Genomic DNA, 57,671 nt, shown 5'->3' with positions numbered 1-57,671 from the left:
GGTGATGTTCAGTCGTTTGGCTGCCTCTTTTTGGGACAGCTCCCATCCACGAATGACGTTGCGCAGCTCCAGCATCAACTTGGAGCGCAGGCGCATGTTCGCGGCCTCTTGAGGTGTATCTTCCAGCGCATCCCAGACATTGGCGAACCGCTGGACAGGGTTTTGATGATCAGTCATGGCGTTAACCTATTTCCTGCAATCTGGCACGTGCCAGTTCGATATCACGCGTTTCGGTTTTACGAGTTGTCTTGTTCCATGCATGCAGCACATAAATGGCCTCTGGCCGGTTAACCACATACAACACTCGATAGGCCCCTGACGTCTCGGTGATCCTGATTTCATTGACTCCCCGCCCTACCGTTTTCATCGGCCGCCAGTCGCAAGGCTCTTCCCCCTGTTGCAGCAGATCCAACTGAAAGCCGGCAGTTCTTCGCGCGTCGAGCGGGAACTCTTTCAGATCCTTTAGTGCGCTCCCGATAAACACCACATCCTTGTGTCTTGGCATCAACCTCTCCTCTGTTGTTGACAGGAAAAAGGGTAATCGACGCTAACGAGTCACGCAGAGCGAGGTTGTTTCAAGGCATGGCTGGGGAAGATCGCTATGGATCAGACTATATCGAAACCGATATAAATCAAGACAAGCACTGTGGAATCTGATGTGTGGCTAGAGGCTACGGGATGTTTTTGCGGAGTTTGTTCCGGCCCCTTCGCGAGCAAGCCCGCTCCCACAGTTGGAATGCATTTCAAATGTGGGAGCGAGGCTTGCCCGCGAAGGCTTACTGGCAGGCGACGAAGATTACGCGCCGGGTACGAAATGCTTCTGCGCAGTACCACGGGCAATCAGGCGGGAGATGTAGTCGAGCTTCTGCGCATCCTTGTCCACAAAACGGAAGGTCAGTTGCAGCCATTCGCTGTCAGGCTTTTGCTCGTGGGCGACGATGGCGTGCAGGTAGCCGTTCAAGCGCGCGGTTTCGGCGTTGTCGCCCTGCTCCAGGTCGAGCACTGCGCTTTCGAGCACTTGCGGCAGGATGTCGGTGCGTTTGACCACCAGCAGCGCTTCCTTCAGGCTCAAGGCCTTGATCACGCAGGGCTGGGTGCCGCTCGACAGGCGCAATTGGCCCTGGCCACGACCACCAACCGGTGCGCCCGCAGCAGCCGGGGCCTTGACCGGCGGGCTGTTGAGCAGGCCCCGGGAAGGAGCAGCCGCCGGGGCTGGCGCAGCGGCGACAGGTTTGGCGAACGGGTTGACGGCAGGTGCTGCGCCGACCACCTCAGCCTTGCCACCGGTCAGGGCGCTCAGGGAATCGTTGCCGAACGCCGAGTTCATCTTGGTCGGTGCGCTGTTCATCAAGGTGTCGAGCTTGCCGACCTTGTTCAGCGCCTGCTTGACCTTGGTCAGCAGTTGCTCGTTGGTGAATGGCTTGCTGACATAACCGGAAACCCCGGCCTGAATCGCCTGCACCACGTTTTCCTTGTCGCCACGGCTGGTCACCATCACGAACGGCATGGTCTTGAGGTTGTCCTGCTCGCGGCACCAGGTCAGCAGTTCCAGGCCGGACATTTCCGGCATTTCCCAGTCACACAGCACCAGGTCGAACGCTTCACGCGCCAGAATCGACTGAGCCTTCTTGCCGTTGACCGCATCTTCGATCCGAATGCCCGGAAAGTAGTTGCGCAGGCACTTCTTCACCAGGTCACGAATGAACGACGCATCGTCCACGACCAACACACTGACCTTACTCATCCACAACCCCTTTAAAAAATCCCGGCAAGCATACCGCTTTGCTGATGGCACATTGCCAAAAACCTTCAGTCACGCCGGGACTTTTCGTTCGCGGGTGCTGCTTTCGAATTCATTTGCCGCAAACAAAAACGCCCAGCCAAAAGGCCGGGCGCTTTTCTCAGGCAATCTTACTTATCGTCAGCTTTGCCCGGAACATTAGCGGTTTCGCCACTTGTGCCTTCAACTTCTTCTTTCATGCGCTTGAGGCCAAGGTGCCGCACATCGGTGCCGCGCACCAGATAAATCACCAGCTCGGAGATGTTGCGCGCGTGGTCGCCGATCCGCTCCAGGGAGCGCAACACCCAAATGATGCTCAAGACCCGCGAGATAGAGCGTGGGTCTTCCATCATGTAGGTCGCCAGCTCACGCAGGGCGGTCTTGTATTCGCGGTCGATGATCTTGTCGTACTGCGCCACCGACAACGCCAGGTCAGCGTCAAAACGGGCAAACGCATCCAGCGCGTCGCGCACCATGTTGCGCACCTGGTCGCCGATGTGGCGAACCTCGACGTAACCGCGCGGCGCTTCGCCTTCTTCGCACAACTGGATGGCGCGACGGGCGATCTTGGTGGCTTCGTCACCGATGCGTTCCAGGTCAATCACCGACTTGGAAATGCTGATGATCAAACGCAAGTCGGACGCCGCCGGCTGACGACGGGCCAGGATGCGCAGGCATTCTTCGTCGATGTTGCGTTCCATCTGGTTGATCTGGTCGTCGATCTCGCGCACCTGCTGGGCCAGGCCGGAGTCGGCCTCGATCAGCGCGGTCACCGCGTCGTTGACCTGCTTTTCCACCAGCCCGCCCATGGCCAGGAGGTGGCTGCGCACTTCCTCGAGCTCGGCGTTGAACTGCGCGGAAATGTGGTGGGTAAGGCCTTCTTTACTAATCATGTTGGCGTCCTTGGAGCGTCCGGTAAGGTGCGGTGGACCGCAGCGTCAGTTCAGTGAGCAACAACAGCTTCCTAGCCGTAACGACCGGTAATGTAGTCTTCGGTCTGCTTCTTCGCCGGATTGGTGAACAAGGTGTCGGTGTCGCCGAATTCCACCAGTTTGCCCATGTACATGAACGCCGTGTAGTCGGAAACCCGCGCGGCTTGTTGCATGTTGTGGGTCACGATCACGATGGTGAACTTGGATTTCAGTTCGTAGATCAGCTCTTCGACTTTCAACGTCGAGATCGGGTCGAGGGCCGAGCACGGTTCGTCGAGCAGCAGCACTTCCGGCTCCACGGCGATGGTGCGGGCGATCACCAGACGTTGCTGCTGACCACCGGACAAGCCGAGTGCCGATTCATGCAGGCGATCTTTGACTTCATCCCACAGCGCCGCGCCTTTCAGTGCCCACTCGACGGCTTCGTCGAGGATGCGCTTCTTGTTGATGCCCTGGATGCGCAGACCGTAGACCACGTTTTCATAGATGGTTTTCGGGAACGGGTTCGGCTTCTGGAACACCATGCCCACACGGCGACGCAGCTCGGCCACGTCTTCGCCCTTGCGGTAGATGTTGTTGCCGTAGAGGTTGATCGCGCCTTCGACGCGGCAACCGTCTACCAGGTCGTTCATGCGGTTGAAGGTCCGCAGCAACGTGGACTTACCGCAGCCGGACGGGCCGATGAAAGCCGTCACGCGCTGTTTCGGAATGTTCATGCTGACGTCGTACAGCGCTTGTTTCTCGCCGTAGAACAGGCTCAGGCCCGGCACTTCAATGGCCACGGTTTCCTGCTCGAGACTCAGGCTCTGTTTGTCGCGGCCCAGGGCCGACATGTTGATGCCGTGGGTGTGTGCTTCGTGCTGCATGGGAGGCTCCCTGTGCTAACAAATTCGGTTCGGACCACCGCTTCGCGGCATGCCCAATAAATGTTCGGTTGGACGCGGACTACTGTGGGAGCGGGCTTGCTCGCGAAGGGGCCCTCACGGCCGCCAAAAGCTTCGCGAGCAAGCCCGCTCCCACAAGGTCCGCGCCGACCTTTAACTATCCAGCGCTTTGTATTTCTCGCGCAGGTGGTTGCGTATGTACACGGCCGACAAGTTCAACGTGGCGATCACCAGCACCAGCAACAGCGCGGTGGCGTACACCAGCGGTCGGGCCGCTTCGACGTTCGGGCTCTGGAAGCCGACGTCATAAATATGGAAGCCCAAGTGCATGATCTTCTGGTCAAGGTGCAGGTACGGGTAGTTGCCGTCCACCGGCAGCGACGGCGCCAGTTTCACCACACCTACCAGCATCAGCGGCGCCACTTCACCGGCGGCGCGAGCCACGGCGAGGATCATCCCGGTCATCATCGCCGGGCTGGCCATTGGCAGCACGATCTTCCACAAGGTTTCAGCCTTGGTCGCGCCGAGGGCCAACGAGCCCTCACGCACGGTACGAGGAATCCGCGCCAGACCTTCTTCGGTGGCCACGATCACCACCGGCACCGCCAGCAATGCCAGGGTCAGCGAGGCCCAGAGCAGGCCCGGCGTACCGAAGGTCGGCGCAGGCAGAGCTTCGGGGAAGAAGATCCGGTCCAGCGAGCCGCCGAGTACGTAGACGAAGAAGCCCAGGCCGAACACCCCGTAAACGATGGCTGGAACGCCTGCCAGGTTGTTCACGGCGATGCGGATGATCCGGGTCAGGGCGTTTTGCTTGGCGTATTCACGCAAGTAAACCGCTGCCAGCACGCCGAACGGCGTCACGATCATCGCCATGATCAGGGTCATCATCACGGTGCCGAAGATCGCCGGGAAGATCCCGCCTTCGGTATTCGCTTCACGCGGGTCGTCGGACAGGAATTCCCAGACCTTGCCAAAGTAGAAGCCGACCTTGGTAAAAGTGCCCATGGCGTTCGGCTGGTAGGCGTGAACCACTTTGCCGATGCCGATTTCGAGTTCTTTGCCGTTGGCATCACGAGCGGTGAGGCTGTCGCGGTTGAACTGGGCGTGCAGGTCGCTGAGGCGCGCTTCGATGTCCTGATAACGGGCGTTCAGTTCAGCCTTTTCTGCGTCCATGTCGGCTTGTGCGGTAGCGTCCAGTTTGCCGGCCAGTTCCAGTTTGCGACCGTGCAGACGGATGCGCTCCAGACCGGCGTTGATCGCGCCGATGTCGGATTTCTCCAAAGTCTTGAGCTGTGCCGCGAGCTTGTTGACGCGATCGACACGGGCCTGCAATTCCGGCCATGCCGCTTCGCCTTCGGCGATCACCTTGCCGTCCTGTTTGACGTTGACCAGGTAACCGTAGAAGTTGCCCCACTCACGACGCTCGATGGTCATCAGCTCTGGCGGCGTCTTCTGGTTGGTCAGCCACTCGCCGACGATCCAGGTGAAGTCGTTGCCGTTCAAGTCACGGTTGCCGACCTTGATCAGCTCGCGGGTCATGAACTCCGGGCCCTGATCGGGCACCGGCAGGCCAGCGCTTTTCAGGCGCTCGCGGGGCACTTCTTCTTTCTGCACCACTTCGCCGATGACCAAATGATTGGCCTGGCCCGGCACGTCGTAACTGGCGTGCACCAGGTCCGCCGGCCAGAAGTGGCCCAGACCGCGCACGGCAATCACTGCCAGCAAGCCAATGGTCATGATGACCGCGATGGACACCGCGCCACCGCTGATCCAGACGCCGGGGGCGCCGCTCTTGAACCATCCTTTCAGGGAGTTCTGTTTCACAGACTTCTACCTTTCTTAAAGCGACGAGTATTTCTTGCGCAGACGCTGACGAATCAGTTCCGCGAGGGTGTTCATGACGAAGGTGAACAACAGCAGCACCAGCGCCGAGAGGAACAGCACGCGGTAGTGGCTGCCGCCAACTTCCGACTCCGGCATTTCCACCGCGACGTTGGCGGCCAGGGTGCGCAGGCCTTCGAACAGGTTCATTTCCATGACCGGGGTGTTACCGGTGGCCATCAGCACGATCATCGTTTCACCGACCGCGCGGCCCATGCCGATCATCAGCGCCGAGAAGATGCCCGGGCTGGCGGTGAGGATCACCACGCGGGTCATGGTCTGCCACGGCGTGGCACCAAGGGCCAGGGAACCGAGGGTCAGGCCGCGAGGCACGCTGAACACGGCGTCTTCGGCGATGGAGTAGATGTTCGGGATCACCGCGAAGCCCATGGCCAGACCGACCACCAAGGCGTTGCGCTGGTCGTAGGTGATGCCCAGGTCGTGGGAAATCCACATGCGCATGTCGCCGCCGAAGAACCAGGTTTCCATGTACGGGCTCATGTACAGCGACAACCAGCCCACAAACAGGATCACCGGGATCAGAATCGCGGCTTCCCAGCCGTCCGGCACTTTCAGGCGGATGGACTCAGGCAGGCGGCTGAAGATGAAACCGGCCACCAGCACGCCAATCGGCAGCAGCATCAACAGGCTGAAAATGCCTGGCAAATGCCCTTCCACATAAGGGGCGAGGAACAGGCCGGCGAAGAAACCGAGGATCACCGTCGGCATCGCTTCCATCAGCTCGATCACCGGTTTGACCTTGCGGCGCATGCCCGGAGCCATGAAGTACGCGGTGTAGATCGCCGCAGCGACGGCCAGTGGCGCGGCCAGCAGCATGGCGTAGAACGCGGCTTTCAGCGTACCGAAGGTCAGCGGAGACAGGCTCAGCTTGGGTTCGAAGTCGGTGTTGGCGGCGGTCGATTGCCAGACGTATTTAGGCTCGTCGTAGTTCTCGTACCAGACCTTGCTCCACAACGCGCTCCACGACACTTCCGGGTGCGGGTTGTCGAGCAGCAGCGGCTGGATCTTGCCGCCCGCTTCCACGATCACGCGGTTGGCCCGTGGCGACAGACCGAAAATCCCCTGGCCTTCGACCACCTGATCCACCAGCAAGGTGCGATGCGCGGTGCTGTGGAACACACCGAGCTTGCCGGAGGCGTCGAGGGCGATGAAGCCTTTGCGACGTTCTTCAGCGGTGATTTCAACGATTGGCGTAGTGCCCATCTGGAAGGTGCGGATCTGCTTCAAGCGCAGTTCGCCATCCGGGTCGCGGGCCATGAACCACTGGGCCAGACCACCCTTGGAATCACCCATGATCAGCGAGATACCGCCCACCAGTTGGGTGCTGGCAGTAATCTCGGCATCGCCGTTTTCCAACAGTTTGTAGCGACCGTTGAGGCTCTTGTCGCGCAGGCTGAACACGTCGGCCTGGGCACGCCCGTTAATCACATACAACCACTGCTGGCGCGGGTCGACGAAGATGTTCTTCACCGGCTCGGTCATTTGCGGCAGATCGATGCGCTTCTGCTCGGTGGTGACTTCGCCCGTCATCATGTTTTCTTCGCTGCTCAGCGACAGCACATTGAGTTGCGAACCGGTGGAGCCGACCAGCATCAGCGTGGTGTCGGTGGCGTTGAGGCTGACGTGCTCCAGCGCACCGCCCGCTTCGTTCAGCGCCACTGGCTTATCGCCGTACGGATATTCAACGGCCGGCGAGATGGTCTTCTTGCCTTCCGGGTAGCTGACTTTATAGGTGTGACGGAACACCAGCGCCTGGCCGTTGGACAGACCTACCGCGACCAGCGGATGACCTGGCTGGTCTTCCCCGATGGACGTTACGGTGGTGCCGGCCGGGATCGGCAGATCGACGCGCTTGAGTTCGGCGCCGCTGTCGATGTCGAAGAACAGCGCCTGGCCCTTGTCGGAAACCCGCATGGCGACCTGGTTCTGTTCTTCAAGGGAGATCATCAACGGTTTGCCGGCGTCCTGAATCCAGGCCGGCGTGATGGCGTCCTTGGCGGTCAGGCTGGCACCCTGGAACAGCGGCGCGACGACGTAGGCCAGGAAGAAGAAGATCAGCGTGATCGCGCCGAGGACGGCGAGGCCGCCGACGAGGACGTACCAGCGGGTCAGGCGATCTTTGAGCGCACGAATACGGCGCTTGCGTTGCAACTCAGGCGTATTGAAGTCAATTCGCTTGGGGGGATTGGTAGTCATGGTGGAATTGGCCAGATCATTCATGCGCACACCCTAGCTATCCTGTATGACAGAAAGATGACAATGCAGTGACGCAACAAATCCGCCGCCAGAGGGTACTGGCAGAGGACCGGAAATTTTGGGGTATGTGGGAGCGGGCTTGCTCGCGAAGGGGCCGTCACTTTCAACACCTGTGTTGACCGATCCACCGCTTTCGCGAGCAAGCCCGCTCCCACATTGAACCCGAGGGTTACCCCGGGCTCAGGGTTTTACTTTTTTGCGACTTCAGCGCCGCCTTCTTGCAGACCCAGGTCAGCCAGTGCTTTTGCAGCAACCTTGGCCGGCAGTGGGATGTAGCCGTCTTTCACTACAACTTCCTGGCCCTGTTTGGACAGAACCAGTTTCACGAACTCGGCTTCCAGCGGGGCCAGAGGCTTGTTCGGGGCTTTGTTGACGTATACGTAGAGGAAACGCGACAGCGGGTATTTGCCGTTCAGTGCGTTTTCTTCGCTGTCTTCGATGTAGTCAGTGCTGCCTTTCTTCGACAGAGCAACGGTTTTCACGCTAGCGGTCTTGTAGCCGATGCCCGAGTAACCAACGCCGTTCAGCGAGGAGCTGATCGACTGCACGACCGAAGCCGAACCTGGTTGTTCGTTGACGTTTGGCTTGTAGTCGCCTTTGCACAGGGCTTCTTCTTTGAAGTAGCCATAAGTGCCGGATACCGAGTTACGACCGAACAGCTGAACCGGCTTGTTGGCCAGGTCGCCGGTCACGCCCAGGTCGCCCCAGGTTTTGACGTCGGTTTTAGCGCCGCACAGACGAGTCGAGGAGAAGATCGCGTCGACTTGTTCCATGGTCAGGTGCTGGATCGGGTTGTCCTTGTGCACGAACACCGCCAGGGCATCCACGGCAACCGGGATAGCGGTTGGCTTGTAGCCGTACTTCTGCTCGAAGGCAGCCAGTTCGGTGTCCTTCATTTTGCGGCTCATCGGGCCCAGGTTAGAGGTGCCTTCAGTCAACGCAGGTGGCGCAGTGGCGGAGCCAGCGGCCTGAATCTGGATGTTTACGTTCGGGTATTCTTTTTTGTAGTTCTCAGCCCACAGGGTCATGAGGTTGGCCAGAGTGTCGGAACCAACGCTGGACAGGTTGCCCGAGACACCAGTGACTTTGGTGTAAGCCGGAATTGACGGGTCAACGCCAGCGGCTACCGCGTGGGCAGTCGCAACGCCAGCAGCGACAAAAGTCATTGCCGCCATCAAACGCTTCAGTTTCATGCCTTACTCCTAGCAGATAGGGTGTGTTAAGTCGGGGCCAAGTATCGGCGGGCCGTATGAACACTCTATGGCTGAAATATGACAATTGGATGAAAGGCCAGCATTCGGTTTTTTGCAGGTCTACCGCGTTATCGTTCTTCGCGAGCAAGCCCGCTCCCACTCTGGATCTGCGCCTGGACACAGAATATGTGTCCAATTGAGTCAGTGTGGGAGCGGGCTTGCTCGCGAAGGCGTCAGTACTAACAGCGCAAAGAGTCGCCTTAGCGCCCCTTCTTCCAAAGATAAGCCCCTACCAGAATCCCGACCCCGCAAATGATCGCCACGTAATAGGCAGGCCCCATCGGGCTTTCCTTGAGCAGCAACGTCACGATCATCGGGGTCAAGCCGCCGAAGATCGCGTAGGCCAGGTTGTAGGAGAACGACAGGCCGCTGAAGCGCACCACCGCCGGGAAGGCCTTGACCATCACGTAAGGCACGGCGCCGATGGTGCCGACCAGCAAGCCAGTCACGGCGTACATCGGGAACAGCCAATCGGGGTGATCAAACAAGCTGTGGTAGAAGGTCCACGAACTCAGCAACAGCAATGCGCTGCCAAACACGAACACTCGGCCGGCGCCGAAACGGTCGGCCAATGCGCCGGACGCGACGCAACCCAGGCTCAGGAACACGATGGCCAGGCTGTTGGCCTGCAACGCGGTGGTCGGGGTGAAGTGGTAGACGGTCTGCAGCACGGTCGGGGTCATCAGGATGACCACGATGATGCCGGCGGACAGCAGCCAGGTCAGCAGCATGGAAATCAGGATCGCCCCGCGATGGTCGCGCAGCACCGCGCGCAACGGCACTTCTTCGGCCAGGGCCTTGCGCAGTTGCAGTTCGGCGAACACCGGGGTTTCGTGGAGCCAGCGGCGCAGGTAGACCGAGAACAAGCCGAACACACCGCCGAGCAGGAACGGGATCCGCCAGGCGTAATCCGACACTTCCACCGGGGTGTAAATGCTGTTGATCGCCGTGGCCACCAGCGAACCCAGGAGAATGCCCGCCGTCAGACCGCTGGTCAGGGTGCCGCAGGCGTAGCCGATGTGCCGCTGGGGCACGTGTTCGGAAACGAAGACCCAGGCGCCCGGCACTTCACCGCCAATAGCCGCGCCCTGGATCACGCGCATCAGCAGCAACAGGATCGGCGCCCACATGCCGATCTGCGCATAGGTTGGCAGCAGGCCCATGATCAGGGTCGGCACAGCCATCATGAAAATGCTCAGGGTGAACATCTTCTTGCGCCCCAGCAGGTCACCGAAGTGCGCCATGACGATGCCGCCCAGCGGACGCGCCAGGTAACCGGCGGCGAAGATGCCGAAGGTCTGCATCAGGCGCAGCCACTCGGGCATGTCGGCCGGGAAGAACAGCTTGCCGACCACGGTGGCAAAGAACACGAAGATGATGAAGTCGTAGAACTCCAGCGCGCCACCCAGGGCGGACAGCGACAAGGTCTTGTAATCGTTGCGGGTCAACGGACGTGCGGATTGCGTCGGCTGCGCAGTGCTCGAGGGCGCTGTGGTCATGGCAAGGGCTTCTCTTATAGTCGGATCTGCAACCCCAACAACGCTGGCGGAGGCTTGGGCAGGTCCGGCACGATAGCAAATTGTTCGAAAAAGCACATAGAGGTGCGTATTTGACGGTCAAAATGAGAACCGGACGGTCGTCTCAGAGTCTACCGACCGATATACTCGCGATCTTGCAACAGTTTGAAAGGGTTGCTGTGCGAAAACGCCTGCCAGGTTTCACAGGCGATTTCGCAGAGTTTCCCTTTAGGCGCCTTACGAAAAACGTGACGAACGTAGTATGTTCGGGGCTGAATCGTTTTTCCAAGACGGCTATTCACCCGCTACACCTATGAAGAGTCACGGGTCAGAGGCACCCCCGGCATGATAGAGCTCGAACAAGAAGATCCAATCCCGCAAGGCGACCTGGCCCTGCAAATCACCGCACTTCCACGCGAAACCAACGGCTTTGGCGATATTTTCGGCGGCTGGCTCGTGGCGCAGATGGATTTGGCCGGCACCGCAATGGCCAGCAAAGTCGCCGGCGGCCGCGTCGCGACTGTTGCGATCGACCGCATGGCGTTCCTGGTTCCGGTGGCGGTGGGCGCTCAGCTCTCCTTCTATACCCAGGCGCTGGAAATCGGTCGCAGCTCGATCCAGATGATGGTCGAGGTCTGGAGCGACGATCCACTGTCCAGTGAGTGGCGTAAAGTGACTGAAGCAGTGTTCGTGTTCGTCGCCATCGACGGCAGCGGTCGCACCCGTTCGTGCCCGCCGAGAGCGCGTTAAACACAGCGCGCATTTTGCGGTCCATTGCCGTCATTGATCCCGATTGAGAGTTGTCCCCATGAGCACGCCCAACGTTGAAGCCGTCAAACTGGATGAACTGAACTGCTGGCGCATCCGCCACGGTCAGGCCGAATTGCTGGTGGCTCAGCAAGGCGCGCACATCCTCAGTTATCAATTGGCCGGGCAACCGCCGCTGATCTGGCTCAACGACGAGGCCGTGTTCAAGACCGGCAAGAGCATCCGCGCCGGCGTGCCGGTGTGCTGGCCGTGGTTCGGCAACTTCTCGCGCAACCCGCAGAGCGTGCAGGCCATGCGCGTCAGCAGCGAACCGGCCGCCGCCCACGGTTTTGTCCGGGCGACGGATTGGGAATTGGGTGGCATAGAAGCCGAGGGCGAAAGCCTGAAAGTGGAATTCATCCTGCCCTACCCCGAAGGTGGTTTTCCGGGCTGGCCGCATCAAGTGGACTTGAAGCTGAGCATTCGTCTGGATGAACAGCTGCACATCAGCCTGACCAGTCATAACCGCGGTGCGGAAACCGTGACGATCAGCCAGGCGTTGCACAGCTACTTCGCCGTCAGCGATGTGCGCAATGTGCAGGTCGAAGGGCTGGATGGCTTGAGTTACATCGATACGACCAAGGACTGGGCCACGGCCACGCAGGCCGGTGATCTGGCTTTTACCGGCGAGACAGACCGCATCTACCTCAATACCCCGGCGAAGCTGAGCATCGTCGACCCGGCCTGGGAACGGCGCATCGAGCTGACCAGCAGCGGTTCACGCACGGCGGTGATCTGGAACCCGTGGATCGAGCGCGCAGCCGCATTCAGCGACATGGCCGACGATGGCTGGCAGCGCATGCTGTGCATCGAGACGGCGAACGTGATGGATGATGTGGTGAACCTGGCGGCGGGTGCCAGTCATACCCTTGGCGTGAGCATCGGTAGCAAACCGCTCTGACACCACAAAACAATTGTGGGAGCGGGCTTGCTCGCGAATGCGGTCTATCAGTCGATATCAATGTCGCCTGACACTCCGCTTTCGCGAGCAAGCCCGCTCCCACATTAGATGGGTGCCAATCTCACTGGCGCTTACAAATCCGACTCTTTAACCACTCTTACCTTCGCCGCATCCAGCGCGTACGCCGCGTCGGCCAGGTCGTTGTTGACCTTCTCGATCTTCAGCGTGCCGGTCACCCACAGCGGCGTGTAGATATCGTCCAGCTTCAAACCCTTCGGATAACGCACCAGCACCAACTGGTTGGGCGGCGGTGGCGGCACGTGGATGCAGGCGCCCGGGTACGGCACCAGGAAGAACAGCGTGCTGCGGCCCTTGGCGTCGGACTCCAGCGGCACCGGATAACCACCGATGCGGATGTTCTTGTCGTTCATCGACGGCACGGTTTTGGTCGAGTACATCACCGCCGGCAAGCCCTTGCCCTGCTTCATGCCACCCTTTGACGTAAAGGTGCCATCGCCTTCGGGGGTGTTGTGGTCGATTTCGGGCATGGCTTCGAGGGCTTTCTGGTCCGACTTGGGCATCAGTTCCAGCCAATCGGTTTCCGGCAGTTCGCCGGCATGGGCAAGGCCCGAGCCCAGGAATAAGAGGGTCAACAGAAGACGGCGCATGGAGATGCTCGGCAAAAGGAGGAGTCAATGGAGTGGCGAGCATTCTAGCCCTCCCCGCGTGCGCCGCAGAGAGGACTTTGTCGCTTGAATCAGTTTCTTTTGATCAGGCCGTAGATCACCAGCAATACGACGGCGCCCACCAGCGCACCGATGAAGCCCGCGCCTTGGCCAGCCTGGTAAATGCCCAGCGCCTGGCCGCCATAAGTGGCCGCCAGCGAACCGCCGATACCGAGCAGGATGGTCATGATCCAACCCATGCTGTCATCGCCCGGTTTCAGGAACCGTGCCAGCAGGCCGACGATCAAGCCGATAAAGATGGTTCCGATAATTCCCATGGCATTTCCCTCTGATTGGTTGGTTATGCGAAAGCCTAGTCAGACTTTGGCATCCTGCCATCAGAGAACGGCGGACACTGAAGGTTCCGCCGCTGCCACATGAAACTATTCGGCAATGAGGGCTTCGACCTTGAGGATCTGCGCCGCCAGCGTCTCGCGATCTGCACAGCGCAAATTGGCGTGACCGACCTTGCGCCCAGCCTTGAACGCCTTGCCGTAGTGGTGCAAATGGCAATCGTCGATGGCGATGACTTTCTCTACCGGCGGAACAACGCCGATGAAGTTGAGCATCGCGCTCTCGCCGATCTTGGCCGTCGAACCTAATGGCAGACCGGCAACGGCCCGCAGGTGGTTTTCGAACTGGCTGCACTCGGCGCCTTCAGTGGTCCAGTGCCCGGAGTTGTGCACACGCGGGGCGATTTCGTTGGCCTTGAGGCCGCCGTCGACTTCAAAGAACTCGAACGCCATCACGCCGACGTATTCCAGCTGCTTGAGCACCCGGCTGGAGTAGTCTTCAGCCAAGGCTTGCAGCGGGTGATCGGTGCTGGCCACGGACAGCTTGAGGATGCCGCTGTCGTGGGTGTTGTGAACCAGTGGATAGAAACGGGTTTCGCCATCGCGAGCACGCACGGCGATCAACGAGACTTCACCGGTGAACGGCACGAAACCTTCCAGCAGGCAGGCCACGCTGCCCAGTTCGGCGAAGGTGCCGACCACGTCTTCCGGTTTGCGCAGGACTTTCTGGCCCTTGCCGTCGTAACCCAGGGTGCGGGTTTTCAGCACGGCCGGCAGACCGATCGATGCCACGGCGGCGTCCAGATCGGCTTGCGACTGGATGTCGGCGAACGCCGGGGTGGGAATCCCCAGGTCCTTGAACATGCTCTTCTCGAACCAGCGATCACGAGCGATACGCAGGGCTTCGGCGCTCGGGTAGACCGGGACGAACTGCGACAGGAAGGCCACGGTTTCGGCCGGGACGCTTTCGAACTCAAAGGTCACCAGATCAACTTCATCGGCCAGTTGGCGCAGGTGATCCTGATCGCCGTAATCGGCCCGCAAATGCTCGCCCAACGCGGCGGCACAGGCGTCCGGCGCCGGGTCCAGGAAAGCGAAGTTCATGCCCAGCGGAGTACCCGCCAGCGCCAACATGCGACCCAACTGGCCGCCACCGATTACACCGATTTTCATCGTCAACAACCTCAGGCGATGCGTGGGTCTGGATTGTCCAGGACGCTGTCTGTCTGCTCAGCACGGAAAGTTTTCAGCACCGCATGGAACTGCGGGTGCTTGGCGCCCAGGATACTCGCCGACAGCAACGCCGCGTTGATCGCGCCCGCCTTGCCGATGGCCAGGGTGGCAACCGGGATGCCCGCAGGCATCTGCACGATCGAGAGCAGCGAATCGACGCCCGAGAGCATCGACGACTGCACTGGAACGCCCAGCACCGGCAGGTGGGTCTTGGCCGCACACATGCCAGGCAGGTGGGCCGCGCCACCGGCACCGGCAATGATCACCTCGATGCCACGCGCCTCAGCCTCTTCGGCGTACTGGAACAGCAGGTCCGGGGTGCGGTGGGCAGAGACCACTTTCACCTCGTAAGGGATGCCGAGCTTTTCCAGCATATCGGCGGTGTGGCTAAGGGTGGACCAATCGGACTTGGAGCCCATGATCACGCCAACCAGTGCACTCATCGTCGTGCCTCTTCTCTCTGGGCGCCCGCAGGCGCGTCAAAAAACAACAAGCCACGCAATATGCGTGGCTTGATTGTACGAAAAATGGCCGGACGAACCGGCCGAAGGCCGCGCAGTATACCTCAATGAAGCAGATAAACAGCCCCCGAAACGACCATCTGTCATACGGTGCAAAGGGCCGGTTTTATTGACCTGAGAGTCAGTCAGATACAACACTGATCCCCTGTGGGAGCGAGCCTGCTCGCGAATGCGATGCATCAGTCGACAGTGATGTTGCCTGACACACCGCTTTCGCGAGCAGGCTCGCTCCCACAGGGTGAGTTGGTGTGCTCAGGAACCCTGCGCAGCACCACCCTCAAGCTTGCGCCACAACAACCGCACATTCGCCTTGCGCACCAGCGCGCAACGATACAAACGGATTTCCAGCGGCACATGCCACTGCGGGCCGCCGCACACCACCAGTTCACCGCGAGCCAGTTCGGCGCGCACGCTCAGTTGCGGCACCCAGGCGATGCCCAGCCCTTCCAGCGCCATGCTTTTCAGGCTGTCGGCCATGGCGGTTTCATAAATGGTGGTAAAGCGCAGCGCACGCTGGCGCAGCAGCAGGTTGACCGAACGCCCGAGAAACGCCCCGGCGCTGTAAGCAAGCAACGGCACACTGCCCTCGCCTTCCAGATCGAACAGCGGCTTGCCCTCGGCGTCCGCCGCACACACCGGCAACATTTCAGTCTGGCCCAGATGCAGCGACGGAAAGATTTCCGGGTCCATCTGCATCGCCGCGTCCGGGTCATAAAACGCCAGCATCAAGTCGCAGCCGCCCTCACGCAGCGCGTGCACGGCGTCGCCGACGTTGGTGGCCACCAGTCGCGTGGCGATGTTCAGGCCTTCGTTGCGCAATTGCGCGATCCAGCGCGGGAAGAAGCCCAGCGCCAGGGAGTGAGCCGCCGCAACCTGCATCACTTCGCCCTGCCCGCCTTCCAAGTGATGGAGGTGGCGCAGCACTTCGCCCAGCTGTTCGACTACCGTCCGCGCGGTCACCAGGAACAACTGCCCCGCCGCTGTCAGCTCGACCGGCGTGCGCGAGCGGTTGACCAATTGCAGCCCCAGCGCGGCTTCAAGACTGCGGATCCGCCGGCTAAACGCAGGCTGGGTCACGAAGCGGCGTTCCGCAGCCTGGGAGAAGCTGCGGGTGGCGGCCAGGGCACTAAAGTCCTCCAGCCATTTGCTTTCCAGATTCATCACGTCCTCCCGGACACGCACCAATTTAGGTCACACGCTCGCCGCACACGCGGCGTCACATGGGCATTATGCCGAATGTGCATAGGCCAGCGCTTAACAGCATTGGCCCAAAATTCTTCACAAGCCTAGCATTTGCAGCGTTCCGGCACAGACCGGGTCCATATCGAGATGATTTCTATCATGTCCTCCGCTGCATCTTTCCGCACAGAAAAAGACCTGCTTGGCGTACTCGAAGTACCCGCTCAAGCGTATTACGGCATCCAGACCCTGCGAGCGGTGAACAACTTCCGTCTCTCCGGCGTTCCGATTTCGCATTACCCGAAGCTGGTTGTCGGCCTGGCAATGGTTAAACAAGCCGCTGCTGACGCCAACCGCGAGCTGGGTCACCTGAGCGAAGCCAAGCACGCTGCCATCAGCGAAGCCTGTGCACGACTGATCCGCGGCGATTTCCACGAAGAGTTCGTGGTGGACATGATTCAAGGCGGCGCTGGCACTTCGACCAACATGAATGCCAACGAAGTCATCGCCAACATCGCGCTGGAGGCCATGGGTCACCAGAAAGGCGAATACCAATACCTGCACCCGAACAACGACGTGAACATGGCGCAGTCGACCAACGACGCCTATCCGACCGCGATCCGTCTGGGTCTGCTGCTGGGTCACGACGCGCTGCTGGCCAGCCTCGACAGCCTGATCCAGGCGTTCGCTGCCAAAGGTCAGGAATTCGCTCACGTCCTGAAAATGGGCCGCACCCAACTGCAAGACGCCGTGCCGATGACCCTCGGCCAGGAATTCCGTGCCTTCGCCACCACACTGGGCGAAGACCTGGCCCGTCTGAAGACGCTGGCCCCGGAACTGCTGACTGAAGTGAACCTGGGCGGCACCGCGATCGGCACCGGCATCAACGCCGACCCGCGTTACCAGCACCTGGCTGTTCAGCGCCTGGCCCTGATCAGCGGTCAACCGCTGGTGCCAGCCGCCGACCTGATCGAAGCCACTTCCGACATGGGCGCCTTCGTGCTGTTCTCCGGCATGCTCAAACGCACCGCGGTCAAGCTGTCGAAGATCTGCAACGACCTGCGCCTGCTGTCCAGCGGCCCACGCACCGGCATCAACGAAATCAACCTGCCGGCCCGTCAGCCAGGCAGCTCGATCATGCCCGGCAAGGTCAACCCGGTAATCCCGGAAGCGGTAAACCAGGTAGCGTTCCAGATCATCGGCAACGACTTGGCCCTGACCATCGCAGCCGAAGGCGGCCAGTTGCAACTGAACGTGATGGAGCCGCTGATCGCGTTCAAGATCTTCGACTCGATCCGCCTGCTGCAACGCGCCATGGACATGCTGCGCGAACACTGCATCGTCGGCATCACTGCCAACGAAGAGCGCTGCCGCGAACTGGTCGAGCACTCGATCGGTCTGGTCACCGCGCTGAACCCGTACATCGGCTATGAAAACGCCACCCGCATCGCCCGTATCGCCCTCGAAAGCGGCCGCGGCGTGCTGGAACTGGTGCGCGAAGAAGGCTTGCTCGACGACGAAATGCTCGCCGACATCCTGCGCCCGGAAAACATGATTGCTCCGCGTCTGGTCCCGCTTAAGGCTTGATCAAACGCCGCACACGCTCACCAGGTCGAGGGACTAGACACCTCTCACCTTTTGAGGGCTTGGGGATTCTTTCTCCAAGCCCTTTTTTTTAACTCTTTGGCAGCCAAACAGAATGTCTGGAAGCTGAAAAATGTGGGAGCGGGCTTGCTCGCGAAGGCGACGGCACATCCAAATTTGAGGTGACTGACACGCCGCTTTCGCGAGCAAGCCCGCTCCCACATGAAACAGCTTTCACATAAGCCCGACGCCGGTAACGTCGGGTGTTTCAAAGCTTCGTAACGTCGCTTGCACCACAATCGTGCAGACGGGCAACGCACTCATAGGTATAGTGCCGCCCCTCTTCGCGTGAGCGGTCGTCGGTAACGAGGCCCAAACACATGCGAAACCCGACCTAATAACAACCCGCGATATGGACCGGGACGAACTTCGCCTCACCTGTCATGCCACGCGCAAGCCGGTGTAACGCGATGTTTCTACCCTTCCAGCATTTGCTTAAACAAAAAACAGCGAGGAATAATCCATGCTCGAAGTCATTAACGACTTCCTCTCAGGGAAAGTACTGATCGTGCTCATTGTCGGGCTCGGTAGCTACTTCACGATCCGCTCGCGTTTCGTTCAATTGCGCCACTTCTTCCATATGTTCGCGGTGTTCCGCGACAGCCTCAAAAGCAGCGCCGGTCAACTCAGCTCGTTCCAGGCCCTGATGCTCAGCCTCGCCGGCCGCGTCGGTGCAGGCAACATCGCGGGTGTCGGTATCGCCGTGACCCTCGGTGGGCCAGGTGCGGTGTTCTGGATGTGGGTGACCGCGCTGGTCGGCATGTCCAGCAGCTTCTTCGAATGTTCCCTCGGTCAGCTCTACAAGCGCTGCGATTCCGACGGCACCTACCGTGGCGGCCCGTCCTATTACATCCAGCACGGCCTGCAGAAACGCTGGTTGGGGATGATCATGGCGTTCCTGCTGCTGATCACCTTCGGCTTCGCCTTCAACGGCCTGCAATCCCATGCCGTGACCCACTCGCTGAAGAACGCCTTCGACCTTGACCCAACCTACACTGGCGCAGCCCTGGCCGTGTTGCTGGGCCTGGTGTTCATCGGTGGGATCAAGCGCATCGCCAAGGTCGCTGACCTGCTGGTGCCGGTGAAAACCCTGGTGTACATCGGCGTGACCATCTACGTGATCGTGCTGCAATTCGACCACGTTCCCGCGATGTTGATGACCATCGTCAAAAGTGCTTTCGGTCTCGACCAGGCCTTCGGCGGCCTGATCGGCAGCGCCATCGTCATGGGCGTGAAGCGTGGCGTATTCGCCAACGAAGCCGGCCTGGGCAGTGCGCCAAACGTGGCTGCGGTCGCGTCGGTCGAGCACCCGGTGGCACAAGGCGTGGTTCAGGCGTTCAGCGTGTTCCTCGACACCTTCGTGATCTGCACCTGCACCGCGTTGCTGATCCTGCTCTCGGGTTTCTACACCCCGGGCTTCGAAGGCGACGGCATTGCCCTGACCCAAAACTCCCTGGCCGCCGTGGTCGGTGACTGGGGTCGCAGTTTCATCTCCGTGGCCTTGTCGTTGTTCGTGTTCACCTCGATCCTCTACAACTACTACCTGGGCGAGAGCAACCTGCGCTTCATGATCGGTGAAAACCGCGCAGCGCTGATCGGTTACCGCGCCCTGGTACTGGTGCTGATTTTCTGGGGTGCCATCGAAAACCTCGGCACGGTGTTCGCCTTCGCCGACATCACCATGACCATGCTGGCGTTCGTTAACCTGATCGCGCTGTTCCTGCTGTTCAAGGTCGGCATGCGCATCCTGCGTGACTACGACGACCAGCGCGCTGCCGGCATCAAGACCCCGGTGTTCGACTCGGGCAAGTTCCCGGATCTGGACCTGGACCTGAAAGCCTGGCCAGCCAACCCTCCAGCGGCTGCCACCAAGGCCGAAGCTGAGCCGCAAGGCGTACCCGCAGCGCAACGCTGATCGGTTAAAGTTCGAAGTACCGTGTGGGAGCGGGCTTGCTCGCGAAGAGGGCGTAACATTCAACATTATCGTTGACTGATACACCGCTTTCGCGAGCAAGCCCGCTCCCACAGGAACTCGTCGTTCTCCGGAGAACCTCCATGAATTCCTCGACCTACCCCGCCGCCCAGCACGTCATGGTGCTCTACACCGGCGGCACCATCGGCATGCAAGCCAGCGCCCATGGCCTGGCCCCGGCATCCGGTTTCGAAGCGCGAATGCGCGACTACCTGCACAGCCAGCCTGAACTCGTGGTGCCACAGTGGCGTTTTCGCGAGATGAGCCCGCTGATCGACAGCGCCAACATGACCCCGGCCTACTGGCAGCAACTGCGTGAAGCGGTGGTCGATGCCGTGGATGTCCAGAGCTGCGACAGTGTGCTGATCCTGCACGGCACCGACACCCTGGCCTACAGCGCCGCGGCCATGAGCTTCCAATTGCTCGGCCTGCATGCTCGCGTCTGCTTCACCGGCTCGATGTTGCCGGCCGGCGTGACCGACAGCGACGCCTGGGAAAACCTCAGCGGCGCGCTGGTCGCCCTCGGCCATGGCCTGGCGCCGGGCGTGCATCTGTATTTCCACGGCGAACTGCTGGACCCGACCCGTTGCGCGAAAGTGCGCAGTTTCGGTCGTCATCCATTCAAGCGACTTGAGCGTCAGGGCGGCGGTGTGAAAGCAACTTCGCTGCCAGCGCCGTTGACCTACAACCAGCCCAAGCAGTTGGCGAACGTCGCGGTACTGCCGCTGTTCCCGGGCATTGGCGCCAATGTTCTGAATGGCCTGCTCGATAGCGGCATTCAGGGTCTGGTGCTGGAATGCTACGGCAGCGGCACCGGGCCGAGCGATAACCCAGAGTTTCTCGCCAGCCTTGAGCGGGCGCGGGACAAGGGTGTTGTGGTTGTCGCCGTCACTCAATGCCATGAAGGTGGCGTCGAGCTGGATGTGTACGAGGCGGGCAGTCGCTTGCGCGGCGTTGGCGTGCTGTCGGGTGGCGGCATGACCCGTGAGGCGGCGTTCGGCAAGTTGCATGCGTTGTTGGGCGCAGGCCTGGATAACGCAGAAGTGCGTCGCCTGGTAGAACTCGACCTCTGCGGCGAACTGAGCTGACACCAGAACCCTGGCGCTGATCGTTCCCACGCTCCTGCGTGGGAATGCAGCCCGTGACGCTCCGCGTCACTGGACGCGGAGCGTCCCTTGAGGCATTCCCACGCAAAGCGTGGGAACGATCATGGCGGCGGGCATACAACTTGCTCCATTTCCGGCATCCCAACGCTGGAACCGCCCATGCTCCACTCCCACCTCACCACCCTCAACGCCGTCTCCCTGGTGCTCAACACCTTCAAGGCCGAAGGCCTGTCCAGCGAAGCGTTGCTCGCGGGAAGTGGTATCAGCGCGGCGGATCTGAGCCGGGCGGACACGCGCATCACCACCAATCAAGAGATGCAGGTCTGCGCCAACGCGGTCGCGCTCAAGCGTGATATCGGCCTGGAACTGGGCCGGCGGATGCATGTTTCGTCCTACGGCATGCTCGGCTATGCGCTGCTCACCAGTGCCACCTTCGGTGACGCTTTGCGCCTGGCGATCCGTTATCCGGCGCTGTTGGGAACACTTTTCGAACTGAGTCTGGAAGACGATGGCGAACGCATCTGGTTCGTCGCCGCCGATTACCGGGAGAACCCGGCGCTGGCAGTGTTCAACGCCGAGTTTTGCCTGGTCTCACTGAAAGTCATCTGCGACGACTTGCTCGGCCACCCGTTGCCATTACTGGCGGCACGCTTCGAACACCTGGCGCCCGACTATCAGGCGACCTATGCCGAACACTTCGATTGCCCATTGAGTTTCGAGACGCGGGATAACGCGTTTGCCTTTGACCGACGATGGCTCGACCAGCCCTTGCCGCTGGCCGATGTCATCACCCATCAAGCCATGGCTGAACGCTGCCGCAAACAGAACACCGAATTCACCGGGCGCCAGGCGTGGCTCGGGCGGATTCGCCAGTTGCTCAGCGCGCAGCTGCATGCGGCGCCGGGGCTTGAGGGGCTGGCCGAGCAGATGAAGTGTTCGGCGCGGACCTTGCGTCGGCATCTCAAGGATCTGGGCTGCAGCTATCAGGAATTGCTGGATGAACTGCGGTTCGAGCAGGCCAAGCAGATGCTCTGCGAGGATCAACTGCCGATCTATCAAATCGCCGAAGCGCTGGGGTTCAGCGAGACCGCGAGTTTCCGGCATGCGTTTGTACGTTGGAGCGGCGTGGCGCCCAGCCAGTTCCGACCTCACGGATAACCCTGTGGGAGCGAGCCTGCTCGCGAAGACGGCGGCACAGCCAATACTGATCAATGATCGTTCCCACGCTCCCGCGTGGGAATGCCTCTTGGGACGCTCCGCGTCCCGGTGACGCGGAGCGTCACTGGCTGCATTCCCACGCAGAGCGTGGGAACGATCATCCCGAAGCCCCGAACCGGAGCACTCTCGCGCCAAAAAGGGGCGAATTTCGGTCAAACCTTTTGGCCATATCGATCCCCTTTTGGCCTTTCCTGCCGTTCTCCCAAACGCCCCGCCCCGCAAGACTGTGTTCAACCGAATCAGCCTGCGGAGAACAAGAAAATGCTGACGATCTACTCGGACGATCACCACCTGCACCACGGCCGTTGTGAATTGATGGACGGGCAATTGATGCCCTGCTTCGAAATGCCTTCCCGCGCCGACCACGTTCTACAGCGCGTAAAAGACCGCGACCTCGGCCCGGTGGAAGCACCGCAGGATTTTGGCCTGGAGCCGATCCAGCGTATTCACGACCACGACTATCTCGACTTCTTCAAAGGTGCCTGGGCGCGCTGGACCGAATTCAATACTGACGGCGACTTGCTGCCCTACACCTGGCCGGCGCGGACTCTGCGCCGGATCAAACCCACCAGCCTGCACGGCCAGCTCGGCTATTACAGCTTCGACGGCGGCGCGCCGATCACCGCCGGTACCTGGCAAGCGGCGTACAGCGCGGCGCAAGTCGCGTTGACGGCCCAAGCCGCCATCCAGCGCGGCGCCCGCAGTGCCTTCGCGTTGTGCCGCCCGCCGGGACATCACGCCGCCAGCGATTTGATGGGCGGTTATTGCTATCTCAACAACGCCGCCATCGCCGCCCAGGCCTTTCTCGATCAGGGCCACAAAAAAGTCGCGATCCTCGACGTCGATTACCACCACGGCAACGGCACCCAATCGATTTTCTACGAACGCAGCGACGTGTTGTTCACCTCGATCCACGGCCACCCGGAAGCGGAATTTCCGTTCTTCCTCGGCTACGAAGACGAACTGGGAGAAGGCGCCGGTGAAGGTTTCAACTTCAACTACCCTTTGCCCGCCGGCTCGGGCTGGGACACCTGGAGCGCAGCGCTGGATCAGGCCTGCCAAGAGATCGAAAAGTACGGCGCCGACATCGTCGTCGTGTCCCTGGGCGTCGACACGTTCAAGGACGACCCCATCTCCCAATTCAAGCTCGACAGCCCGGATTACCTGGCCATGGGCGAGCGCATCGCGATGCTCGGCAAGCCGACGCTGTTCGTGATGGAAGGCGGTTACGCGGTAGAAGAAATCGGCATCAACGCCGTGAACGTTCTCGAAGGTTTTGAAAGCGCCCAATGAGGAATTAGAACAATGAACAGACTCAAGCGTTTTATCGCTCCAGCGCTATGCGCGACGGTACTTAGCGGTGCCGTTCACGCCGAAGACCGAACGTTGCGCGTCTACAACTGGTTCGACTACATCACCCCCAAAGCCCTCGAAGACTTCAAGGCCCAGAACACCCAGACCAAACTGGTCTACGACATCTTCGACACCAACGAAGCCCTCGAGGCCAAGCTGCTCACCGGTAACTCCGGCTATGACGTGGTGGTGCCGTCCAACGTGTTCCTCGCCAAGCAGATCGAAGCCGGCGTGTTCCAGCCCCTGGATCGCAGCAAGCTGCCGAACTGGAACCACCTCGATCCCAAGCTGATGAAGCTGATCGAAGCCAACGACCCGGGCAATAAATTCGCCGTGCCGTACATGTACGGCACCATCCTGATCGGCTTCAACCCGGACAAGGTCAAGGCTGCGCTGGGCGCCGACGCGCCGGTGGACAGTTGGGACCTGATCTTCAAGGAAGAGAACATCAGCAAGCTCAAGCAGTGCGGTGTCGCTTTGCTCGACTCGCCGTCGGAGATCCTGCCGCTGGCCCTGCAACACCTCGGCCTGGACCCGAACAGCAAAAAGCCTGCGGACTACGACAAGGCTGAAGCGCTGCTGATGAAGATCCGGCCGTACGTCACGTACTTCCACTCGTCCAAGTACATGGCCGACATCGCCAACGGTGACATCTGCGTCGCGGTCGGTTATTCCGGCAGCTTCTCCCAGGCCGCCAACCGCGCCAAGGAAGCCAAGAACGGCGTCGTGGTCGACATGCGCTTGCCCAAAGAGGGCGCGCCGATCTAATTCGACATGCTCGCGATTCCGAAAGGCGCGAAGAACACTGAAGACGCCTACACCTTCATCAACTACCTGCTGCAACCCCAGGTGATTGCGCCGGTCAGCGACTTCGTCGGCTACCCGAACCCGAACAAGGACGCCACGGAATTGGTCGACCCCGCCATCCGCAACAACCCGAACCTGTACCCGACCGAGTCGGCGATGAGCACGCTCTACACCCTGCAACCGCTGCCGCGCGATGCCGAGCGCGCGCGGACCCGGGCGTGGACCAAGATCAAGTCGGGGACTTGATGGGCAGGTCCATCAGCTAACCGACAGAACCTGTGGGAGACACAGAACCTGTGGGAGCGGGCTTGCTCGCGAAAGCGGTGTAACAGGCGACATTATCGTTGACTGACACTCCGCCTTCGCGAGCAAGCCCGCTCCCACATTAATTGTTGCGACACCAGGCAGAACGCAACCGCACCAACGCCGACTCGATATCCGCCTCCGGCACCGCGGCGAATCCCAACACCAACCCCGCACGCTCATCCGCAGGCCGGGTCGAGTCCGGCAACCAATAACTGCTCAATGCATTGATCTCGACCCCCACCGCTTCCGCTTGCGCCACCAGTTCAGACTCGCGGGCCACGCTTTCAACCGACACCGCCAGATGCAGCCCCGCCGCCACACTGGGCAGGTTGCCCACGCCGGGGATATCTTTCGGCCAACCGGCCAGCAGGGTGTTGCGACGGCTCAGGGCGGCACGCCGCATCCGTCGAATATGCCGCTGGAAATGTCCCGCCGCGATGAACTCGGCCATCACTGCCTGAGTGCTGACTTCCGAGTGCCGTACATCCACCGCACGCCGACGGGAGAACGCATCCACCAAACCCGGCGGCAATACCAGGTAACCCAGGCGCAACGCCGGGAACGCCACTTTGCCGAATGTCCCGACATACAACACGCGGCCCTGCCGATCCAGCGCCGCCAACGGTGCCAATGGCGCGCCGCTGTAGCGGTACTCGCCGTCGTAATCGTCTTCGACGATCCAACCTTGGGTGCGCTCGGCCCACGCCAGCAATTCCAGGCGCCGGGCCAGGCTCATGATCACCCCGGTCGGGTACTGATGAGACGGAGTGACGTACGCCAGTCGGCAATCCTCCAGCCCTTCCAGTTCAGCGCAATTGATCCCCTCGCTGTCCACCGATACGCCGTGCAATTTGCCACCGGCCACGGCGAACGCATGACCCGCCGCGCGATACCCCGGATTCTCGATCGCCACGCCGTCTCCCGGCTCCACCAGCAGCTGTGCACAAAGGCTGATTCCCTGCTGTGCGCCACTGGTGATCACAATTTGCTCAGCCGTGCACTGCATGCCCCGGGAACTGCGCAAGTACGCGGCAATCATCACGCGCAATCTTTCATCGCCCGCCGGATCGCCGTAACACAGCTGCTGCAAATCCGGTTTGCGCCAGAAAGCCGCGTTCAGCTTGGCCCACACCTCGAACGGAAATAGATCGAACGCCGGCACGCCCACCCGAAAAGCCTTCGGCGGGCCACTTGGCGGCAGGGCCAAATGGTTCTTTTCAACCCGCTCCAGTGCACCGCTGTGGATAACTTTACTGGATGGAATCACAGGTAAATCCAGCCAATTTGTGGATAAGGCTGTGGGTAACCCTGTTGACAACCCTGTGGATACTTTTGTGGATAGTTTTTTTGCCGGCAATGGGGTTTGCGGCAATTGTGCGACGTACGTGCCGTCGCCCACCCGGCCCTCGATAAAGCCTTCGGCGTAGAGCTGATCGTAGGCGCGGACGACGCTGTTCCGGGAAATCGACAACGCCGCCGCCAGGTCGCGGCTGGCCGGCAATCGCGTGCCGCTGGCCAGTCGCCCGTCGAGCACGCGCACCCGCAACGCCTGATAGAGCTGACGACTCAACCCCTGGCGCGGATCGAGCTCGATGCCGGCCGGGTTGAAGGACAAGGAAAGCGGCACATCCTTCATAACAATGGACCTATGAAATTGGTCTGTAATGGCTCTTACAACAGACCAATAGCCTGCCTAGGATGAAGACATTCGCCAAGGGATATTTTCCATGTACACGCCAAGCAGCTTTGCCATCGACGATTTGCAGGACCTGCATCAGCAAATACTCGGTACCCGCCTCGCCATGCTGGTCACCCATGGCGAGCAAGGCCTGCAAGCCAGCCACATCCCGTTGCTGCTGGACGCCGAGCAAGGCCCCAATGGCACTCTTTACGGACATTTGGCCAAGGCCAATCCGCAATGGAAGGAATTGCAAAACGGCGCCGAGGCGCTGGTGATTTTTGCCGGTGCCGACGCCTACGTCAGCCCTGGTTTTTATCCGGCCAAGGCCGAGCACGGCAAAGTCGTGCCGACCTGGAACTACGTCGCCGTGCACGCTTACGGCGTGGCTGATGTCTTCACCGATGCCGATCGCCTGCGCCATCTGGTCAGCGCCCTCACCGATCGCCACGAAGTGAGCCGTCCTCAGCCATGGAAAGTTGAAGACGCCCCCGCCGACTACATGGACGGCATGCTTCGGGCCATCGTCGGTTTCGTCCTGCCGATCGAGCGCCTGGAAGGCAAACGCAAGCTGAGTCAGAACCGCAGCGCCGCAGACATCGCCGGTGTGCGCGAAGGGCTGGCTGCCAGCCCCGATGCGCAGGACCAGGCCCTCGCCCACTTGATGCGTTAAGGAATAAACATGAGTCAGATCGAGATCCGCCAGGTCAGCGCCGACGACCACGCTGCCTGGTTGCCGCTGTGGCAAGCCTACCTGCGCTTCTACAACACCGAATTGCCCGACGCCGTGAGCCAAAGCACTTGGCAGCGCATGCTCGACCCGAACGAACCGACCCACTCCGCCCTCGCCTGGGCCGATGGCAAAGCCGTGGGCATGGTGAATTTCATCTACCATCGCTCGAACTGGAGCATCGAAAACTCCTGCTACCTGCAAGACTTGCTGGTAGAACCCGAGACCCGTGGCACCGGCGTCGGTCGCAAGCTGATCGAATTCGTCTACGCCACCGCCAAGGCAGACGGTTGCTGCAAGGTTCACTGGTTGACCCACGAAACCAACGCCACGGCGATCCAGCTCTACGAGCGCATCGCCGAACGCCCTGGTTACATCCAGTTTCGCAAAAACCTTTAAGGTTCAAGGAGCACAACATGTCGACTTCACTCGCGGACTGGAAAGGCGTTCCGGCTCCCACTGTTCAACTAATTGAAGGGCGTTTTATTCGCCTGGAAAAACTCGACCCGGCGCGTCACGCCGACGGATTGTTCAAAGCCCTGCAAGGTCTGGGTGCCGATCCGAAACTCTGGGATTACTTGCCTTACGGCCCGTTCCCGGAGCGCAGCGTGTTCAACGATTGGCTGAACAATCACGCGGCCAACAGCGACCCGTACTTCTTCGCGGTGATCGACCGTGCCAGCGGCGACGTGCAAGGCATCCTCAGCTTGATGTCGATCGTCCCGGCCCAGGGTCGTATTGAAATTGGCCATGTCACGTTTGGCGCACCGATGCAGCGTTCGCCGAAAAGTACCGAGGCGGTTTACCTGCTGGCCAAGGAATCGTTCGCCATGGGCTACCGGCGTCTGGAGTGGAAGTGCAACAACGGCAACGCCCGTTCCAAATACGCGGCCGAGCGCTTGGGCTTCAGCTTTGAAGGGGTGTTCCGCCAGCACATGGTCGTGAAGGGGCAAAATCGCGATACCGCGTGGTATTCGATTCTGGATTCGGAATGGCCGGCGATTGGGGCTGGGTTTGAGCGGTGGCTTTCGGATGAAAACCAGACCGATTCGGGGCAGGTGAAAACGTTGGCGGAGTGCCGCGGGTAATTCTGTAGTGCCTGAGCGGACGCCTTCGCGAGCAAGCCCGCTCCCACATTGGATAGCGGGTGATCACAATTTTGTGGTCAACCCCAAACCCTGTGGGAGCGGGCTTGCTCGCGAATGGCTTCACACCAATTTCTGGGCCAGCACCGCAATATGCTCCGGCCCGATCCCGCAGCACCCGCCCAAATGGCTGGCTCCTCGCTGCTGCCAATCGGCTGCCCAGTGCAGGTAACCCGGCGGGTCCAGATCATCGCGCAATGGGTCCAGCCCGTCGTTGGCCGTGGCCTCTTTCGGTTGCGGCGGGAAGGCATTGGCGTACGCGCCGATGTGAATCTTCACACCCAACCGCTCGAACGTTTCCCGTGCCGCATCGATAGCCGCGCCGATCACTTCCGGCTGGCTGCAATTGAACAGCAATGTCTCGACGCCCAGTTCAGCCGCCACTGCCGCCGCTTCGGCCACCGGTTCTCCGGAACGCAAACGCGGCACGTCGTCGGTGTCTTCATCCTTCAAGGTAAACGACAGCCAGAACGGTTTGCCGTCCTTTGGCAGCCCGGCGTGAATCGCTCGCGCCTCGACGATTGAGCTCTGGGTTTCCGCCAGCCACAGGTCAACGTGGGGCGCGAGGCCTTTCACCAATGGCGTCAGCAATTCCGTTACCCGCGCAGCGTCGAACAGATCCGGTCGGTAGGAACCAAACAGCGGCGGCAACGAGCCGGCCACGCGTACCGGTTTGTCTGCCGCGTCCACCGCGCGCCGTGCCAGTTCACCGGCCAGCGCTGCCAGGGCCTGCCCCTCTGCGGCAAAACGCGCCTCGCCAATATGAAACGGCACCACCGCATAACTGTTGCTGGTAATGACATTCGCACCACTTTCGATATAAGCCGCGTGCACCGCCTCAACCGCTTGCGGCGCTTCGCTCAAGGCCAGCGCCGACCACTCGGGCTGTCTGAACGGCGCCCCTCGGCGTTGCAGCTCGCGGCCCATGCCACCGTCCAGAATCACTATGCTTCCTGCGCTCATATGCTTTTCACTCATATGCTTATGAAAATAACTCACTACCAGAGTCGTTCTTATAACTATTTAATACGTAACATCTGGTTAATAACAACCACTTTTTTATCAGGGATCGACTGTGAAACTGCAACCGCTATTGGCCCTGGGCCTGACGATTTTGGCTGCCTCCACCCAAGCCTTCGGCGGCGCCACGCTGGACCGCGTCGAGCAAAAGAAAGAACTGGTGGGCGTGTTGATGGAAAGCTATCCACCGTTCTCGTTCCTTAACGACCAAAACCAGCTCGACGGTTTCGACGTCGATGTGGCCAAAGCCGTGGCCGAGAAACTTGGCGTGAAACTGCGCCTCGAAACTCCATCCTGGGACGTGATCGCCGCCGGCCGCTGGAGCGGGCGATACGACATCTGCATCTGCTCCATGACCCCGAGCAAGGCCCGCGCCGAAGTCTTCGATTTTCCGGTGGAGTACTACGCCTCGCCCGCCGTGATCGTGGTCAATGCCAAGGATGAGCGCATCCACAACGCCAAGGACCTGAGCGGCAAGAAAGTCGGCCTCACCAGCGCTTCCAGCTACGAAAGCTACCTGAACAAAAACCTGGTGATCGAAGGCGCCGAAGACACGCAATTGCAGTACCCGTTCGAGGACGTGCAGATCGCGCCGTATGACACTGACAACGTGGCGTTCCAGGACCTGGGCCTAGGCGCTGGGGTTCGGCTGGACGCGATCCTCACCAACCTGGTGACCGCGCAACCGCGACTGACCCAGGACAAACGCTTCAAACTCGCTGGCGAGCCGCTGTACTCGGAGCCGAACTCCGTGGCCATCGAAAAGGGCGACGCTCAGTGGGACGGCAAAGTGCGTGAAGTCTTCGCCCAGCTGAAACAGGACGGCACGCTGAGCAAGCTCTCGCAAAAATGGATCGGCGCCGATATCAGCCAATGACTTCTTTCCCGACACCTCCCCAGCCACCGCAACCGGTAGCTGAGTCGCGCCTGCAGCGGATCTTCGGATTCCGCACGCGGCTGTACCTGACCTGGGCGGCGATGCTTGGCTTGTTCGCCAGTTTCTTCCTGAGCTTCGACCTGAAGTTCTCGATCATCCTCGACAAACTGCCCAACCTCGTCGGCCTGCACCTGGCGCCCAACGGCTTCCTGCAAGGCGCGGCGCTGACGTTGTTTCTCTGCGCCTGCTCGATCGTTGCCTCATCACTGCTGGGCTTCATCACCGCCCTAGGACGGCTGTCGAAAAGCGCCGTGGCGTTCGGCATTGCGAGTTTCTACGCCTCGTTCTTTCGTGGAACGCCGCTGCTGATCCAGATCCTGCTGATCTACCTCGGCCTGCCGCAACTCGGTGTCGTACCGGGCGCCATCGCCGCCGGGATCATCGCCCTGTCACTGAACTACGGCGCCTACCTCAGCGAAATATTCCGCGCCGGCATCCTCGGCGTCCCCCACGGCCAACGCGAAGCCTCCCTGGCCCTGGGCATGCGCGAAACCGTGATCTTCTGGCGCGTCACCTTGCCCCAGGCCATGCGCACCATCATCCCGCCGACCACCAACCAATTCATCTCCATGCTCAAGGACTCCTCACTGATCTCGGTGATGGGGGTATGGGAAGTGATGTTTCTGGCTCAGTCGTATGGGCGCTCGAGCTATCGCTACATCGAGATGCTGACGACCGCGGCGGTGATTTATTGGGTGATGTCGATTGGGCTGGAGCTGATTCAGGCGAGGATGGAGCGGCATTACGGCAAAGCCTATTTGAGCCGTAGCTGAACCTTCTGAGCAAACGCGAAACCTGTGGCGAGGGAGCTTGCTCCCGTTGGGCCGCGAAGCGGCCCCAGGATCAAAAGATCGCAGCCTTCGGCAGCTCCTACATCGTCCAGATACGCATTAAATTGCGTATAGATGCGCCGGATTCCGAAATATCTGCAAAAGAATGCATTCTCCAAAGACATCATTCTGTAAAAACCCTCCGCTATACAAGACGGCCCGCTTATAACAAAAAGGCTGTCCACCCATGCCCTTCTCGCCCCAGCGTCTCGCCCTGACCATCGCGCTGTTGATCAGCGCTACCGCCGCTCACGCTAAAAACGTGCAGATCGACACCGCCACCACCGCCGCGCAAACACTTGGTGGCAGCGACACGTTGAAGATCTCGGCACCCGGCAGCATCACCAACAGCGGCAAGACCGTGAGCCTGAAGGACAGCACCAGCGGTGTCGGTGTAGTGATTGATAACTCGGGCAAGATCATCTCCACCGGTGGCCGGGCGATCGACAGCAGCGGCGATCTGACCCAGGCGCGCAACTACAGCATCTATAACCGCAGCGGCGGGCAGATTCTCGGGTTCAACGACGCGTTGCGCATCGACAGTAACTTCGCCAGCGGCAGTTTGTTGATCGATAACAGCGGCATTATTCGCTCCACCACCGGCCAAGGGTTGGACCTGGATGCCTTGCGCAGTGACGGCGTCAAAACCACGATCATCAACCGCGCGGGCGGGCTGATTCGCGGGGACGCCAGCGACGGCATGAAGACCGGCGCGAATGCGACGATCACCAACTACGGCGAGATTTCGACGGGTGATTCTCACAACGTCGACGAGAAGTTCGACGGCGTCGACATCGACACCGCAACCGGCGTGACAGTGACCAACTACGGCACCATTTCCGGCGGCCGTCACGGCATCACCACCGACCTTGGCGCCACATTGGTGAACTACGGGCAGATCACTGGCCGTAACGGTTCGGGTTTTGGCTCCGATGGCGATGGCACCGTGATCAACCACGGCACGATCACCGGCGCCTACTCAGGGCTGCAACCCAACGGGGACGGTGATGGCGTGGACATCGACAACATTGCCCACATCGAAAACTACGGCACCATCCAGGGCGTCGGCGCGGGCGGCGTGGACAAGGGTGGTTTCGCCAACGGCAGTGAAGGTATCGCGTTGGGTGGCGGCACTATTTTGAACGCCAAAGGTGCGCTGATCAGCGGTGCCAACAGTGCCATTCTGGTGGACGATGGCAGCGGCGGTTCGGGCGTGGCGGCGACTACGCTGGAAAACTTCGGCACCATTCAGGGCCTTGACGGGTTCGGCGTGAAATTCGTTGGCGAGTTCGCCGACAGCGTGATCAACGGCGGGACCATCAGCGGTAGCAACGGCCTGGCGCTGGACCTCGGCGGTGGCAACGACAACCTGACCTTGCGCAACGGCAGCCGCTTCGTCGGCCTCGTCGATGGCGGCAGCGGTTATGACCGGGTGGTGATGGACGATGTAGCGGGCGGCAACTTCGGCGCCAGTCGCAATTTCGAATGGCTGGAGGTCAAGCAAGGCGCCTGGACGCTGACCGGCAGCGGCGATTTCAGCGACGGCGGCGCGGTGCGCAATGGCGCGACGCTGCTCAACCAGGGCGGCATTGCCGGCTCGCTCACCGTGGATCAGGGCGGCGTGTATGCCGGCGGTGGTTCGGTGGGCAATCTGTTGGTCAACGGTACGCTGCAAACCAACACACAACTGGGCACCGCGAGCGTCGTTCACGATTTGACCTTCGGCAGCGGCGGCACTTTGGCCTATGGTGTCAACGCCGATGGCACCAGCGCGCCAGTGATGGTCGGTGGCACCGCCAACCTGAATGGCGCGACCCTGGCGGTGAACCCCGGCAGCGGCACCTATCCGTGGCAAAGTCATTACACCGTGCTGCAAGCCGCGAGCGTCAACGGCTCGTTCGGCAAGGTCACCAGCGACTATGCGTTCCTCACGCCGACCCTCGCGTACACCCCGACCCAGGTCGATCTGACCTACACCCGCAACGACATCGCCTTCAACGAATTCGCCGCCACCGGCAACGGCAGCAACGCCGCCAATAGCCTGGCCTCGATCGGCAAAAACAACGCGCTCTACAACGCGCTGCTCAACACCACCAACGCCACGGCAGGCGCGGCCATCGAACAACTGGCTGGCGCGAGCAACGCCAACTTGACCAGCGCCACCCTTGGCGCGAGCAGTCAGATTGGCAGCAGCATGCTGTCGGCGATGCAGCACATGGGCGGCAGTTCAGGCTTGCTGGTGGGCCTCGATCAACGAGACACACCGGTCCTCGCGTCCACCGGCGTACCGGCTGAAGCGCGTAACCTCAACGACCCGAATGCCCAAGGTCGTCTGTGGCTGCAAGCCATCGGCGGCTACGGCAAGCTCGACGGCGAGCACGGCAATAGCGGTCTGGAACAACGCACCAAGGGCAGCGTGCTGGGTGCCGACTGGGCGCTCAATCCGCAATGGCGCCTGGGTGTGCTAGGCGGTTACTCGAAAACCGATCTGGATGCCACTGGCGTCGATGGCAATGTCGAGAGCTGGCACGCCGGGGTCTACGCCCTGCGCCAAAGCGGCCCGTTCGCCCTGCGTCTCGGCGCGGCCTACAGCGGCCATCAGGGTGAAAGCAAACGCACCGTCGCGTTCAATGGTTTCAACGATCGGCCAAAAGGCGATTACGACGCCGACAGCCAGCAAGCCTTTGCCGAGCTGGGTTATGCGATGGGCAGCGGTCGCCTCAGCGCCGAACCCTTCGCCAACCTCGGCTACCAGCGCTATCACCGCGACAGCTACCAGGAAAAGGGTGGCGCTGCGGCGTTGCAGGTCGAGGAACAAACCCAGGACAACTTCAGCAGCACCTTCGGCGTACGCCTGGCGCACCTGAGCACCCTGGACAACGGCATGAGCCTGACCCCGCGCATGAGCGCTGGCTGGAAACATACCTATGGCGATGTCAGCAGCTCGACCCGCCAGGCCTTTGTGGTGGGCGGCACGGCGTTCAGTGTCGATGGCAGTTCGCTGGATCGCGACAGCATGGTGCTTGAGGCGGGGCTGGATCTGGGGATTTCGGCGCGGCATTCCGTGGGGGTTGCCTACAGCGGCGAGATCGGGAGTAACAGCCGTAATCATGGGTTGATTGGACAGTGGCAGATGAGTTTCTGAGTTTTCGCCAACGGACGCTTCCGGAATTGTTGTAGGGAAAAACGCTTGTTAGCCGATGAAACCGGAGGGGGTCCAGGCCCACGGAGGATTCGGCTACAAGCAAAGGATCTGCGCCTTTCAAAACACGCGGAAATGCCCGGCATCCAGCGATAGGTGTCGGCTTTTAGAGTTTGGCCTCCTGTAGAAAGAGGTCAAACTCAATGCCCGATCGACACAAGTTCCGACCGCAACACCTCGCGCTGGCCATTGCACTGGCGCTGGGGTGCGCGGAGTTTTCGAATGCTCAAGACCTGTCTCCTCACAATGGAATGCCTGCCCCCGCCGAAGATCTGACAAATGCTGAGTTAAAAAGCGTTCCGCTTGAGATTTTTCAGGAATTCACTACGGCTGGCAGCACCGTTCCCCTAGAGATCAACTCTCCGAACACAGTCGTAATGGGTACCAACGCCAACGAACTGATCACTGTAAAAAATGGTGGCAGCTTCAATGGCCAGGCTGATGGCGGCGAAGGTCGCAACGTCATACACCTTGATGCCACGGATGGTGGCGTATTGGGAGAAACGCAAAACTTCGACGGTCTCCTTAACTCCCAGGGCGCGTGGACATTAACCAGTAAGGGCGACTTCAAAGAAGGCGTGGCAGTGCTGAACGGTGGCATCCTGACCAACGATGGAAAGATCCTGGGTCGCGCGATAGCAGTCGGACAGCTCTTCAACAAAGGCGACATAAGCGGCTCCGTGGATGTCGCTGATAGTGGAACCTTTGCGGGTTCCGGGACCGTCGGCAGCCTGAAAGTGCACGGTCTGCTTAGCGTCAATAAAATGCACGGCGCCCCACGCATCAAAGGTGACTTGAGGCTTACCGAGACAGGTGTCCTGGCTTACGAGGTCAATCCCGAAGGGCGTGGAGAAACGATAAAGGTCGACGGCACTGCCAGCCTCGGTGGCTCCACGCTGAAAATCGTCGCGGTGCCGGGCGACTATCCGCAACGCAGTCGCTACACCATCATCGAAGCCAATGAGGTCGAAGGTAAATTCGGTGAAGTTCTCAATGACCTGGCATTCATGACACCGGCCCTCAGGTACAACAAAAAGAGCGTCGGCCTAACCTATGCCCGTAACGAAGTACCACTCGAGAGCCTCGCCACTTCCGACAACGGACGGGAGTTCGCCAAAAATATCACCGAGCCAGAACAGATCCCGGAAGCTCAAGGAACTTCTGACAGCGTGGACACCGACCTCGCCGAAGTGACGCCATCCTTTAGCTCCGACACGCTCATACCTGCTCCGGAACCACTCACCATCGCGGATATTTCCGGCGCGGCTACACAACCATCCACCGTCGCCAACATTTCCAGCGCTGCTCCAGAGCCGTCGACTACTGCAAGCACTCCTGTCACAGCTCCAAAACCACTGACTACTCCAAACGCAGCCGTAGCGGCCCTGCTCGCCTCCAACAAACAAACCGCCTCCCTGGCCCTCGAACAACTCGCCGGTTCCAGCAACGCCAACCTCGCCAAAGCGACCTTGAGCAGTGTCGATCCGGTCGGCGGCAGCATGCTCTCGGCCATGCGCCAACTGGACAGCACCCACGGAAGCGGCAACCTGCGCGAACGAAACAGCGCGCCGCGCGTGGCAGCCGGCAATGAAGACAACGGCAGGGTCTGGCTGCAAGCGCTTGGCCACGGCGGGAAGCTGGATCGCGACGTCGAACCCCTGCAACACTCGACCAAAGGCCTGCTGCTTGGCGCGGACTGGAGCATCGATGAGGAATGGCGCCTGGGATTGATGGGCGGAACATCCCGGACTTCACTGGACAACAATAAATTCGACGGCGATCTCGACAGCTGGCACCTGGGCGCTTATGCATTGCGTCAGAACGGTCCGATGTCCCTTCGTCTGGGCGCGACTTACAGCAGCCACGACGGCAGCACGGCACGCCGGGTAGCGTTCACCGGTTTCAGCGATCGTCCCAAAGGCAGCTACGACGCCAGCACCCAACAAGCCTTCGCCGAAGTGGGTTACAACCTGGGCCGTGCCAACGTCAGCATCGAACCGTTCGCCAGCCTCGGCTACCAACGCTATCAGCGCGACGGCTATACCGAAAAAGGTGGCGCAGCATCGCTGAAGGTCCACGAGCAAGCCCAAAGCAACATGAACAGCACGGTGGGCCTGCGTCTGGCCAAAGTTGATACCCTGGATAACGGCATGCGCCTGACCCCACGATTGAGTGCCGGCTGGAAACATACCTACGGCGACCTCTACACCCACACCCGCCAGCGATTGGTCACGGGCGGCAGCAACTACACCGTTTACGGCGCGGAGATGGATCGCAACAGCCTGTTGGTCAATGCGGGCCTGGATCTTGGGGTTTCGGCCAACCATACCGTGGGCGTCGGCCTCAACGGCGAAATCGGCAGCGACAGCCGCAATCACGGCGTCATGGGGCAGTGGCGGATGGCGTTCTAACCAACCGCTGACACACCTTGGAACCTGTGGGAGCGGGCTTGCTCGCGAAAGCGGTTCGTCAGTCAGCATGGATGTCGACTGACAGGGCCTCTTCGCGAGCAAGCCCGCGCCCACAAAAGAATGTGGTACGCCCAAATTCCGGGCAAAAAAAAGGGGAGCACATGCCCCCCCGAGGTTTAAAGCGGTGTATCGAGGCTGTTAGATCAGCCTTCGATCTCAATCAGGATTTCGCCCGGGTTCACCCGGTCGCCCTTGGCCACGTGAATGGCGGTGACTTTGCCGGCGATGGCAGCCTGGACTTCGGTTTCCATCTTCATCGCTTCGGTGATCAGCACGGCTTGCCCAGCTTTCACGGTGTCGCCTTCCTTGACCAGCACATCGACGATGTTGCCCGGCATGGTGGTGCTGACGTGGCCCGGTGCCGTGGCTTGTTTGCGTTTGCTGCTGCCGCCGCTGACGAATTCGTTGAGCGGCTCGAACACCACTTCTTCCGGCATGCCGTCGATGGACAGGTAGAAGTGACGCTTGCCTTCGGCCTTGACGCCGACACCGGTGATGTCGACGCGGTAGGTTTCACCGTGAACGTCGATCACGAACTCGGTCGGCACGCCCTCGCCACTGGCGGAGGTCACGCCGCCGGCTTCAGGAATAGGCAACAGCACTTCAGGCGCCAGGGTGCCCGCGTTGCGTTCCTCGAGGAACTTGCGGCCGATGTCCGGGAACATGGCGTAGGTCAGCACGTCCTCTTCGGACTTGGCCACGGCACCGATTTCGGCACGCAGCTTGGTCATTTCCGGCTTGAGCAAGTCCGCCGGGCGAACGTCGATTACCTCTTCGCTGCCGATGGCCTGGCGACGCAGTTTCTCGTTCACGGTGCCCGGCGCCTTGCCGTAGCCGCCTTGCAGGTAGAGCTTCACTTCGTTGGTGATGGTTTTGTAGCGCTCGCCGGCCAGCACGTTGAAGAACGCCTGAGTGCCAACGATTTGCGAAGTCGGGGTCACCAACGGCGGGAAGCCGAGGTCTTCACGCACCCGCGGGATTTCCGCCAGCACTTCGCTCATGCGGTTAAGCGCGCCCTGCTCTTTCAACTGGTTGGCCAGGTTGGAAATCATCCCGCCCGGCACCTGGTTGACTTGCACACGGGTATCGACCGCGGTGAATTCGCTTTCGAACTGGTGGTATTTCTTACGCACGGCGTAGAAGTACAGGCCGATCTCTTGCAGCAGTTCCAGGTTCAGGCCGGTGTCGAATTCGCTGCCTTTAAGGGCGGCGACCATCGACTCGGTGCCCGGGTGGCTGGTGCCCCAAGCGAAGCTGGAGATCGCGGTGTCGATATGGTCGGCGCCGTTTTCGATGGCCTTGAGTTGGCACATCGCAGCCAGACCCGCCGTGTCGTGAGAGTGAATGAACACTGGCAACGACTGTTCAGATTTCAACGCCTTGACCAGTTCGCCCGTGGCGTACGGAGTCAGCAGGCCGGCCATGTCCTTGATCGCCACCGAGTCGCAACCCATGGCTTCCATTTGCTTGGCTTGCGCCACGAACGCCTCGATGGTGTGCACCGGGCTGGTGGTGTAGGCGATGGTGCCTTGGGCGTGTTTGCCCGCCGCTTTCACCGCTTCGATGGCCACGCGCAGGTTACGCACATCGTTCATGGCGTCGAAAATACGGAACACGTCGATGCCATTGACCGCAGCCTTGGCGACGAAGGCTTTGACCACGTCGTCGCTGTAATGGCGGTAGCCCAGCAGGTTCTGGCCACGCAGCAGCATTTGCAGACGCGTGTTAGGCAACGCCGCACGCAGTTGGCGCAGACGCTCCCACGGGTCTTCTTTCAGGAAACGTACGCAGGCGTCGAACGTCGCGCCGCCCCAGCATTCCAGCGACCAGTAGCCGACTTTGTCGAGCTTGTCGCAGATCGGCAGCATGTCTTCGGTGCGCATGCGGGTGGCGAGCAGCGATTGGTGGGCGTCGCGCAGGATGGTGTCGGTTACATGAATCTTCTTGCTCATTGTTCTATTCCTCACAGGCCTGCGTGGGCGGCGATGGCGGCGGCGATGGCCAGGGCCAGCTCTTCGGGTTTGCGCTTGATCGAGTAGTTGGTCAGTTCAGGGTGGCTTTCAACGAAGCTGGTATTGAACTGGCCGCTACGGAATTCCGGGTTACGCAGGATTTCCTGGTAGTAGGCGGCGGTGGTCTTGACCCCTTGCAGACGCATGTCGTCGAGGGCGCGCAAGCCACGGTCCATCGCCTCTTCCCAGGTCAACGCCCACACCACCAGTTTGAGGCACATGGAGTCGTAGAACGGCGGGATGGTGTAGCCGGTGTAGATCGCCGTGTCGGTACGCACGCCGGGACCGCCGGGCGCGTAGTAACGGGTGATCTTGCCGAAGCTCGGCAGGAAGTTGTTTTTCGGGTCTTCGGCGTTGATCCGGAATTGCAGCGCGAAGCCGCGATGCTGGATGTCTTCCTGTTTCACCGAAAGCGGCAGGCCGGACGCAATGCGGATCTGCTCACGCACGATGTCGATGCCGGTGATCTCTTCGGTGATGGTGTGTTCCACCTGCACCCGGGTGTTCATTTCCATGAAGTACACCTCGCCCTCGGCGAGCAGGAACTCCACGGTGCCGGCGTTCTCGTAACCCACGGCCTTGGCTGCACGCACCGACAGGTCGCCGATATAGGCGCGCTGTTCCGGGGTCAGTTGCGGGCTCGGGGCAATCTCGATCAGCTTCTGGTTACGGCGCTGGATCGAGCAGTCGCGCTCGAACAGGTGCACCACGTTGCCAAAGCTGTCGCCGAGGATCTGCGCTTCAATGTGTTTCGGGTTGACGATGCATTTTTCCAGGAACACTTCCGCCGAACCAAAGGCCTTGGTCGCTTCGGAAATCACCCGTGGGAACGCTTGTTCGAGTTCTTCGCGGCTGTCGCAGCGACGGATACCACGACCACCACCACCGGAAGTGGCCTTGAGCATGACCGGATAACCGATACGGTCACCTTCGACCAAGGCTTCGGCGATGTCCGCGACGTTGCCTTCGGTGCCCGGTGTGACTGGCACGCCGGCCTTGATCATGCTGCGGCGGGCTTCGGTCTTGTCGCCCATGCGGCGAATGACTTCAGCCGATGGGCCAATGAATTTGATACCGCGCTCGGCGCAGATGTCGGCCAGTTCAGCGTTTTCCGAGAGGAATCCGTAGCCGGGATGCAACGCATCACAACCGGTTTCCACGGCCAGATTCACCAGTTTGCGCGCATTCAGGTAACCGGCCAGTGGCTCGGCACCAATGCTGTGGGCCTCGTCCGCACGCTTCACATGCAAGGCATGGCGGTCGGCGTCGGAATAGATCGCGACCGAGCGAATGCCCATCTCGGCGCAGGCACGCACGATTCGTACGGCAATCTCACCACGGTTGGCGATCAGGATCTTTGTTATCACTTGGAGGTTCCCTTGAGCCGGTGGTACCCACGACCTGCTAAACCAGGTCGACGCGTGACTAAATGTTTCGATTTAGTCGCAGCCCCACACTAGCCCTCGCAAGGGATTAACAAAAATGATTAATAATTGGGTCAGGCATAAGTAAAGACTTATAGTTGGCGCATCAGCCTGCGGCCGGAGCCCTATAAAAATGCGTAAGTCATTGATGCGTATGACATTGCGTCAATTGCAGATTTTCAATGAAGTCTGTGATTTGCGGTCCTACAGCCGCGCGGCTGACGAAATGTCCCTCACACAACCTGCCGTGAGCCTACAGATTCGTCAACTTGAGGAGCTGATTGGTCAACCTTTGTTCGATTACGTCGGCAAAAAACTCTACATGACCGAGGCGGCGGAAGCGCTTCAGCGCGCCAGCCGGGATATTTTCGGGCGTTTGGAAAACCTCGATATGCAGTTGTCGGACATGCAGGGTTCGTTGCAAGGTCAGCTGAAACTGGCGGTGGAATCCAGCGCCAAGTACTTCGTGCCGCACCTGTTTGCCGCGTTCAAGCGCCAGCACCCGGAAGTGAACCTGCACCTGACCGTCGTCAACCGTGGCCAGGTCATCCGGCGCCTGTCGGACAACCGCGACGACCTGGTGATCATGTCGATGGTGCCGCAGGACATGGGCCTGGAGTTCCTGCCGTTCCTCAACAACCCGATCGTCGCCGTGGCGCCACCGGATCATCCGCTGTGCCACATGGGGCCGCTGCGTTTGCAGGATCTGGAGCCCTACACGCTGCTGATGCGCGAACCGGGGTCCGGGACGCGGATGGCGTGCGAAGAGTATTTCAAAGAGAAACGCGTGCACTTCACCCAGACCCAAGAGGTCGCGTCGGCGGAAGCCCAGCGTGAGTGTGTGTTGGCGGGTCTGGGCCTGGCCTTGTTGACGCGCCACGCCCTGAACCTTGAGTTGGCGACCGGCGCGCTCATTGAGCTGCCGGTCGAAGAGCTGCCGTTGTATCGCAGCTGGTGCCTGGTGCAGGCCAAGGCAAAACGCCTGTCACCGGTAGCGCACGCGTTCCTTGCGTTTATCCGCAGTGAACGGGTGCAGATCAGCGCGCTGGTTGAGCGTTTCGACGGGAAGTTGCCGGTGCTGCCTGCCAGTAGTTGAGTTCCAGATCCTCGGGGAAATCACCGATCTCGGCCAGAAGCTGGCGGCGTTCGCAGCGATCTTCGATAGCGCGGCGGAATTCCATGCGGCGCTGGTCTTCTTGCTGGCGACGGGTTCTGAGGGCGCTGTTGCGTTCTTCGTAGGGCTGGGCCATTTCGGGTCTCCCAAGGCGAGTACGGGAGTTACACGATGAACGCTGGGGATGACGGTTTGGCGGCGGGTGGGTTACAGAGGTGTGAATATTGCCGGGAGATGTGGTGTTTTTGAGTAAGTCTTCGCGAGCAAGCCCGCTCCCACAGGGGATCGCAGTCTAATGTGGGAGCGAGCCTGCTCGCGATTAAGGTCGGAACGACCTTACGACGACTTCAGTCATCCAGCGCTTTCACCGATTTGGGCGACAACCGCAAACTGCGCAGGCTGCGCTTGACGCTCTTGAGGTGGTTGACCAGGCTCGGCCCGCGGGCCATGGCCACGCCCATCGCCAACACGTCGATCACCACCAGGTGGGCGATTCGCGAGGTCAGTGGCGTATAGATTTCGGTGTCTTCGTGCACATCGATCGCCAGGTTGACGGTCGACAGCTCGGCCAACGGCGTCTGGCTCGGGCACAAGGTGATCAAAGAGGCGCCGCTTTCGCGGACCAGATTCGCGGTGATCAACAGGTCTTTGGAACGCCCGGACTGGGAAATACAGATCGCTACATCGGTTGGCTTCAGCGTGACTGCCGACATCGCCTGCATGTGCGGATCGGAATACGCCGCCGCCGTCAGCAACAAGCGGAAGAACTTGTGCTGAGCATCCGCCGCCACCGCGCCCGACGCACCAAAGCCGTAGAACTCGACCCGCTGCGCCTGGGACATCAGCGACACCGCCCGCTGCAACTCCACCGGATCGAGCTTCTCGCGAACTTCCATCAACGTGTGCAACGTGGTGTCGAAGATTTTCAGGCTGTAGTCAGCGACCGAATCGTCTTCATGAATCGCGAACTGCCCGAAGCTCGCACCCGCCGCCAGGCTCTGCGCCAACTTCAGCTTCAAATCCTGGAAACCGGAACAACCGATGGCGCGGCAAAAGCGCACGATGGTCGGCTCGCTGATCCCCACGCTGTGGGCCAGGTCGGCCATGGAACTGTGCATCACCGCCGCAGGATCAAGCAGCACATGGTCGGCGACCTTGAGCTCCGACTTGCGTAACAGGTGGCGTGACTGGGCGATGTGTTGCAGCAGATTCAAAGGGGTCGACTCTTTGTTATTGGCAGGTGCCGGGGATGTAGCACGCTTGTAGTTATACTACATGAATCGGCTTTTTGCCTGCTCAATGCGTAACTCGATATCCCCATTCCACGCGTTATGCGCTCCATGTAGCCCTTACAAAGGATTTGCGTCCTTTCGCAGCAGTTCCGCCAGATCGGTCGCTTCCACCGGCCGGCTGATCAAATAACCCTGCACTTCATCACAGCGCTCGCCTTGCAAAAACGCCAGTTGTTCGTCCCGCTCCACGCCTTCGGCCACGACTTTCAGTGACAAGCCATGGGCCATGGCGATGATAGCCCGGGTGATCGCCGCATCCTCGCCGCCCTCCCCCAGGCCACGGATAAACGCCTGATCGATCTTCACGTAATCCACGGGGATGCGCTTGAGGTAGCTCAGGGATGAATAGCCGGTGCCAAAATCGTCAATCGCCAGCTTCACACCCAGGTCCCGCAACTGCTGGAAGGTCGCGATGATGTGTTCGACGCTGTCCAGCAACTGGCTTTCGGTGAGTTCCAGCTCCAGGTAATGCGGGGCCAGACCGGTTTCTTCCAGCACTTGGCGCACCAGACTGACCAGTTTGCCCTGGCGCAATTGATGTACCGATAGATTGACCGAGACCCGGATCGGCGCCAGCCCTTGCCGCTGCCATTCGCAGGCCTGCCAGCAGGCCTGGCGCAACACGAACTCGCCGATCGGGCCAATCAACCCGGTTTCCTCGGCCAATCCAATGAAATCGTTGGGCGGCACCCGGCCCATGGTCGGATGGTCCCAGCGCACCAAAGCCTCGGCAGCGTTCAGCCGCCCGGTGGCGAGGCACAGTTTCGGTTGGTAAAACACTTTCAGCTGCTTTTCTTCGATGGCTTTGCGCAGCTGGTTTTCCAGCTGCAAACGCTCAAGGGTGCTGGCTTGCAGGCTCTCGGTATAGAACTGGAAATTGTTACCGCCCAGGTGCTTGGCGTGCTGCATGGCCATGTTCGACTGGCTGACCAGCGCGGAAATCTCCCGCGCGTTGTCCGGCAGCATGCTGATGCCCATGGACGCGCTGACCACCAGTTCATGGCCATCCACCGTCACCGGCAAGCGCAGCTTGGTCGACAGGCGTGTCGCCACCCGTGCCAGGCTCGAGAGGTTGCCGTAGGCGTCGAACAACACCGCGAATTCATCCCCGGACAGCCGCGCAATGGTGTCCGCCTCGGGCAATGCATTGACCAGCCGTCGGGACATTTTCTGCAATAACTGGTCGGCGATTTCATGGCCGAGACTGTCGTTGAGTAGCTTGAAACGATCAAGGTTGATGTGCAGCAACGCCAGACTGCGCCGCCCGCCCTGTCGAACCCGCTGATGGGCTTCGCGCAGACGTTCGCGGAACAACGAGCGGTTGGCCAGGCCCGTGAGTTCATCGTAATGGGTCAGGTAGCGCATGCGTTCTTCAGATTCGCGCCGTGCGGATAGATCGGCGAAGAAGCCTACAATGTGACTGACCTTTCCCCGAGAATCGCGCACCGCGTTGAGTTGCAACCATTGCGGATAGAGTTCGCCGTTCTTGCGGGTTTCCACCAGTTCGCCTTGCCAACTGCCGTGCTGCTCAAGGGATTGATGAATCGCGCTGTAGTGCCGGCGGGCATCGCGACTGCACGGCAACTCGACAACGTTGCGCCCGAGCATGTCCTCGATGTCGTAGCCCGTCACCCGGCTGAAAGCCTGGTTGACCGCGATCAGCGCGTAATCCGGGTCGAAAATCACGATGCCTTCGCTGGCGGCTTCGAACACGGTCGCCGCCAATTGCCGTTGTTCTTCCTGGCCTTTGCTGGCGCTGATGTCGCGGCGGGTGCCGACCATGCGAATCACCCGGCCACTTTCACTGCGCTCCACCGCTCGGCCACGGTCTTCGATCCAGACCCAATGGCCGTCGCCATGGCGCACGCGGTATTCAATCTGGTAATCCTCGCTGCGGCCCTTCAAGTGCTCGACCAGCGCGCGTTTGAGGGACGGCACGTCGTCGGGGTGCAGGCGCGGCCGCAGGTGACTGAGCATGGCCGTCACATACTCCGGCGCCAGGCCGAACAACTCCTGGATCTGGGTGTGATGGACCTCATCGGTTTGCAGGTTCCAGTCCCACAACCCCAGTTCGCTGGCCTTCAATGCCAGTGCCAGGCGCGCTTCGCTCTTGCTCAAGGCTTGGGTGGCGGCGCTCAGTTCCTGGCTGCGCTCAGCCACGCGATTCTCCAGTTCAACCTGGGCTTCGCGCAGCTCTTCCTCGGCATGGCGGCGCTGGTCGATTTCCTTGGCCAGTTCGTAATTAAGCTGATCGCTCTTGGTCTGGGCGAGCTGCAAATGCTCAATCAGTGCCTGGTTCTGGAAACGCCGCAGCAAGCCGCGATCGATCAACCGATTGACCTGCCAGGCCACCACGCTCAACGCCCCCAGCAGAATCAGGCCGAACCAGCCCCAACCTTGCTGCTGTTCATCGCCGCCCCAGAACATATAGCCGATGGCCGGCAACAGGCAGGGCAAGGTAAAGGAGAGAAACGCCGGCAGGCTGACCGCGTAGGCCACGCTGGCCGAGAGCGCTGCGGCGCCGATCAGGCCGAAGACCCAGGCTTGCTGGATAAAGGTGTCGGCGGGGGCCAGCGCGATACCGGCGCCGGCGAGGGTCAGGCCGGTCATGGCCGAACCCAGGAGAAACATGCGAATCCAGATCGGATGAGCCTGGCGGTTCGGGATCGCCGAATCGAAGGCCGCCACTTGAATCACGCGTAGCGCCACCAGTGACAACAACCAGACCAGCCAGACGCTGACCAGGAAGTAGCGCTGCGGACTCCAGAGCAGACCGGCGCAGACCAGACCGTTGATCAACATGAACAGCGTCGGCAACAACGAGCCCTGGTACAGCAGGCGCGTGCGTTCGACCGCCATTTCCATGGCGTACTGTTTGCGGATAACCCGGGGCTCCACGGAGGGGCCCGACAGGTCGGAGCTGAGGGTCATAGTCAATATTCTTGTTCTTATAATGAGCGTGGTGAGCCCGAATTGTGCACGGAGCATACACAAGCAAGGCCCGGGACCAAACTGCTCCAGATCACAAAGTAGACCAAAGTATCGACCGCCGGCAGCGATATAAAAGCCGCCAAGCGAGCCCCGCCGCCGCTTGCAGCCAGTGACCGACCGGTCGTCCTCCGCTCATCTTTCATCGGCTAAATCAAAGCGGGGTTTGCCCGGTGTGGCGCCGCCCCCTAGAATGCCCCGATGCGCGATGATCTCTCCCTTCTGCTGAACTCCCTCAACGATGCCCAACGCCAGGCCGTAGCTGCCTCCGTGGGTCGTCAGTTGGTCCTGGCCGGTGCTGGTTCCGGTAAAACCCGAGTGCTGGTGCACCGTATCGCCTGGTTGATCCAGGTCGAAAACGCCTCGCCCCACTCCATCCTGTCGGTGACCTTTACCAACAAGGCCGCTGCGGAGATGCGTCATCGCATCGAGCAGTTGATGGGGTTGAACCCGGCCGGCATGTGGGTCGGTACCTTCCACGGCCTGGCGCACCGCTTGCTGCGGGCGCACTGGCAGGAAGCCGGACTGAGCCAGACCTTCCAGATTCTCGACAGCGATGACCAGCAACGCCTGGTCAAGCGGGTCATCCGCGAGCTGGGTCTGGACGAGCAACGCTGGCCGGCCCGTCAGGCCCAGTGGTTTATCAACGGGCAGAAAGACGAAGGTCTGCGTCCGCAACACATTCAAGCCAGCGGCGACCTGTTCCTGGCCACCATGCGCAGCATTTATGAAGCCTATGAGGCCGCGTGCCTGCGCGCAGGCGTCATCGACTTCTCCGAACTGCTGCTGCGCGCCCTCGACCTGTGGCGCGATCACCCGGGCCTGCTGGCGCATTATCAGAAGCGCTTCCGGCACATCCTGGTGGACGAGTTCCAGGACACCAACGCCGTGCAGTACGCCTGGTTGCGCCTGCTGGCCAAAGGCGGCGACAGCCTGATGGTGGTCGGCGACGACGACCAGTCGATCTACGGCTGGCGCGGGGCGAAAATCGAGAACATCTATCAGTATTCCGACGACTTCCCGGATGCCGAAACCATTCGTCTGGAGCAGAACTACCGCTCCACCGCAGGCATCCTCAAGGCCGCCAACGCCCTGATCGCCAACAACACCGGACGCATGGGCAAGGAACTGTGGACCGATGGCGGCGAAGGCGAAGCGATCAATCTGTACGCCGCGTTCAACGAACACGACGAAGCGCGTTATGTGGTGGAAACCATCGAAAGCGCGCTGAAAACCGGCTTGGCTCGCAGTGATATCGCGATTTTGTACCGCTCCAACGCCCAATCCCGCGTTTTGGAAGAAGCCTTGCTGCGCGAACGCATTCCGTACCGCATCTATGGCGGCCAGCGCTTCTTCGAGCGGGCGGAAATCAAGAACGCCATGGCTTACCTGCGCTTGCTGGAAGGTCGTGGCAACGATGCAGCGCTGGAGCGGGTAATCAACGTTCCGGCCCGTGGCATCGGTGAGAAAACCGTCGAAGCGATTCGCGACCATGCCCGTCACAGCGATGTGTCGATGTGGGAAGCCATGCGCCTGCTGGTAGCGAACAAGGGCCTGACCGGTCGTGCGGCCGGCGCTCTCGGCGCGTTTATCGAACTGATCGAAAACCTTGCCGCCAAGTGCATGGACATGCCGCTGCACCTGATGACCCAGACCGTCATCGAGCAGTCGGGGCTGATTGCCTACCACGAAGCGGAAAAAGGCGAGAAAGGCCAAGCTCGGGTAGAAAACCTTGAGGAACTGGTCAGCGCCGCGCGCAACTTCGAAAACGCGGAAGAAGACGAAGACCTGACGCCTCTGTCCGCGTTCCTCGGCCATGCCTCGCTGGAGGCCGGCGACACCCAGGCCGACGAGCACGAAGACAGCATTCAGCTGATGACCCTGCACAGCGCCAAAGGCCTGGAATTTCCTTACGTGTTCCTGGTGGGCATGGAAGAAGGCCTGTTCCCGCACAAGATGAGCCTGGAAGAACCCGGTCGTCTTGAAGAAGAACGGCGTCTGGCTTACGTCGGTATCACCCGGGCCATGCAGAACCTGGTGATGACCTATGCTGAAACCCGACGCCTGTACGGCAGCGAGACTTACAACAAGGTGTCGCGTTTCGTACGTGAAGTGCCGAAAGGGCTGATCCAGGAAGTGCGGTTGTCCAACAGCGTCAGCCGTCCGTTCGGCGGTGGTCAGCAGCAGAGCTCCAGCAGCCTGTTCGGCGGCAGCGAAATCCCGGACACCGGTTTCAGCCTGGGTCAGGCGGTACGGCATTCGGTGTTTGGCGACGGCGTGATCCTGAACTTCGAAGGCGCCGGGGCTCAGGCTCGGGTGCAGGTGAACTTCGGTGAAGGCAGCAAGTGGCTGATGCTGGGTTACGCAAAGCTGGAAGCGATCTAAAGCTGTCAGCTTTTCTGTGGGAGCGAGCCTGCTCGCGAATAGTCGCGCCGCGGTTTATCAGACACTCCGCGGCGCTTTCATTCGCGAGCAGGCTCGCTCCCACAGATTCAAACTGTCGTGGTTGATCTTATAAGGATGCAAACCATGGGCTCAGGCTTCTTTTCCTCCTGGACATTCTGGGCCCTGTTATCGGCGGCATTCGCGGCCATGACCGCGATTTTCGCCAAGATCGGCATCGAAAACGTCAATTCCGACTTCGCCACTCTACTGCGCACGATGGTGGTGCTCGTCAGCCTGGCCTTGATTTTGTACGCAACGGGCCAATATCAGTCATTAGGATCGATCTCTGCCAGGAGTTACCTGTTCCTGCTGCTGTCGGGGTTGGCGACCGGTGCTTCGTGGATTTGCTACTTCCGTGCGCTGAAACTCGGCCCGGCCTCTCTGGTCGCTCCGGTAGACAAGCTCAGCGTGGTGCTGGTGGCAGTGCTCGGCGTGATCCTGCTGGGCGAGAAGCTCGACCTGCGCCAATGGAGTGGCATCGGTTTGATTTCGGCCGGTGTGGTCGTGCTGGCGCTACGACGCTAGAACCCTTCCTACAAAACTTATCCACTCGTCCTACAGACCAACGTTAACAGGTCTTATTGCCCTGACCGAAGCTGAACCCAACCTGTCAGGCAAAAGCCCGAAACACTCTGTCGCTAGCCAGCAACACTTCAGCTGTGCAACATGGCGCGAGTGCCATCCACAAATGGGAATTCCCTTTATGAAACGTTTTCTTAGCATCGCCATGGCGTTGTGCATCGGCCTGACGATGAGCCTCGATGCCAACGCCAAGCGCTTTGGTGGCGGCAAAAGCGTCGGCGCCGCGCCGACCCACCAGACCAGCCAAATGGCGCCTTCCTCTGCTGCAGGCGGCGCTGCTGCCACTGCGGGTGCTGCCGGTGCCGCTGGCGCTGCGGCCAAGGCCGGCGGTGCTTCGCGCTGGCTCGGCCCTCTGGCCGGTATCGCCGCCGGTGGCCTGCTGGCCTCCATGTTCATGGGCGGCGGCTTCCAGGGCATGCAGATATTCGACATCCTGATCATGGCCGTGATCGCCTTCCTGATCTTCCGCTTCATCGCCGCCCGTCGCCGCAAGCAGCAGGAGCACCTGGCTCCAGCCGGCGCGCCGATGCAGCGTGAAGTGTTCGAGAACAAGCCTGCCGGCGGTTCGATCTTCGGTGGTTCGGCAGCACCTGCCACCGCTCGCCCGGTGATCAACGCGCCAGTCTGGTTCAATGAACAGAACTTCATCGAAGCGGCCCGCAACCACTTCCAGTCCCTGCAGCAGCACTGGGACGCCAACGAAATGGACAAGATCGCCGAGTTCGTGACCCCGCAAATGCTGGAGTTCCTCAAGCGCGAACGTGCCGACCTGGGTGAAGGTTTCCAGTCCACCTACATCGATAACCTCCATGTACAACTGGACGGCGTGGATGATCGTGCCGACAAGACCATCGCCACCCTGACCTTCAGTGGCGTGTCGAAGACCTCGCGTTTCGACCAGGGCGAAGTGTTCAGCGAAAGCTGGAACATGGAACGACCACAGGGCGAGAACCAGCCTTGGCTGGTCGCCGGTATCCGCCAGAACGGCTGAACCGACGCGCGATAAACCTGTCGCAATGCTATCCCTATAAAAAGCCCCGGCCTTGGCCGGGGTTTTCTATTTCGCGGTTGCATCTATAGCGAGCTACTGTATAAACCGCCCCATATAAACCGCGCCATCAAGCAAGAGGATCCCGGACGTGGAAGAAATCATCGAACAACTGCGTGAAGCCAACGAACCGGTACCGGTCCCCTTGGAGTTGCCCGACGAAGATCAGATCGTGGAAATCGAAGAACAACTGTTCATCGACATCCCGTTTGTCTTCAGAGAATTTTTGCTGACCGTCAGTGATGTGGTGTACGGCAGCCTGGAGCCGGTCACTGTGACCGATCCGCAATCCCACACCTACCTGCCGGACGTTGCCGCCAACGCCTGGGACGCTGGCGTTGATCGCAGCATGATCCCGATCTGCCAGGACGGTGACGACTACTACCTGGTCGAAGAAGACGGCACCGTGGTGCTGTGGCAAGCCGAAGAAGAGCTGATTGCCGAAGAAACCTGGGAATCGGTATGGCACTGGGCGCGGGACGTCTGGCTGGAAAGCTGATTCGCCCGTCGCCCCAGGTGGTCAATGCCCGGACGATTCCTTGTGGTTGTCCAGCGTCTCCAGCAAGGCCACCTGCATCCGCGTGTGAACGCGGATGAACCAGCGCCAGAGCAGCGCCGCAACGGCGGCGGTGACCACGGCGATTAATACCAGCAACTTGTTGGTCGGCAAAATACTGGCCGACAAGGCTGCCAGCAGCAGGAAAATCACCAGCAGCGAGAGGATCGGAATCACTTCGGCGATCACCCGACGCACTCGCTGTGTGTGGCGGCCGGCCATCTCCGGCTTCACACCCATCTCCGCCAACAGCATCGACAGCGCCTTGAGCTTGCGATAGGCGGCGATCAGGAACGGTAGCGACACCAGCAACGCCCCGCCCCAGATCAGCGCTTTCTGCCAGCTCGGATCACTGATCCAGCCTTGCAGATATTCCGACATACGCTCGGCGAAAAACGCGCCCGAGAAGAATATCGCGATCACCAGCGCCAGATTCACCCCGACCTGCAACAGAATCCGCCGAATCATCGACGCCAGCAGCGCGCCTTCGCCCTGCGGCTGAATGCTGCGCAGCCATTCGCCGTACATCCCCAGCACGCGACTCAGGCGCCGGGGCATCACCTCGGCCAGCTTGATCGACAGTGGATCGGCGGCGCGAATCAGGTACGGCGTCAGCAGTGTGGTGATCACCGAAACCGCCACGGCCACCGGATAAAGGAAGTTGCTGGTGACCTGCAAGGTCATGCCCAGCGCGGCGATGATGAAGGAGAATTCGCCAATCTGTGAAAGCCCCATCCCGACCCGTAGTGAGGTGCGTCCATCGTTGCCGGCGATAAAGGCGCCGAGGCCGCAGGACAACATCTTGCCCAGCACCACTGCCACGGTGATTACCGCGATTGGCCAGGCGTATTGCAACAGAATCATCGGATCAAGCATCAACCCGATGGCAACAAAGAAGATTGCACTGAACAGGTCACGAACGGGTTCGATCAGGCGCTCGATCTTCAGCAACTGCCGGGATTCGGCCATGATCGCGCCAATCAGGAAGGCGCCGAGGACCATGCTGTATTCGAGTTTGACCACCAACAGGCAGAAGCCGAAACACAGGCCCAACACGGTGATCAACAGCATCTCGTTGCTTTCGAATTTGGCCACGTAGGCCAGCAATCGCGGTACCAGCAGGATGCCGATGACCAACGCAACAATCATGAACAGCGAGAGCTTGCCCACCGTGGAGAACACTTCGCCGGAGCTGACGGTGCCGCTGACCGCGATGCTGGATAGCAAGGCGATGATGCCGATGCCGAGGATGTCTTCGACGATCAGCACACCGAAGATCAACTGCGCGAAGCGCTCGTTTTTCATCTTCAGGTCGTTGAGCGCCTTGACGATGATGGTGGTCGAGGAAATCGCCAGGATCGCCCCGAGGAACAGCGAATCCATGGTGTTCCAGTCGAACCAGCGGCCGATTTCGTAGCCGATCCAGATCATCAGCACGATCTCAAGGAACGCCGCGATAAACGCCGTGGCGCCGACCTTGAACAGCTTGCGCAGGCTGAACTCCAGACCCAGGCAGAACATCAGGAAAATCACCCCCAGCTCAGCGAGGGTCTTGATGGTTTCTTCATCGTGGATCAGGCCGAATGGCGGCGTGTGCGGGCCGATGATGAAGCCGGCGACGATGTAGCCGAGGACCACCGGTTGCTTGAAACGATGAAAGAGCACGGTCACCACGCCCGCGACCAACATGATCACTGCCAGATCCTGGATGAAACTGATGGCATGCATGGTATGGGGCTCCTTGAGATCGACTCTTCGGAGCGTAACACCGCGACTTCCGACAGAAAGGCGGTGCAATATATGGAAACAGATCGATCAGGGCGTGACGACAGTCACCTGCCCGGCGTCCCGATATAGGTTGGTTTGAAAAGCCAGCTACGCACCCGCAGAGGTGCGCTCCCGAAATCCTGCCTTGACCCGTGAGAACGCTATGGAACCCGGAAACGCCCAACTGTCGATGACGGTATTGATGACTCCCGACATGGCCAACTTCTCTGGCAATGTCCACGGCGGCACCCTGCTCAAGTACCTCGACGAAGTGGCCTATGCCTGCGCCAGCCGTTATGCCGGCCGCTACGTGGTGACTTTGTCGGTGGATCAGGTGATTTTCCGCGAGCCGATTCATGTCGGTGAGCTGGTGACCTTTCTGGCGTCGGTCAACTACACCGGCAACACCTCGATGGAGGTGGGCATCAAGGTCGTGACCGAAAACATTCGCGAGCGCTCGGTGCGCCACACCAACAGTTGCTTCTTCACCATGGTCGCCGTGGATGACCAGCGCAAACCGGCCCCCGTCCCGCCGCTGCAGCCGCAGAACAGCGAGGACAAGCGCCGCTTTATCCAGGCTCAGCAGCGTCGGCAGATTCGTCAGGAGCTGGAAAAGCGCTATCAGGAGATCAAGGGCGACGCTTGAGCTGTTCAGTCAGTTTGAGGGTGTTCTTTAGATAGCCTTCGCGAACAAGCCCGCTCTCACAGGAGACTGCGTTCAAATGTGGGAGCGGGCTTGCTCGCGAATGGCCTCGACGCCGAACTCAGAGACTGATCGGCGTCGCCTCAAACCGCACCCGAGGATGGGCGATCCGGTCTTGCGCCCGCACCAGTTCCAGCTCATAGCTGGCGCAGGCCTGGGTTTCCAGCAAAACCTCGTGCACCGCCGCTGCGGTGAATTCGAACGCCGCCACCAGGCTGTCACCCAACAGCACACGGGCCAGGAACAACCCGGACGTCAGGTCACCCACGCCCACCGGCTGACGCGGAAACGCCAACAATGGCCGGCGCAAGTGCCAACTCCCCTCAGCTGTCACCAGCAACATCTCGAAAACTTCCTCAGGCTTGCCGGGATAGTCCAGGTGCTTGACCAACACCGCCTTCGGTCCGCGTGCCAGTAGCGCCCGCGCCATGGCCAGGCAATCGAACAGCGACTGCGGCTTGCGCCCCGAGAAGCTGTCCAGCTCTAGCTGATTCGGGCACATGAAATCCGCTACAGCGGCGGCTTCTTCCAGCAGGAAATCGCTGACCTCGGCCGGTACGCTGCAACCCTTCTCCGGGTGGCCCATCACCGGGTCGCACAGGTACAACGCCTTGGGATTGATCGACTTGATCCGCGCCACCCCCGTGAGGATCGCCCGGCCCTGGGCCGCACTGCCGAGGTAACCGGACAGCACCGCATCGCAGTTGCCCAGCTCACCAATTGCGGCGATGCCTTCCACCAGCTCGGGAATCTGATGCGGCGGAAATATTTCACCCGCCCACTGCCCGTATTGCGTGTGGTTGGAGAACTGCACGGTGTTGAGCGGCCAGACGTTCACCCCGACCCGCTGCATCGGGAAAACCGCGGCGCTGTTGCCAGCGTGGCCGAACACCACGTGGGACTGGATGGCGAGCAGATGGGGCGTACGTTTCATGCGGTGAGTTTTCCGTAAAACGATTGAAATTCGAGCCGCGCAGTATGCGACTAAACACAGCCTGTACGACAGACCGGCGACGCAGTTAAGCTGGCACTATCTTGTTGGAGCACTTTGTTGATGCTGACCCTCGGAAATATCTTCGTGCTAATGCTGCTGGCCACCGGCGCCGCGTGGCTGTGGCATAACCACGGCTTGCGCGAGCGCGCGCTGGAGCGGGTCAAGCAGCATTGCGCCAAACTCGAAATCGAGTTGCTCGACGGCAACGTGGCGCTGAAAAAAATCGGTTTTATCAAAGATGCCAACGGCCGTCGACGTTTGGCGCGGGTGTATAACTTCGAATTCACCGTTACAGGCGAGACGCGCCATACCGGGACGATCACTCAGTTTGGTGCGCATAGTGCGCAGATCGAGCTGGCGCCCTACCCAATGCCGTTTGACGATGCGCCGACGGTGGTCGAGGTGGTGAAGCCTCGTGCCGAAGTCATTGAGCTGAGCCAATGGCGGCAGGAACACACCAAATGGCGTCCTTGAAGGATGATGTCGTCAGTTAGAACGATTCGCGAGCAAGCCCGCTCCCACAGTTGATCTTCAGCGCACGCGCATTTCGTGTACTACGTAGATTTCCTGTGGGAGCGGGCTTGCTCGCAAAGACGGCCTCAAACACCGCGCACATATCGGCACCTGGCTAAACCATTCTGCAGATCATCAACATCCTGCGGCTCACTGAAGATCAGCTCAATCCGCGAATCCTGCCGCCATTCACTCGGCTGCCACTGCAGTGCCGAGTTATCCAGCGCATTCGCTGAAACCCAACCCTCGACGCTGTGGATAACCAGCTTCGCGCGCCGCCAGGCAAGGCTCCCAAGCCACTGGCTAATCAGTGCCGAATCAAACCTCTGACTCGGATGCCAACGCCAGCCAATACTCCAGCCGCCGTCCTGTTCCTGACTCAAGCAAATTGGAAACGTGGGATCAGTCCAGATCGCCGGCATTTGCGCCAAGCCCTTGGGGACGATTAAGTTATCCACACCCTCGATGCCTTGAGCCTCAAGCCCCGGCAATTCGCTCAACGGCAAAACCGCTTGTTGCGTCCAATACAAACGACGTGTCGGCAGCAGCGCCATGATTCGTTGACGATCGCCATCATCGAGACCTTCCGACTTGTTCAACAGCAACAAACCCGCGCTATTCAATGCCTCCTGTTGCGCCGCCGGCAGCGGTTTCCCGGCCGCAAGTGCCTGGGCATCCAGCACCAAAACACACGGCTGAACCGCCAGCACACCAAGCCATGGTGCCTCGCTTAACTGTCGCAGCAACTGCGCCGGATGGCCCAGCCCGGAGGGCTCTATAAACAGCCGATCCGGCCGCGCCTTGCGCAGCAACCGCCCGAGGCCGATCTGGAATGGCGCACCATTGACGCAACACAAACAGCCCCCGGCCACTTCGCCCAGTGCGATACCATCGGCGTCCTGGGTCAGCAGCGCAGCGTCGAGGCCGATCTGGCCGAACTCGTTGATCAGCACCGCCCAGCGCTCATGTGCCGGCCGCTGCGCCAACAGGTGCTTGATCAGGCTGGTCTTGCCGGCACCCAATGGCCCGGCGATGACGTGAGTGGGGATGTTCTGCAACATGGTCGAAGGTTTCTGAGGAGGTAGAGAATGCGGTTGATGGGATTGTCGTTGCTGCTCGCGCTGACGTCGGGCGAGGTGCTGGCCCAGGCGTGTGTGGTCCACAGCCAGGCGGAGCGTCTGGACGTGAAGGTCTGCCAGCAGAACCGCAACATCCCGGAAAAACTGTTCGCCGACGGTTTTTGCCAGCCGAACCTGCCCGGGCAGAAGGTCGAAGTGCAATACGTCGACCAATGCCCCACTGGCGCCTTCGGCGTGTGCAGCAACGCCCAAGTCGCCAATATGCCCTACCGCCAGGATATTCACTATTACGGCGTGGCCACCGATGCGGCGTATCTGAAGCCGTTTTGTGAGGCGCAGAGCCAGGGAGCCTGGCTTAACCCCTGAATGGTCAGTTGAGCCAGTCGAGAGTCAGGATCAATCGGCGCTCACCCGGCGCCGGTTCTGGCGAACGATGGATCAGGCCGAAACCCTCATTGCCGTGCCACTTTTCCCCTTTGAGCAGTGCCACGTCGCCGCTGTTGATTTGCTGGATCGACGACTGTGGCTCCGCCCCGGGATTGCCCAGTTGCCGGCGATCCATCGCCCCTTCCTTGAGCCACTGGCTGCCGACACCGGCATAGGTGGTGATCAGCCGCACCGGCACATGATCGACGTGGAATCGTGGGCACATGGCCTTGTCCAGCACCCGCAAACGCAGGCCGACTCGCTTGGCACCGAGCAAACAGGCAAACGCGCTGACCAGCCAGGACACGTCGGCAATAAAGCCCTCGTAGCCTTCCAGATCGCTGAAACTCGAGGCCAATCCGCGCAAATTGGGCTCGGCGTCTTCGGTAAGCATTTCCAGGGACAGCGATTCGGCCAGTGGTTCGTTCAGAGACAGCAACAGGCTGGCGAAATCGGCGATGTGTACCGGGAGTTGGCGCTGCCAGACGGCGAGATTGGCGTCGTCGTGGAGGATTTTTGTCAGGACTTTCGGGTTGGCTCCGTGATGTTGGCGTGGTGTACGAGCCGACGCCTTCGCGAGCAAGCCCGCTCCCACAGGGTTGAGCGTTAGCATCAGGCCGCCTCTTCGTGCCAAGGGCCAAACGGGTCTGGCAACAGGCGCCAGCCTTCGATGCCTTGGGCCATTTCATCGTCGGTGAGCAGGCAATTGTCGAGTTCGGCGGTGAGTTGGGCGAAGTCGATGTTCTGGCCGATGAACACCAGTTCCTGGCGGCAATCGCCGGTGCTCGCGGTCCAGTTTTCCATGATCCCGGCGGTGCTTTCCTCGTCCTGCGGCCACTGGGTTTTCGGCACGAAACGCCACCAGCGACCGGCAAAACCATGACGCATCAAACCGCCGGCCTGTGACCAACTTCCGGCGTCCATGTGCTTGCTGGCCAGCCAGAAAAATCCCTTGGAGCGCAGCAGTTTGCCATTCACCCATGGGCGGTCGATGAAGCTGAAAAAGCGCTGGGGATGGAACGGTCGGCGCGCGCGGTAGGCCGTGGAGGCGATGCCGTATTCTTCGGTTTCGGGCACGTGCTCGCCGCGCAACTCCTGCAACCAGCCTGGGGCCTGGGCGGCTTTTTCGAAGTCGAAGCGGCCGGTGTTGAGGATCTTTTCCAACGGAATTTCGCCCATGACCATCGGGATGATTTCGGCCTGGGCGTTGAGCCGTTCGAGGATCGCAATCAGCTCCTGACGTTCGCTGCTGCTGATCAAGTCGATCTTGCTGATCAGGATCACGTCGGCGAATTCGATCTGCTCGATCAGCAGGTCGGTGATCGAACGCTCATCCTCCTCGCCCAGGGTTTCGCCACGGGAGGCGAGGCTTTCGGCGGCCTGATAGTCGAGCAGGAAGTTCATGCCATCAACCACGGTGACCATGGTGTCGAGGCGGGCGATGTCGGCCAGGCTCTGGCCTTCTTCGTCGCGGAAGGTGAAGGTTTCCGCCACGGGCAGCGGTTCGGAAATACCGGTGGACTCGATCAACAGATAATCGAATCGACCGTCCTTCGCGAGTTTGCTGACCTCTTCCAGCAAATCCTCACGCAACGTACAGCAAATGCACCCATTGCTCATTTCCACGAGTTTCTCTTCGGCGCGGTTCAGGCTGACATCGCGCTGGACTTCGCTGCCATCGATGTTGATCTCGCTCATATCGTTGACGATCACGGCGACCCGCAGATTGTCGCGATTACGTAGTACGTAATTCAGCAGCGTACTCTTGCCGGCGCCAAGAAAGCCCGACAGGACGGTCACGGGGAGACGATTGGGCATCAGGTATTCCTCACAGGGTATGGCCGGTCGAAGCGCCTGTTGATAGCGTTCGCGCAGCTCTTCACGTTTTTGGAGCTCAAGGGCAGTCGTGTTTTTATGTTATAGTATAACAACACAAATAACCCACTCCCCTCTTGTCCGCCACGACAAAGGGCCCGATGCTTGAGCCCGTTCGCTCCTTGAGAAACGCCATGGGAAACGTCCTGAAGTATTCGTTGCTGGGTTTTTCGCTACTGGTTGCCGTCGATGCCTGGGGACAAATCCCGAACCTGGCCAAATGCACTCGCAGCGCCAACCTGCTCGCATGT

The 57,671-nt window shown here is 60.4% G+C and carries 49 protein-coding genes and 1 pseudogene (2 of these 50 cut by a window edge); 24 read left to right on the top strand and 26 right to left on the bottom strand.

All coding sequences use genetic code 11. The annotated features are described in order from the left end of the window. From ACIQY3_RS26220 to ACIQY3_RS26180, 9 genes are all read right to left on the bottom strand, one after another. A protein-coding gene (locus tag ACIQY3_RS26220; RefSeq protein ID WP_403025627.1) for a helix-turn-helix domain-containing protein crosses the window boundary here: on the bottom strand, positions 1-177 show its 5' portion. The gene continues 135 nt to the left of window position 1, outside the view; only the first 177 of its 312 coding nucleotides appear in the window; it begins with the start codon at positions 175-177; the stop codon falls past the left edge of the window. A gap of 4 nt (positions 178-181) precedes the next feature. Continuing rightward, entirely contained in the window at positions 182-505 is a 324-nt protein-coding gene (locus ACIQY3_RS26215; RefSeq protein WP_403025625.1) for a type II toxin-antitoxin system RelE/ParE family toxin, read from the bottom strand. A gap of 291 nt (positions 506-796) precedes the next feature. Beyond that, positions 797-1,744 carry a response regulator gene (locus ACIQY3_RS26210; RefSeq protein ID WP_403025622.1) on the bottom strand — a complete coding sequence of 316 codons (948 nt, stop codon included), beginning with the start codon at positions 1,742-1,744 and terminating at the stop codon, positions 797-799. Positions 1,745-1,911: 167 nt separating this feature from the next. Next, complete coding sequence (gene phoU / locus ACIQY3_RS26205) at positions 1,912-2,673, bottom strand: phosphate signaling complex protein PhoU (RefSeq protein WP_008150055.1); 762 nt, start codon at positions 2,671-2,673, stop codon at positions 1,912-1,914. Positions 2,674-2,744: 71 nt separating this feature from the next. Then, positions 2,745-3,578, bottom strand: a complete 834-nt coding sequence (gene pstB / locus ACIQY3_RS26200) for a phosphate ABC transporter ATP-binding protein PstB (protein WP_007934504.1) — start codon at positions 3,576-3,578, stop codon at positions 2,745-2,747. A 171-nt stretch (positions 3,579-3,749) separates the two neighbouring features. Continuing rightward, the gene (gene pstA, locus ACIQY3_RS26195; protein ID WP_403025617.1) at positions 3,750-5,420 is read right to left on the bottom strand and encodes a phosphate ABC transporter permease PstA; all 1,671 of its coding nucleotides are present in this window, start codon (positions 5,418-5,420) and stop codon (positions 3,750-3,752) included. 15 nt (positions 5,421-5,435) lie between these two features. Then, positions 5,436-7,718, bottom strand: a complete 2,283-nt coding sequence (locus ACIQY3_RS26190) for an ABC transporter permease subunit (RefSeq protein WP_403025614.1) — start codon at positions 7,716-7,718, stop codon at positions 5,436-5,438. A gap of 224 nt (positions 7,719-7,942) precedes the next feature. Then, the gene (locus ACIQY3_RS26185) at positions 7,943-8,947 is read right to left on the bottom strand and encodes a phosphate ABC transporter substrate-binding protein PstS (protein ID WP_403025612.1); all 1,005 of its coding nucleotides are present in this window, start codon (positions 8,945-8,947) and stop codon (positions 7,943-7,945) included. Between the two features lie 260 nt (positions 8,948-9,207). Next, a complete protein-coding gene (locus tag ACIQY3_RS26180) occupies positions 9,208-10,506 on the bottom strand; it encodes an MFS transporter (protein WP_403025609.1) in 1,299 nt (432 codons plus the stop codon). 363 nt (positions 10,507-10,869) lie between these two features. On the opposite strand from ACIQY3_RS26180, the gene ACIQY3_RS26175 reads away from it, so the two are divergent. Then, a complete protein-coding gene (locus ACIQY3_RS26175) occupies positions 10,870-11,274 on the top strand; it encodes an acyl-CoA thioesterase (protein WP_054048323.1) in 405 nt (134 codons plus the stop codon). Positions 11,275-11,332: 58 nt separating this feature from the next. Further along, positions 11,333-12,232 (top strand): D-hexose-6-phosphate mutarotase, encoded by a 900-nt coding sequence (locus ACIQY3_RS26170; RefSeq protein ID WP_403025606.1) that lies wholly within the window; start codon positions 11,333-11,335, stop codon positions 12,230-12,232. A 131-nt stretch (positions 12,233-12,363) separates the two neighbouring features. Here the strand turns inward: ACIQY3_RS26170 and ACIQY3_RS26165 are convergent, their stop codons facing one another. The 5 genes from ACIQY3_RS26165 to ACIQY3_RS26145 form a co-directional block, all read right to left on the bottom strand. Next, positions 12,364-12,900, bottom strand: coding sequence for a DUF3299 domain-containing protein (locus tag ACIQY3_RS26165; RefSeq protein WP_054048741.1), 537 nt, complete (start codon positions 12,898-12,900; stop codon positions 12,364-12,366). A gap of 89 nt (positions 12,901-12,989) precedes the next feature. Continuing rightward, a complete protein-coding gene (locus tag ACIQY3_RS26160) occupies positions 12,990-13,235 on the bottom strand; it encodes a GlsB/YeaQ/YmgE family stress response membrane protein (protein ID WP_003196372.1) in 246 nt (81 codons plus the stop codon). A gap of 105 nt (positions 13,236-13,340) precedes the next feature. Continuing rightward, positions 13,341-14,423 (bottom strand): 5-(carboxyamino)imidazole ribonucleotide synthase, encoded by a 1,083-nt coding sequence (locus tag ACIQY3_RS26155; protein WP_133835323.1) that lies wholly within the window; start codon positions 14,421-14,423, stop codon positions 13,341-13,343. 11 nt (positions 14,424-14,434) lie between these two features. Then, on the bottom strand, positions 14,435-14,926 hold the full coding sequence (gene purE, locus ACIQY3_RS26150) for a 5-(carboxyamino)imidazole ribonucleotide mutase (protein WP_019694319.1): 492 nt from the start codon (positions 14,924-14,926) through the stop codon (positions 14,435-14,437). A gap of 330 nt (positions 14,927-15,256) precedes the next feature. Next, positions 15,257-16,165 carry a LysR substrate-binding domain-containing protein gene (locus tag ACIQY3_RS26145; RefSeq protein ID WP_054048314.1) on the bottom strand — a complete coding sequence of 303 codons (909 nt, stop codon included), beginning with the start codon at positions 16,163-16,165 and terminating at the stop codon, positions 15,257-15,259. Between the two features lie 180 nt (positions 16,166-16,345). On the opposite strand from ACIQY3_RS26145, the gene aspA reads away from it, so the two are divergent. The 6 genes and pseudogenes from aspA to ACIQY3_RS26115 all read left to right on the top strand — a co-directional run bounded on the left by aspA (position 16,346) and on the right by ACIQY3_RS26115 (position 24,529). Next, a complete protein-coding gene (gene aspA / locus ACIQY3_RS26140; RefSeq protein ID WP_111448231.1) occupies positions 16,346-17,770 on the top strand; it encodes an aspartate ammonia-lyase in 1,425 nt (474 codons plus the stop codon). Positions 17,771-18,290: 520 nt separating this feature from the next. Continuing rightward, complete coding sequence (locus tag ACIQY3_RS26135) at positions 18,291-19,742, top strand: alanine/glycine:cation symporter family protein (RefSeq protein WP_403025599.1); 1,452 nt, start codon at positions 18,291-18,293, stop codon at positions 19,740-19,742. 140 nt (positions 19,743-19,882) lie between these two features. After that, on the top strand, positions 19,883-20,887 hold the full coding sequence (locus ACIQY3_RS26130) for an asparaginase (RefSeq protein WP_403025596.1): 1,005 nt from the start codon (positions 19,883-19,885) through the stop codon (positions 20,885-20,887). A gap of 177 nt (positions 20,888-21,064) precedes the next feature. Continuing rightward, positions 21,065-22,063 (top strand): AraC family transcriptional regulator, encoded by a 999-nt coding sequence (locus tag ACIQY3_RS26125; protein WP_403025593.1) that lies wholly within the window; start codon positions 21,065-21,067, stop codon positions 22,061-22,063. Positions 22,064-22,384: 321 nt separating this feature from the next. Next, complete coding sequence (locus ACIQY3_RS26120) at positions 22,385-23,416, top strand: histone deacetylase family protein (protein WP_403025590.1); 1,032 nt, start codon at positions 22,385-22,387, stop codon at positions 23,414-23,416. Positions 23,417-23,428: 12 nt separating this feature from the next. Beyond that, positions 23,429-24,529 (top strand): annotated as a pseudogene (locus tag ACIQY3_RS26115) (polyamine ABC transporter substrate-binding protein). Between the two features lie 139 nt (positions 24,530-24,668). On the opposite strand, the gene ACIQY3_RS26110 reads toward ACIQY3_RS26115, so the two are convergent. Next, on the bottom strand, positions 24,669-26,225 hold the full coding sequence (locus ACIQY3_RS26110) for a PLP-dependent aminotransferase family protein (RefSeq protein ID WP_403025587.1): 1,557 nt from the start codon (positions 26,223-26,225) through the stop codon (positions 24,669-24,671). A gap of 91 nt (positions 26,226-26,316) precedes the next feature. On the opposite strand from ACIQY3_RS26110, the gene ACIQY3_RS26105 reads away from it, so the two are divergent. From ACIQY3_RS26105 to ACIQY3_RS26095, 3 genes are read left to right on the top strand one after another with little or no spacing between them, the layout of a single operon-like run. Beyond that, positions 26,317-26,940, top strand: a complete 624-nt coding sequence (locus ACIQY3_RS26105) for an FMN-binding negative transcriptional regulator (protein ID WP_403025585.1) — start codon at positions 26,317-26,319, stop codon at positions 26,938-26,940. 9 nt (positions 26,941-26,949) lie between these two features. Beyond that, positions 26,950-27,396 carry a GNAT family N-acetyltransferase gene (locus ACIQY3_RS26100; RefSeq protein WP_403025582.1) on the top strand — a complete coding sequence of 149 codons (447 nt, stop codon included), beginning with the start codon at positions 26,950-26,952 and terminating at the stop codon, positions 27,394-27,396. Positions 27,397-27,413: 17 nt separating this feature from the next. Beyond that, entirely contained in the window at positions 27,414-28,085 is a 672-nt protein-coding gene (locus ACIQY3_RS26095; RefSeq protein ID WP_403025579.1) for a GNAT family N-acetyltransferase, read from the top strand. Between the two features lie 120 nt (positions 28,086-28,205). Here ACIQY3_RS26095 and ACIQY3_RS26090 read toward each other — a convergent pair whose 3' ends face one another. Then, positions 28,206-29,105: a homocysteine S-methyltransferase family protein gene (locus tag ACIQY3_RS26090; RefSeq protein WP_403025573.1), complete on the bottom strand. Its 900-nt coding sequence runs from the start codon at positions 29,103-29,105 to the stop codon at positions 28,206-28,208. Between the two features lie 112 nt (positions 29,106-29,217). Here ACIQY3_RS26090 and ACIQY3_RS26085 point away from each other — a divergent pair, with 112 nt between their 5' ends. The 4 genes from ACIQY3_RS26085 (at position 29,218) to ACIQY3_RS26070 (ending at position 36,542) form a co-directional block, all read left to right on the top strand. Beyond that, complete coding sequence (locus tag ACIQY3_RS26085) at positions 29,218-30,039, top strand: ABC transporter substrate-binding protein (protein ID WP_403025571.1); 822 nt, start codon at positions 29,218-29,220, stop codon at positions 30,037-30,039. Beyond that, positions 30,036-30,872, top strand: coding sequence for an amino acid ABC transporter permease (locus tag ACIQY3_RS26080; RefSeq protein WP_403025568.1), 837 nt, complete (start codon positions 30,036-30,038; stop codon positions 30,870-30,872). Before ACIQY3_RS26085 ends, ACIQY3_RS26080 begins: the two co-directional genes overlap by 4 nt. A gap of 244 nt (positions 30,873-31,116) precedes the next feature. Then, a complete protein-coding gene (locus ACIQY3_RS26075) occupies positions 31,117-34,074 on the top strand; it encodes an autotransporter domain-containing protein (protein WP_403025565.1) in 2,958 nt (985 codons plus the stop codon). 200 nt (positions 34,075-34,274) lie between these two features. Further along, positions 34,275-36,542: an autotransporter domain-containing protein gene (locus ACIQY3_RS26070; RefSeq protein WP_403025563.1), complete on the top strand. Its 2,268-nt coding sequence runs from the start codon at positions 34,275-34,277 to the stop codon at positions 36,540-36,542. Between the two features lie 203 nt (positions 36,543-36,745). On the opposite strand, the gene oadA is transcribed toward ACIQY3_RS26070, so the two are convergent. Further along, complete coding sequence (gene oadA, locus ACIQY3_RS26065) at positions 36,746-38,554, bottom strand: sodium-extruding oxaloacetate decarboxylase subunit alpha (RefSeq protein ID WP_403025560.1); 1,809 nt, start codon at positions 38,552-38,554, stop codon at positions 36,746-36,748. 11 nt (positions 38,555-38,565) lie between these two features. Further along, positions 38,566-39,981 carry an acetyl-CoA carboxylase biotin carboxylase subunit gene (locus ACIQY3_RS26060; RefSeq protein WP_008030739.1) on the bottom strand — a complete coding sequence of 472 codons (1,416 nt, stop codon included), beginning with the start codon at positions 39,979-39,981 and terminating at the stop codon, positions 38,566-38,568. A gap of 190 nt (positions 39,982-40,171) precedes the next feature. Between ACIQY3_RS26060 and ACIQY3_RS26055 the strand changes: the two genes are divergently transcribed. After that, positions 40,172-41,134 (top strand): LysR family transcriptional regulator, encoded by a 963-nt coding sequence (locus ACIQY3_RS26055; protein WP_054048279.1) that lies wholly within the window; start codon positions 40,172-40,174, stop codon positions 41,132-41,134. Here the strand turns inward: ACIQY3_RS26055 and ACIQY3_RS26050 are convergent. The 3 genes from ACIQY3_RS26050 to ACIQY3_RS26040 form a co-directional block, all read right to left on the bottom strand. Continuing rightward, the gene (locus tag ACIQY3_RS26050) at positions 41,076-41,288 is read right to left on the bottom strand and encodes a PA3496 family putative envelope integrity protein (RefSeq protein ID WP_082356652.1); all 213 of its coding nucleotides are present in this window, start codon (positions 41,286-41,288) and stop codon (positions 41,076-41,078) included. The genes ACIQY3_RS26055 and ACIQY3_RS26050 overlap by 59 nt on opposite strands. A 211-nt stretch (positions 41,289-41,499) precedes the next feature. Continuing rightward, positions 41,500-42,366 carry a transcriptional regulator HexR gene (hexR, locus tag ACIQY3_RS26045; RefSeq protein WP_008027445.1) on the bottom strand — a complete coding sequence of 289 codons (867 nt, stop codon included), beginning with the start codon at positions 42,364-42,366 and terminating at the stop codon, positions 41,500-41,502. Between the two features lie 135 nt (positions 42,367-42,501). Beyond that, positions 42,502-45,375, bottom strand: a complete 2,874-nt coding sequence (locus tag ACIQY3_RS26040) for an EAL domain-containing protein (protein ID WP_403025553.1) — start codon at positions 45,373-45,375, stop codon at positions 42,502-42,504. Positions 45,376-45,633: 258 nt separating this feature from the next. Between ACIQY3_RS26040 and uvrD the strand changes: the two genes are divergently transcribed. The 4 genes from uvrD (at position 45,634) to ACIQY3_RS26020 (ending at position 50,006) form a co-directional block, all read left to right on the top strand. Next, on the top strand, positions 45,634-47,817 hold the full coding sequence (uvrD, locus tag ACIQY3_RS26035; RefSeq protein ID WP_054048276.1) for a DNA helicase II: 2,184 nt from the start codon (positions 45,634-45,636) through the stop codon (positions 47,815-47,817). Positions 47,818-47,961: 144 nt separating this feature from the next. Next, positions 47,962-48,402, top strand: coding sequence for an EamA family transporter (locus ACIQY3_RS26030; RefSeq protein WP_403025550.1), 441 nt, complete (start codon positions 47,962-47,964; stop codon positions 48,400-48,402). Positions 48,403-48,580: 178 nt separating this feature from the next. Then, complete coding sequence (locus tag ACIQY3_RS26025; RefSeq protein WP_403025546.1) at positions 48,581-49,450, top strand: Tim44 domain-containing protein; 870 nt, start codon at positions 48,581-48,583, stop codon at positions 49,448-49,450. A 148-nt stretch (positions 49,451-49,598) separates the two neighbouring features. Next, on the top strand, positions 49,599-50,006 hold the full coding sequence (locus tag ACIQY3_RS26020; protein ID WP_007943369.1) for an SMI1/KNR4 family protein: 408 nt from the start codon (positions 49,599-49,601) through the stop codon (positions 50,004-50,006). Between the two features lie 21 nt (positions 50,007-50,027). Here the strand turns inward: ACIQY3_RS26020 and ACIQY3_RS26015 are convergent, their stop codons facing one another. After that, a complete protein-coding gene (locus ACIQY3_RS26015) occupies positions 50,028-51,791 on the bottom strand; it encodes a cation:proton antiporter (RefSeq protein WP_403025543.1) in 1,764 nt (587 codons plus the stop codon). Positions 51,792-51,993: 202 nt separating this feature from the next. On the opposite strand from ACIQY3_RS26015, the gene ACIQY3_RS26010 reads away from it, so the two are divergent. Then, entirely contained in the window at positions 51,994-52,476 is a 483-nt protein-coding gene (locus tag ACIQY3_RS26010) for an acyl-CoA thioesterase (protein ID WP_092275880.1), read from the top strand. A gap of 118 nt (positions 52,477-52,594) precedes the next feature. Here the strand turns inward: ACIQY3_RS26010 and pdxY are convergent, their stop codons facing one another. Continuing rightward, positions 52,595-53,467: a pyridoxal kinase PdxY gene (pdxY, locus tag ACIQY3_RS26005; RefSeq protein ID WP_403025540.1), complete on the bottom strand. Its 873-nt coding sequence runs from the start codon at positions 53,465-53,467 to the stop codon at positions 52,595-52,597. A gap of 120 nt (positions 53,468-53,587) precedes the next feature. On the opposite strand from pdxY, the gene ACIQY3_RS26000 reads away from it, so the two are divergent. Next, entirely contained in the window at positions 53,588-54,001 is a 414-nt protein-coding gene (locus tag ACIQY3_RS26000; RefSeq protein ID WP_403025537.1) for a DUF3301 domain-containing protein, read from the top strand. A 125-nt stretch (positions 54,002-54,126) separates the two neighbouring features. Here the strand turns inward: ACIQY3_RS26000 and ACIQY3_RS25995 are convergent, their stop codons facing one another. Then, positions 54,127-55,101 carry a CobW family GTP-binding protein gene (locus tag ACIQY3_RS25995; protein WP_403025534.1) on the bottom strand — a complete coding sequence of 325 codons (975 nt, stop codon included), beginning with the start codon at positions 55,099-55,101 and terminating at the stop codon, positions 54,127-54,129. A 27-nt stretch (positions 55,102-55,128) separates the two neighbouring features. Here ACIQY3_RS25995 and ACIQY3_RS25990 point away from each other — a divergent pair, with 27 nt between their 5' ends. Then, complete coding sequence (locus ACIQY3_RS25990; protein WP_403025531.1) at positions 55,129-55,485, top strand: NADH:ubiquinone oxidoreductase; 357 nt, start codon at positions 55,129-55,131, stop codon at positions 55,483-55,485. Between the two features lie 4 nt (positions 55,486-55,489). Here ACIQY3_RS25990 and ACIQY3_RS25985 read toward each other — a convergent pair whose 3' ends face one another. Continuing rightward, complete coding sequence (locus ACIQY3_RS25985; RefSeq protein WP_403025527.1) at positions 55,490-56,158, bottom strand: DUF1826 domain-containing protein; 669 nt, start codon at positions 56,156-56,158, stop codon at positions 55,490-55,492. Then, positions 56,158-57,363, bottom strand: coding sequence for a zinc metallochaperone GTPase ZigA (zigA, locus tag ACIQY3_RS25980; RefSeq protein ID WP_403025524.1), 1,206 nt, complete (start codon positions 57,361-57,363; stop codon positions 56,158-56,160). The genes ACIQY3_RS25985 and zigA overlap by 1 nt, the downstream gene beginning before the upstream one ends. A gap of 191 nt (positions 57,364-57,554) precedes the next feature. On the opposite strand from zigA, the gene ACIQY3_RS25975 reads away from it, so the two are divergent. Next, positions 57,555-57,671: the beginning of a glutamine synthetase gene (locus tag ACIQY3_RS25975; RefSeq protein ID WP_403025521.1), read on the top strand. Its footprint extends 261 nt past the window's final position; 117 of the gene's 378 nt are visible here — the first part of the coding sequence; its start codon is at positions 57,555-57,557; its stop codon lies off the right edge, out of view.

The sequence above is a fragment of the Pseudomonas sp. NPDC096950 genome, from assembly GCF_044762525.1.
Classification (GTDB): Bacteria; Pseudomonadota; Gammaproteobacteria; order Pseudomonadales; family Pseudomonadaceae; genus Aquipseudomonas.
Note: the sequence above shows the minus strand (reverse complement) of the source record. Positions and strands in the feature narration are given on the sequence as shown.

Bases quoted from the DNA above. Each gene is read 5' to 3' on its own strand.
- ACIQY3_RS26080 (WP_403025568.1), top strand. From the start codon at position 30,036: ATGACTTCTTTCCCGACACCTCCCCAGCCACCGCAACCGGTAGCTGAG.
- ACIQY3_RS26145 (WP_054048314.1), bottom strand. From the start codon at position 16,165: ATGAATCTGGAAAGCAAATGGCTGGAGGACTTTAGTGCCCTGGCCGCC.
- ACIQY3_RS26190 (WP_403025614.1), bottom strand. From the start codon at position 7,718: ATGAATGATCTGGCCAATTCCACCATGACTACCAATCCCCCCAAGCGA.
- ACIQY3_RS26120 (WP_403025590.1), top strand. From the start codon at position 22,385: ATGCTGACGATCTACTCGGACGATCACCACCTGCACCACGGCCGTTGT.
- ACIQY3_RS26050 (WP_082356652.1), bottom strand. From the start codon at position 41,288: ATGGCCCAGCCCTACGAAGAACGCAACAGCGCCCTCAGAACCCGTCGC.
- ACIQY3_RS26070 (WP_403025563.1), top strand. From the start codon at position 34,275: ATGCCCGATCGACACAAGTTCCGACCGCAACACCTCGCGCTGGCCATT.
- pdxY (WP_403025540.1), bottom strand. From the start codon at position 53,467: ATGAAACGTACGCCCCATCTGCTCGCCATCCAGTCCCACGTGGTGTTC.
- aspA (WP_111448231.1), top strand. From the start codon at position 16,346: ATGTCCTCCGCTGCATCTTTCCGCACAGAAAAAGACCTGCTTGGCGTA.
- ACIQY3_RS26030 (WP_403025550.1), top strand. From the start codon at position 47,962: ATGGGCTCAGGCTTCTTTTCCTCCTGGACATTCTGGGCCCTGTTATCG.
- ACIQY3_RS26075 (WP_403025565.1), top strand. From the start codon at position 31,117: ATGCCCTTCTCGCCCCAGCGTCTCGCCCTGACCATCGCGCTGTTGATC.
- ACIQY3_RS26160 (WP_003196372.1), bottom strand. From the start codon at position 13,235: ATGGGAATTATCGGAACCATCTTTATCGGCTTGATCGTCGGCCTGCTG.
- phoU (WP_008150055.1), bottom strand. From the start codon at position 2,673: ATGATTAGTAAAGAAGGCCTTACCCACCACATTTCCGCGCAGTTCAAC.
- ACIQY3_RS26000 (WP_403025537.1), top strand. From the start codon at position 53,588: ATGCTGACCCTCGGAAATATCTTCGTGCTAATGCTGCTGGCCACCGGC.
- ACIQY3_RS26170 (WP_403025606.1), top strand. From the start codon at position 11,333: ATGAGCACGCCCAACGTTGAAGCCGTCAAACTGGATGAACTGAACTGC.
- uvrD (WP_054048276.1), top strand. From the start codon at position 45,634: ATGCGCGATGATCTCTCCCTTCTGCTGAACTCCCTCAACGATGCCCAA.
- ACIQY3_RS26055 (WP_054048279.1), top strand. From the start codon at position 40,172: ATGCGTAAGTCATTGATGCGTATGACATTGCGTCAATTGCAGATTTTC.
- ACIQY3_RS26010 (WP_092275880.1), top strand. From the start codon at position 51,994: ATGGAACCCGGAAACGCCCAACTGTCGATGACGGTATTGATGACTCCC.
- ACIQY3_RS26135 (WP_403025599.1), top strand. From the start codon at position 18,291: ATGCTCGAAGTCATTAACGACTTCCTCTCAGGGAAAGTACTGATCGTG.
- ACIQY3_RS26125 (WP_403025593.1), top strand. From the start codon at position 21,065: ATGCTCCACTCCCACCTCACCACCCTCAACGCCGTCTCCCTGGTGCTC.
- ACIQY3_RS26185 (WP_403025612.1), bottom strand. From the start codon at position 8,947: ATGAAACTGAAGCGTTTGATGGCGGCAATGACTTTTGTCGCTGCTGGC.
- ACIQY3_RS26090 (WP_403025573.1), bottom strand. From the start codon at position 29,105: ATGAGCGCAGGAAGCATAGTGATTCTGGACGGTGGCATGGGCCGCGAG.
- oadA (WP_403025560.1), bottom strand. From the start codon at position 38,554: ATGAGCAAGAAGATTCATGTAACCGACACCATCCTGCGCGACGCCCAC.
- pstB (WP_007934504.1), bottom strand. From the start codon at position 3,578: ATGCAGCACGAAGCACACACCCACGGCATCAACATGTCGGCCCTGGGC.
- ACIQY3_RS26180 (WP_403025609.1), bottom strand. From the start codon at position 10,506: ATGACCACAGCGCCCTCGAGCACTGCGCAGCCGACGCAATCCGCACGT.
- ACIQY3_RS26175 (WP_054048323.1), top strand. From the start codon at position 10,870: ATGATAGAGCTCGAACAAGAAGATCCAATCCCGCAAGGCGACCTGGCC.
- ACIQY3_RS26025 (WP_403025546.1), top strand. From the start codon at position 48,581: ATGAAACGTTTTCTTAGCATCGCCATGGCGTTGTGCATCGGCCTGACG.
- ACIQY3_RS26095 (WP_403025579.1), top strand. From the start codon at position 27,414: ATGTCGACTTCACTCGCGGACTGGAAAGGCGTTCCGGCTCCCACTGTT.
- ACIQY3_RS26210 (WP_403025622.1), bottom strand. From the start codon at position 1,744: ATGAGTAAGGTCAGTGTGTTGGTCGTGGACGATGCGTCGTTCATTCGT.
- ACIQY3_RS26100 (WP_403025582.1), top strand. From the start codon at position 26,950: ATGAGTCAGATCGAGATCCGCCAGGTCAGCGCCGACGACCACGCTGCC.
- ACIQY3_RS26105 (WP_403025585.1), top strand. From the start codon at position 26,317: ATGTACACGCCAAGCAGCTTTGCCATCGACGATTTGCAGGACCTGCAT.
- ACIQY3_RS26165 (WP_054048741.1), bottom strand. From the start codon at position 12,900: ATGCGCCGTCTTCTGTTGACCCTCTTATTCCTGGGCTCGGGCCTTGCC.
- ACIQY3_RS25990 (WP_403025531.1), top strand. From the start codon at position 55,129: ATGCGGTTGATGGGATTGTCGTTGCTGCTCGCGCTGACGTCGGGCGAG.
- zigA (WP_403025524.1), bottom strand. From the start codon at position 57,363: ATGCCCAATCGTCTCCCCGTGACCGTCCTGTCGGGCTTTCTTGGCGCC.
- ACIQY3_RS26130 (WP_403025596.1), top strand. From the start codon at position 19,883: ATGAATTCCTCGACCTACCCCGCCGCCCAGCACGTCATGGTGCTCTAC.
- ACIQY3_RS26040 (WP_403025553.1), bottom strand. From the start codon at position 45,375: ATGACCCTCAGCTCCGACCTGTCGGGCCCCTCCGTGGAGCCCCGGGTT.
- ACIQY3_RS26215 (WP_403025625.1), bottom strand. From the start codon at position 505: ATGCCAAGACACAAGGATGTGGTGTTTATCGGGAGCGCACTAAAGGAT.
- ACIQY3_RS26015 (WP_403025543.1), bottom strand. From the start codon at position 51,791: ATGCATGCCATCAGTTTCATCCAGGATCTGGCAGTGATCATGTTGGTC.
- ACIQY3_RS25985 (WP_403025527.1), bottom strand. From the start codon at position 56,158: ATGCTAACGCTCAACCCTGTGGGAGCGGGCTTGCTCGCGAAGGCGTCG.
- ACIQY3_RS26110 (WP_403025587.1), bottom strand. From the start codon at position 26,225: ATGAAGGATGTGCCGCTTTCCTTGTCCTTCAACCCGGCCGGCATCGAG.
- ACIQY3_RS25995 (WP_403025534.1), bottom strand. From the start codon at position 55,101: ATGTTGCAGAACATCCCCACTCACGTCATCGCCGGGCCATTGGGTGCC.
- ACIQY3_RS26155 (WP_133835323.1), bottom strand. From the start codon at position 14,423: ATGAAAATCGGTGTAATCGGTGGCGGCCAGTTGGGTCGCATGTTGGCG.
- purE (WP_019694319.1), bottom strand. From the start codon at position 14,926: ATGAGTGCACTGGTTGGCGTGATCATGGGCTCCAAGTCCGATTGGTCC.